The 56,484-nt window shown below is 69.3% G+C and carries 52 protein-coding genes and 10 pseudogenes (1 of these 62 only partly in view); 38 read left to right on the top strand and 24 right to left on the bottom strand.

All coding sequences use genetic code 11. From position 1 onward, the window contains the following. Both AMK22_RS33800 and AMK22_RS33795 read left to right on the top strand, forming a co-directional pair. Nucleotides 1–160: the final stretch of a hypothetical protein gene (locus tag AMK22_RS33800; RefSeq protein WP_073791235.1), read on the top strand. Its footprint begins 434 nt before the window's first position; the window shows 160 of its 594 coding nt (coding positions 435–594); its start codon lies off the left edge, out of view; the stop codon is at nt 158–160. Between the two features lie 44 nt (nt 161–204). Next, nucleotides 205–456: a hypothetical protein gene (locus AMK22_RS33795; RefSeq protein WP_143203635.1), complete on the top strand. Its 252-nt coding sequence runs from the start codon at nt 205–207 to the stop codon at nt 454–456. On the opposite strand, the gene AMK22_RS33790 is transcribed toward AMK22_RS33795, so the two are convergent. Continuing rightward, the gene (locus AMK22_RS33790) at nt 442–978 is read right to left on the bottom strand and encodes a winged helix-turn-helix transcriptional regulator (RefSeq protein WP_073791253.1); all 537 of its coding nucleotides are present in this window, start codon (nt 976–978) and stop codon (nt 442–444) included. The two genes, AMK22_RS33795 and AMK22_RS33790, sit on opposite strands and share 15 nt — an antisense overlap. 280 nt (nt 979–1,258) lie before the next feature. Here AMK22_RS33790 and AMK22_RS41530 point away from each other — a divergent pair. From AMK22_RS41530 to AMK22_RS33765, 5 genes and pseudogenes are all read left to right on the top strand, one after another. After that, nucleotides 1,259–1,500, top strand: a pseudogene (locus AMK22_RS41530) (steroid 3-ketoacyl-CoA thiolase); the annotation flags it as partial. Next, nucleotides 1,497–2,582 (top strand): alpha/beta fold hydrolase, encoded by a 1,086-nt coding sequence (locus tag AMK22_RS33780; protein WP_242434277.1) that lies wholly within the window; start codon nt 1,497–1,499, stop codon nt 2,580–2,582. The pseudogene AMK22_RS41530 and the gene AMK22_RS33780, both read left to right, overlap by 4 nt. Nucleotides 2,583–3,229: 647 nt before the next feature. Next, nucleotides 3,230–3,430: a helix-turn-helix domain-containing protein gene (locus AMK22_RS33775; RefSeq protein ID WP_143203634.1), complete on the top strand. Its 201-nt coding sequence runs from the start codon at nt 3,230–3,232 to the stop codon at nt 3,428–3,430. Next, entirely contained in the window at nt 3,409–3,837 is a 429-nt protein-coding gene (locus AMK22_RS33770) for a hypothetical protein (RefSeq protein WP_073791230.1), read from the top strand. The genes AMK22_RS33775 and AMK22_RS33770 overlap by 22 nt, the downstream gene beginning before the upstream one ends. Next, on the top strand, nt 3,834–4,472 hold the full coding sequence (locus AMK22_RS33765; protein ID WP_073791228.1) for a hypothetical protein: 639 nt from the start codon (nt 3,834–3,836) through the stop codon (nt 4,470–4,472). The genes AMK22_RS33770 and AMK22_RS33765 overlap by 4 nt, the downstream gene beginning before the upstream one ends. A 34-nt stretch (nt 4,473–4,506) precedes the next feature. Here AMK22_RS33765 and AMK22_RS33760 read toward each other — a convergent pair. Next, nucleotides 4,507–5,690: pseudogene (locus AMK22_RS33760) on the bottom strand (thiolase family protein). Nucleotides 5,691–6,192: 502 nt separating this feature from the next. Between AMK22_RS33760 and AMK22_RS41525 the strand changes: the two are divergent. Then, complete coding sequence (locus AMK22_RS41525) at nt 6,193–6,354, top strand: hypothetical protein (RefSeq protein WP_242434276.1); 162 nt, start codon at nt 6,193–6,195, stop codon at nt 6,352–6,354. A 12-nt stretch (nt 6,355–6,366) separates the two neighbouring features. Beyond that, nucleotides 6,367–6,837: pseudogene (locus tag AMK22_RS41520) on the top strand (tyrosine-type recombinase/integrase); the annotation flags it as partial. 36 nt (nt 6,838–6,873) lie between these two features. Here the strand turns inward: AMK22_RS41520 and AMK22_RS33750 are convergent. After that, nucleotides 6,874–7,428, bottom strand: a pseudogene (locus tag AMK22_RS33750) (IS6 family transposase); the annotation flags it as partial. Nucleotides 7,429–7,508: 80 nt separating this feature from the next. Here AMK22_RS33750 and AMK22_RS42510 point away from each other — a divergent pair. Together AMK22_RS42510 and AMK22_RS33740 are read left to right on the top strand one after the other, a co-directional pair. Next, nucleotides 7,509–7,784: pseudogene (locus AMK22_RS42510) on the top strand (dihydrofolate reductase family protein); the annotation flags it as partial. Beyond that, nucleotides 7,714–8,139 (top strand): annotated as a pseudogene (locus AMK22_RS33740) (hypothetical protein); the annotation flags it as partial. The pseudogenes AMK22_RS42510 and AMK22_RS33740, both read left to right, overlap by 71 nt. 140 nt (nt 8,140–8,279) lie before the next feature. Here the strand turns inward: AMK22_RS33740 and AMK22_RS33735 are convergent. Genes AMK22_RS33735 through AMK22_RS33725 form a run of 3 tightly spaced genes read right to left on the bottom strand, consistent with a single transcriptional unit; the run spans nt 8,280 to nt 11,234 of the window. Further along, nucleotides 8,280–9,725 (bottom strand): MFS transporter, encoded by a 1,446-nt coding sequence (locus AMK22_RS33735; RefSeq protein ID WP_073791227.1) that lies wholly within the window; start codon nt 9,723–9,725, stop codon nt 8,280–8,282. Continuing rightward, complete coding sequence (locus AMK22_RS33730; RefSeq protein WP_073791225.1) at nt 9,715–10,398, bottom strand: SDR family NAD(P)-dependent oxidoreductase; 684 nt, start codon at nt 10,396–10,398, stop codon at nt 9,715–9,717. Before AMK22_RS33730 ends, AMK22_RS33735 begins: the two co-directional genes overlap by 11 nt. Then, entirely contained in the window at nt 10,395–11,234 is an 840-nt protein-coding gene (locus tag AMK22_RS33725; RefSeq protein ID WP_079186548.1) for an acyl-CoA thioesterase, read from the bottom strand. Before AMK22_RS33725 ends, AMK22_RS33730 begins: the two co-directional genes overlap by 4 nt. A gap of 346 nt (nt 11,235–11,580) precedes the next feature. On the opposite strand from AMK22_RS33725, the gene AMK22_RS33720 reads away from it, so the two are divergent. The 3 genes from AMK22_RS33720 (at nt 11,581) to AMK22_RS33710 (ending at nt 13,118) form a co-directional block, all read left to right on the top strand. Then, nucleotides 11,581–12,069 carry a winged helix-turn-helix transcriptional regulator gene (locus AMK22_RS33720; RefSeq protein WP_073791224.1) on the top strand — a complete coding sequence of 163 codons (489 nt, stop codon included), beginning with the start codon at nt 11,581–11,583 and terminating at the stop codon, nt 12,067–12,069. A 404-nt stretch (nt 12,070–12,473) separates the two neighbouring features. After that, nucleotides 12,474–12,902: a hypothetical protein gene (locus AMK22_RS33715; protein ID WP_143203633.1), complete on the top strand. Its 429-nt coding sequence runs from the start codon at nt 12,474–12,476 to the stop codon at nt 12,900–12,902. A 21-nt stretch (nt 12,903–12,923) separates the two neighbouring features. Continuing rightward, nucleotides 12,924–13,118, top strand: coding sequence for a hypothetical protein (locus AMK22_RS33710; protein ID WP_073791221.1), 195 nt, complete (start codon nt 12,924–12,926; stop codon nt 13,116–13,118). A gap of 73 nt (nt 13,119–13,191) precedes the next feature. Here the strand turns inward: AMK22_RS33710 and AMK22_RS41515 are convergent, their stop codons facing one another. After that, a complete protein-coding gene (locus tag AMK22_RS41515) occupies nt 13,192–13,647 on the bottom strand; it encodes a hypothetical protein (protein WP_242434275.1) in 456 nt (151 codons plus the stop codon). A 672-nt stretch (nt 13,648–14,319) separates the two neighbouring features. Here AMK22_RS41515 and AMK22_RS42505 point away from each other — a divergent pair. The 4 genes from AMK22_RS42505 to AMK22_RS33690 all read left to right on the top strand — a co-directional run bounded on the left by AMK22_RS42505 (nt 14,320) and on the right by AMK22_RS33690 (nt 16,983). After that, nucleotides 14,320–14,616 (top strand): DUF6207 family protein, encoded by a 297-nt coding sequence (locus tag AMK22_RS42505; RefSeq protein ID WP_443333336.1) that lies wholly within the window; start codon nt 14,320–14,322, stop codon nt 14,614–14,616. Nucleotides 14,617–15,057: 441 nt separating this feature from the next. Continuing rightward, entirely contained in the window at nt 15,058–15,876 is an 819-nt protein-coding gene (locus tag AMK22_RS33700) for a serine hydrolase (RefSeq protein ID WP_242434274.1), read from the top strand. Nucleotides 15,877–16,354: 478 nt separating this feature from the next. Continuing rightward, nucleotides 16,355–16,549 carry a hypothetical protein gene (locus AMK22_RS33695; RefSeq protein ID WP_199883385.1) on the top strand — a complete coding sequence of 65 codons (195 nt, stop codon included), beginning with the start codon at nt 16,355–16,357 and terminating at the stop codon, nt 16,547–16,549. 143 nt (nt 16,550–16,692) lie between these two features. Next, entirely contained in the window at nt 16,693–16,983 is a 291-nt protein-coding gene (locus AMK22_RS33690; RefSeq protein WP_199883384.1) for a lipoyl protein ligase domain-containing protein, read from the top strand. Nucleotides 16,984–17,001: 18 nt separating this feature from the next. Here AMK22_RS33690 and AMK22_RS33685 read toward each other — a convergent pair. Next, nucleotides 17,002–18,194, bottom strand: a protein-coding gene (locus AMK22_RS33685; RefSeq protein ID WP_242434273.1) for an IS3 family transposase whose coding sequence is annotated in 2 segments (ribosomal slippage) — nt 17,002–17,930 and nt 17,930–18,194 — 1,194 coding nt in all. Because the reading frame shifts where the segments join, the coding sequence is not laid out codon by codon here. Between the two features lie 279 nt (nt 18,195–18,473). On the opposite strand from AMK22_RS33685, the gene AMK22_RS41510 reads away from it, so the two are divergent. The 4 genes from AMK22_RS41510 (at nt 18,474) to AMK22_RS33660 (ending at nt 21,570) form a co-directional block, all read left to right on the top strand. Next, nucleotides 18,474–18,626, top strand: a complete 153-nt coding sequence (locus tag AMK22_RS41510; RefSeq protein WP_242434272.1) for a hypothetical protein — start codon at nt 18,474–18,476, stop codon at nt 18,624–18,626. Beyond that, complete coding sequence (locus tag AMK22_RS33675; RefSeq protein WP_242434271.1) at nt 18,627–19,031, top strand: hypothetical protein; 405 nt, start codon at nt 18,627–18,629, stop codon at nt 19,029–19,031. It abuts the gene before it with no gap. 698 nt (nt 19,032–19,729) lie between these two features. Beyond that, nucleotides 19,730–20,962 (top strand): hypothetical protein, encoded by a 1,233-nt coding sequence (locus tag AMK22_RS33665; RefSeq protein ID WP_073791216.1) that lies wholly within the window; start codon nt 19,730–19,732, stop codon nt 20,960–20,962. A 275-nt stretch (nt 20,963–21,237) separates the two neighbouring features. Next, on the top strand, nt 21,238–21,570 hold the full coding sequence (locus tag AMK22_RS33660) for a hypothetical protein (protein ID WP_143203631.1): 333 nt from the start codon (nt 21,238–21,240) through the stop codon (nt 21,568–21,570). 470 nt (nt 21,571–22,040) lie between these two features. Here AMK22_RS33660 and AMK22_RS33655 read toward each other — a convergent pair whose 3' ends face one another. Together AMK22_RS33655 and AMK22_RS33650 are read right to left on the bottom strand one after the other, a co-directional pair. Then, nucleotides 22,041–24,191 carry a DUF6351 family protein gene (locus AMK22_RS33655; protein ID WP_242434270.1) on the bottom strand — a complete coding sequence of 717 codons (2,151 nt, stop codon included), beginning with the start codon at nt 24,189–24,191 and terminating at the stop codon, nt 22,041–22,043. A 104-nt stretch (nt 24,192–24,295) separates the two neighbouring features. After that, a complete protein-coding gene (locus AMK22_RS33650; RefSeq protein ID WP_073791211.1) occupies nt 24,296–25,438 on the bottom strand; it encodes a mandelate racemase/muconate lactonizing enzyme family protein in 1,143 nt (380 codons plus the stop codon). Between the two features lie 236 nt (nt 25,439–25,674). Here AMK22_RS33650 and AMK22_RS33645 point away from each other — a divergent pair, with 236 nt between their 5' ends. The 9 genes from AMK22_RS33645 (at nt 25,675) to AMK22_RS41500 (ending at nt 37,683) form a co-directional block, all read left to right on the top strand. Beyond that, the gene (locus AMK22_RS33645; RefSeq protein ID WP_073791210.1) at nt 25,675–26,676 is read left to right on the top strand and encodes a LacI family DNA-binding transcriptional regulator; all 1,002 of its coding nucleotides are present in this window, start codon (nt 25,675–25,677) and stop codon (nt 26,674–26,676) included. Between the two features lie 123 nt (nt 26,677–26,799). After that, nucleotides 26,800–28,140, top strand: coding sequence for an ABC transporter substrate-binding protein (locus AMK22_RS33640; RefSeq protein ID WP_158072115.1), 1,341 nt, complete (start codon nt 26,800–26,802; stop codon nt 28,138–28,140). Beyond that, entirely contained in the window at nt 28,112–29,095 is a 984-nt protein-coding gene (locus tag AMK22_RS33635; protein WP_199883382.1) for a carbohydrate ABC transporter permease, read from the top strand. Before AMK22_RS33640 ends, AMK22_RS33635 begins: the two co-directional genes overlap by 29 nt. After that, a complete protein-coding gene (locus AMK22_RS33630) occupies nt 29,092–29,970 on the top strand; it encodes a carbohydrate ABC transporter permease (protein WP_073791207.1) in 879 nt (292 codons plus the stop codon). Before AMK22_RS33635 ends, AMK22_RS33630 begins: the two co-directional genes overlap by 4 nt. A gap of 105 nt (nt 29,971–30,075) precedes the next feature. Further along, nucleotides 30,076–32,367 (top strand): hypothetical protein, encoded by a 2,292-nt coding sequence (locus tag AMK22_RS33625; RefSeq protein WP_073791205.1) that lies wholly within the window; start codon nt 30,076–30,078, stop codon nt 32,365–32,367. Nucleotides 32,368–32,379: 12 nt separating this feature from the next. Next, a complete protein-coding gene (locus AMK22_RS33620; RefSeq protein ID WP_073791246.1) occupies nt 32,380–34,602 on the top strand; it encodes an FAD-dependent oxidoreductase in 2,223 nt (740 codons plus the stop codon). A gap of 26 nt (nt 34,603–34,628) precedes the next feature. After that, nucleotides 34,629–35,495, top strand: a complete 867-nt coding sequence (locus tag AMK22_RS33615; RefSeq protein ID WP_242434268.1) for an NAD-dependent epimerase/dehydratase family protein — start codon at nt 34,629–34,631, stop codon at nt 35,493–35,495. Nucleotides 35,496–35,630: 135 nt separating this feature from the next. Beyond that, nucleotides 35,631–36,515: an IS5 family transposase gene (locus AMK22_RS33610; protein ID WP_073791202.1), complete on the top strand. Its 885-nt coding sequence runs from the start codon at nt 35,631–35,633 to the stop codon at nt 36,513–36,515. A gap of 445 nt (nt 36,516–36,960) precedes the next feature. Beyond that, a complete protein-coding gene (locus tag AMK22_RS41500; protein ID WP_242434267.1) occupies nt 36,961–37,683 on the top strand; it encodes a hypothetical protein in 723 nt (240 codons plus the stop codon). 352 nt (nt 37,684–38,035) lie between these two features. Here the strand turns inward: AMK22_RS41500 and tpg are convergent, their stop codons facing one another. The 8 genes and pseudogenes from tpg to AMK22_RS33565 form a co-directional block, all read right to left on the bottom strand. After that, entirely contained in the window at nt 38,036–38,593 is a 558-nt protein-coding gene (tpg, locus tag AMK22_RS33600; RefSeq protein ID WP_073791200.1) for a telomere-protecting terminal protein Tpg, read from the bottom strand. A 163-nt stretch (nt 38,594–38,756) separates the two neighbouring features. Further along, nucleotides 38,757–39,293 carry a hypothetical protein gene (locus AMK22_RS33595; RefSeq protein WP_073791198.1) on the bottom strand — a complete coding sequence of 179 codons (537 nt, stop codon included), beginning with the start codon at nt 39,291–39,293 and terminating at the stop codon, nt 38,757–38,759. Between the two features lie 76 nt (nt 39,294–39,369). After that, nucleotides 39,370–40,035: a hypothetical protein gene (locus tag AMK22_RS33590; protein ID WP_073791197.1), complete on the bottom strand. Its 666-nt coding sequence runs from the start codon at nt 40,033–40,035 to the stop codon at nt 39,370–39,372. A 245-nt stretch (nt 40,036–40,280) separates the two neighbouring features. After that, nucleotides 40,281–41,681 (bottom strand): TniQ family protein, encoded by a 1,401-nt coding sequence (locus tag AMK22_RS33585; RefSeq protein ID WP_158072114.1) that lies wholly within the window; start codon nt 41,679–41,681, stop codon nt 40,281–40,283. A 5-nt stretch (nt 41,682–41,686) separates the two neighbouring features. Then, nucleotides 41,687–42,622 (bottom strand): AAA family ATPase, encoded by a 936-nt coding sequence (locus tag AMK22_RS33580; protein ID WP_242434266.1) that lies wholly within the window; start codon nt 42,620–42,622, stop codon nt 41,687–41,689. Nucleotides 42,623–42,811: 189 nt separating this feature from the next. Further along, nucleotides 42,812–44,941: a Mu transposase C-terminal domain-containing protein gene (locus AMK22_RS33575; RefSeq protein ID WP_073791194.1), complete on the bottom strand. Its 2,130-nt coding sequence runs from the start codon at nt 44,939–44,941 to the stop codon at nt 42,812–42,814. Beyond that, nucleotides 44,938–45,705, bottom strand: coding sequence for a TnsA-like heteromeric transposase endonuclease subunit (locus tag AMK22_RS33570; protein ID WP_073791192.1), 768 nt, complete (start codon nt 45,703–45,705; stop codon nt 44,938–44,940). The genes AMK22_RS33575 and AMK22_RS33570 overlap by 4 nt, the downstream gene beginning before the upstream one ends. 158 nt (nt 45,706–45,863) lie before the next feature. Continuing rightward, nucleotides 45,864–46,721, bottom strand: a pseudogene (locus AMK22_RS33565) (telomere-associated protein Tap); the annotation flags it as partial. A gap of 366 nt (nt 46,722–47,087) precedes the next feature. Here AMK22_RS33565 and AMK22_RS33560 point away from each other — a divergent pair. The 3 genes from AMK22_RS33560 (at nt 47,088) to AMK22_RS39775 (ending at nt 50,095) form a co-directional block, all read left to right on the top strand. Next, complete coding sequence (locus tag AMK22_RS33560) at nt 47,088–48,899, top strand: ABC transporter ATP-binding protein (protein WP_073791190.1); 1,812 nt, start codon at nt 47,088–47,090, stop codon at nt 48,897–48,899. Then, nucleotides 48,896–49,735: a serine/threonine-protein kinase gene (locus AMK22_RS33555; protein ID WP_073791189.1), complete on the top strand. Its 840-nt coding sequence runs from the start codon at nt 48,896–48,898 to the stop codon at nt 49,733–49,735. Before AMK22_RS33560 ends, AMK22_RS33555 begins: the two co-directional genes overlap by 4 nt. Nucleotides 49,736–49,924: 189 nt before the next feature. After that, nucleotides 49,925–50,095 (top strand): hypothetical protein, encoded by a 171-nt coding sequence (locus AMK22_RS39775; protein WP_158072113.1) that lies wholly within the window; start codon nt 49,925–49,927, stop codon nt 50,093–50,095. 410 nt (nt 50,096–50,505) lie between these two features. Here AMK22_RS39775 and AMK22_RS33550 read toward each other — a convergent pair whose 3' ends face one another. The 3 genes and pseudogenes from AMK22_RS33550 to AMK22_RS33540 all read right to left on the bottom strand — a co-directional run. Then, entirely contained in the window at nt 50,506–51,054 is a 549-nt protein-coding gene (locus AMK22_RS33550) for an RNA polymerase sigma factor (RefSeq protein WP_073791244.1), read from the bottom strand. 118 nt (nt 51,055–51,172) lie between these two features. Beyond that, a pseudogene (locus AMK22_RS33545) lies at nt 51,173–51,695 on the bottom strand (arginine repressor). 7 nt (nt 51,696–51,702) lie between these two features. Next, a pseudogene (locus AMK22_RS33540) lies at nt 51,703–52,122 on the bottom strand (aminotransferase class III-fold pyridoxal phosphate-dependent enzyme); the annotation flags it as partial. Between AMK22_RS33540 and AMK22_RS33535 the strand changes: the two are divergent. From AMK22_RS33535 to AMK22_RS33525, 3 genes and pseudogenes are all read left to right on the top strand, one after another. Beyond that, a pseudogene (locus tag AMK22_RS33535) lies at nt 52,122–52,364 on the top strand (aminotransferase class III-fold pyridoxal phosphate-dependent enzyme); the annotation flags it as partial. The pseudogenes AMK22_RS33540 and AMK22_RS33535 overlap by 1 nt on opposite strands. Before the next feature lie 132 nt (nt 52,365–52,496). Then, the gene (locus AMK22_RS41495; protein WP_242434265.1) at nt 52,497–52,916 is read left to right on the top strand and encodes a hypothetical protein; all 420 of its coding nucleotides are present in this window, start codon (nt 52,497–52,499) and stop codon (nt 52,914–52,916) included. Nucleotides 52,917–53,097: 181 nt separating this feature from the next. Then, nucleotides 53,098–53,475: a VOC family protein gene (locus AMK22_RS33525; protein ID WP_073791243.1), complete on the top strand. Its 378-nt coding sequence runs from the start codon at nt 53,098–53,100 to the stop codon at nt 53,473–53,475. 138 nt (nt 53,476–53,613) lie between these two features. Here AMK22_RS33525 and AMK22_RS40305 read toward each other — a convergent pair whose 3' ends face one another. After that, nucleotides 53,614–53,886 carry a hypothetical protein gene (locus AMK22_RS40305; protein ID WP_242434264.1) on the bottom strand — a complete coding sequence of 91 codons (273 nt, stop codon included), beginning with the start codon at nt 53,884–53,886 and terminating at the stop codon, nt 53,614–53,616. A gap of 291 nt (nt 53,887–54,177) precedes the next feature. Then, nucleotides 54,178–54,762 (bottom strand): class I SAM-dependent methyltransferase, encoded by a 585-nt coding sequence (locus AMK22_RS33510; protein WP_073791187.1) that lies wholly within the window; start codon nt 54,760–54,762, stop codon nt 54,178–54,180. 153 nt (nt 54,763–54,915) lie between these two features. Here AMK22_RS33510 and AMK22_RS33505 point away from each other — a divergent pair, with 153 nt between their 5' ends. Continuing rightward, the gene (locus tag AMK22_RS33505) at nt 54,916–55,467 is read left to right on the top strand and encodes a hypothetical protein (RefSeq protein ID WP_073791186.1); all 552 of its coding nucleotides are present in this window, start codon (nt 54,916–54,918) and stop codon (nt 55,465–55,467) included. On the opposite strand, the gene AMK22_RS33500 is transcribed toward AMK22_RS33505, so the two are convergent. Then, complete coding sequence (locus AMK22_RS33500; protein ID WP_073791239.1) at nt 55,424–56,215, bottom strand: IS5 family transposase; 792 nt, start codon at nt 56,213–56,215, stop codon at nt 55,424–55,426. The two genes, AMK22_RS33505 and AMK22_RS33500, sit on opposite strands and share 44 nt — an antisense overlap. Between the last annotated feature and the right edge of the window lie 269 nt (nt 56,216–56,484).

The raw sequence follows: 56,484 nt of genomic DNA, 5'->3' as shown, positions 1-56,484 counted from the left end.
CCATTACAGCGGGGCGGTGGCGGTACGGGATCCGGTGACCGGCCGGCAGGTCGGCCGGCAACCCATGACCGGCCACACCCGCCGGGTGTCGGCGGTGGCGACGACGTTGCTGGACGGCTGCCCCGTGGCCGTCACCGGCGGGGACGACGTCCGGGTGTGAGGCCTGACGACCGGCCAGCAAGTGGGCCGGCCAGCGTGTTCGGGGTGCTGATCGCGGCCGTCCATTTCGCGTCGGCGATGGCGTGTGACGGCCGCGGTGCGGTGTTGATCACCAGTGGCATGCCGCGGCCCGAAGCCCGGTACACCAGCCTCTCGCTGGGCAAGGCCGGTGCGAGGGTGCTCACGGAACTGCTCTTCGAGGAGTATCGCCCGCACGGCATCCACATCGTCACCGTCGCGGTCGACTGCCGCATGGTCTGTGGCGCGCTACTGGACGCCGCATCAGCAGCGGTATGAGCAGTGGCGCCGCGAAGTCGTGCACACCGGTTCGACGCCTGTCCGACCAGGCCCGGCTCTTGGATCAATCCGGCCCGGCACGGTCCAGCCGGGGGTTGTGAAGCGCGGGGTGAGGGAGCGGCTCTCCACCTCCGTGCCGCAGGCGCGGCAGACGACGGCCGGGTCGAGCGTCGCGCCGCAGGAGTGCTCGAAGACGGTCGGCGGCACGTCGTTGAGGCGGCGGTCGCCCCAGCGCAGCAGCATCAGCACCACGGGGCGGAGTTCCTCTCCGGCCGGGGTCGGGCGGTACTCGTACCGGGGCGGGCGGTCGTTGTACTGGACCTTCTCCAGGACTCCGGCGTCCACCAGGCGGCGCAGCCAGGTGGTGAGGATGTCACGTGGCGCCCTGATGTTGCGGGCGATGCCGTCGAAGCGGTGCACACCGAAGAAGACCTCGCGCAGGACCAGAAGCGAGTACTTCTCCCCGACCACCGCGAGCGCGTCGGCGATCGAGCACGGGCGGGGGGTTGCGGCTGTGGTCATGTCGCTCACCGCAAGGATCCCGGGTTGGCTTTTCCAACCCACCCGCCTATAGTGAGTCCGGCTTTCCAACTCGCTAATGGAGGTGGTGGGCATGGACGGGCTGATGCTCAGTGTCCAAGCCGCACAGCGGCCGGGCGAGGCCGAGAGCATCGCCGCCGCGAACGGCTTCACCTTCGGCCTGCACAGCCCTGCTCGTCACCGGCATGGCGTTGCTGCTCAGCGCCGCGGCCGTCGTACTTTCCTGGCCAGAGCCCCTGAGCACACCTGGCCGAACACTCCCCTCGACGAGGCCTTCGCGAGCGTGGTCCTCACCCGGCCGCAGGAGACCGGTTTGCCGATCCGGCGAAGGTCGACGTCAACGGCGGCGCCATCGCCGTCGGCCGCTCCCTCGGCGCCAGTGGCACCGGACTGATGACCACCTTCGTCCATGCCCTGCACCAGCGCGGCGCCCGCTGTGCCCTGCAGGCGATGTGCGAGGCCGACAGCCTCGCCAACGCCACCATCCTGGAGATACTCAAGTGAACCACCCCAGCACCCTGACCACCTTCACACGTGCCAGCGTCCCCCTGACCTCGGGCACAGCCGCCGGCAACGGTGACTCGATCACCTACCACGCAGCCGGCCCGGAGGACGGTCCCATGCTCGTCTTCGTCCACGGCTGGCCGGCCAACGGCCGCACCTGGAAGCACCAACTGACCGCCTTCGCCGCGCTCGGGTTCCGCGTAATCGCACCCGACATGCGCGGCTACGGAAGCTCGACCGTGCACCAGCAGCGAGACGCGTACGCCCAGGAGCACCTCGTGGACGACATGGTCGCCCTGCTCGACCGGCTCGACCGCGAACAGGCCGTCTGGATCGGACACGATTGGGGCAGCGCAACCGTCTGGGGCCTCGCCGGTCACCATCCCGAGCGCTGCGCGGCCGTGGCCAGCATCTGCATCCCCTACCGCACGCTCGAACGAGGGGTGCCGGCTCTTCTCGAACACGTCAACCGCTCGATCTATCCGCCGGACACCCACCCGTACGCCCAGTTCGACTACATGCACTACTACGCGTCCGAGGCGGAGCGAGCCGCGCAGGTCCTCGACGCACGGCCGGCCAACACCGTGAGGGCCTTCTTTCGTGGGGGCGTCCCGGCCGCTCACGGCAAGCCGGGACCGACTTCGGAGATCACCCGCAACGGGGGGTGGTTCGCAGGCGCGGACGCGGTCCCGGACCTCCCGCCCGACACCCGAGTCCTGGACGAGGAACTGCTCGCGGACCTGACGTCCTCGCTGACCCGAACGGGATTCGCGGCCTCGATCGCCTACTACCTCAACGACGAAGCCAACCGCACCTACAGCGACACCTCGCTGAACGGCGGACGGCTGGACATGCCGGTCCTGTACCTCGAAGCGTTCTACGACCAGGTCGCCGACACGTCCCTGTCCCGGCTCGCGGAGCCCATGCGGCGCTACTGCACCGACCTCACCGAGGAATCCATCGAGGCGGGCCACTGGGCCCAGCTCGAACAGCCCACCGCCGTCAACGCCGCACTCGCCCGCTGGCTTGCCACAAAGACCCCAAGCCTGTGGCCCCAGCCGACCCACCCGCCCAGGAGCTGACACCAGGTCGGCGATCACAGCGGCGGGGCCGGGCCACGCCGCCGTCAACCGGCGCCCTGCCACATGACTCCCGGACCCGACCGGAACCACATCCCCAGCTCACCCCCGCCACCCGACGTCGGAACGCTCTCCTGTTCCAGTATCCGGAGCTGTTCGGGGGAGACTTCCTGCAGAGTTCCCCACCGAGATCCCCGAGGGCCACTGGGGTGGGTACGGAGAGATCAGGCCGCTCGCGACGATCCTCACCCGGCTCACCAAGCACGACACCGAGCGGGCCCGTGGGCTCGCCGCCCAGCGCATCGCCGCCAGCCGAGTCGAGCACACCCGCCTGCCGTAGTCAGTGTCCTCGGGGCACTCACGGAGTGGCTCCGCTATCGCCCCTGCCGGCCCACGGGCGGCTTCGTCAGCGATTCAGCGGACGTCGGGGCCAGGGGCTCATTTCGTGGGATCGGCCTGGACTGACCTCAGTCCAGTGGCTCGGCTCGACGGGTCGACCCGGGGAATTGATCGGTTGTTGGTAGTTCCGTCGGGCTGTCTCCTGGATCTGATGGTCGTGGGGCATCGTCCGGGAGTGTTCGTTCGGCCGGTGAGCATGGAGGAAGGCCGGCGAACTGCGGCGGCTCGGCCGGACCTCGAAGGGCCCCGTGATGCTGCGGCGGGCGATCGTGGTGCTGATGTCCGCCCAGGGCCAGCCGTTGAAGAGCATCACCTCACTGCTGCGGGTCGGCCAGGACTACGTGCGCGATGTCATCCACGCCTTCTACGAGCGGGGGTTCGGCGCGCTGGACCCAAAATGGAGCGGGGGCGCCCGAAGACGGTCAGTGAGGTGCGCGAGCGCATCTGTCTGATCGCCCGGACGTCCCCCGCCGACTGGGCTGTCGCCACGTTCTCCGCCCGGAGCCTGACCAAACTCGCCGAGCACCTGGTCAGGCCCGAGGTGCTGCTGGTGCTCTCCGCCGATGCCAATGGCATCGTGATGAGACCGGACGCGCTGCGGCCGGACACCGCGAAAGCGGCGGCGGGCAAGAAGCGCGGACGAGGCGTCTTCCGCACTCGCCTCGCATCCGGGGAGGAGAGCCGCCGCAAGCGAATGGCCGCGCTGGCCTGCGTCTACGAGGCCGCCCCGGCACCCCGGCGCCCGCACGACGTGATCGCCGTGCCCGGTGGCCGGACCGGCGGCCGTGCGCTACGCAAGGGACCGCGTGCCCGGGCCAAATGGCTGACCGCTTCGGTCGACCGTGACGCCGCCGCGTGATCGCCGCCGCGTTCGGCCAGGCCGATGCCCGCGACCCCGCCCACCGGCGGTGCCGGGTGGTGCTGGCGGACGGCGACCGCCACCAGATCGAACCGGTCGAGGCCGAGGCCGCTCGCCGGAAGGTGACGATCCATCTGATCGTGGATCTGATCCACGTGATCGAGTATCTCTGGAAGGCGTCCTGGTGCTTCCACGCCAAGGACAATCCGGCCGCCGAGGACTGGGGCCGCGCCGAGCATGCGCTGGCCCTCCTGCACGGCCGTTGTGCCGAGGCGACCGCCCGCATCGCGCGGCAGGCCGATGACCTGGGGCTGACGACCGAGCGGTGCGGGGGCGTCGAGGAGTGGGTGCGCTACCTCGCGAACAAGGAGCCCTACCTGGGCTACGCGCAGGCCCTGGAGCAGGGCTGGCCAATCGCAACCGGGGTGGTGGAGAGCGCGTGCCGCCACTTGATCGCGGACCACTTCAACATCACCGGATCCAGGTGGAGCGTCGAGGGTGCCGAAGCCCTCCTCCTGCTCCGCGCCGTGATCATCAACGGAGACTTCGAGGAATACTGGCTGCACCACGTCGAACAAGAACATCTCCGCACTCGGCAGGCCCGCCACCAGGACGGATACGCCCTCACCGCTTGACCGAGCAGGTCACTACGAAAGAGCTGCACCCAGCTCAGATCCGCTCCAGTACCGTCGCGTTGGCGAGCCCGCCGGACTCGCACATCGTCTGCAGGGCGTAGCGCGCGCCTCGCCCCCGCATGGCGTGCACGAGCGTGGTCATCAGGCGAGCTCCGCTCGCGCCGAGCGGGTGGCCGAGGGCGATTGCGCCGCCGTGGATGTTGAGGCGGGCCGGGTCCGCGCCGGTTTCCGCGAGCCAAGCGAGCGGGACGCTGGCGAAGGCCTCGTTGACCTCGAAGAGGTCGATGTCGTTCAGGCCAAGCCCCGCCCGTCGCAGTGCCTTCTCTGTGGCCGGGATGACGCCGGTCAGCATCAGCAGGGGGTCGGAGCCGGTGACGGCGAAGCTGTGCAGTCGGGCGAGGGGTCGCAGGCCGAGCCGCGCGGCGGTCTCGCTGCTGGTGATGAGCACGGCCGCGGCTCCGTCGTTGGTCGGGCTGCTGTTGCCGGCCGTGACGGACCAGTCGATCTGCGGGAAGCGGGCGGCGAAGGCCTCGTCCTCGAACGCGGGCCGCAGGCCGGCCAGGACCTCGGGTGTGGTGGTCGGGCGCACGCTCTCATCCCGGGTGACGAGCCGTCCCTCAGGCGTGGTGAGCCGGGCGGTCTCGGCGTCGAAGAGGCCGGCTTCCCAGGCGCGCGCGGCTTTGGCGTGCGAGTCGGCGGAGAAGGCGTCCATGGACTCGCGGTCCAGCTTCCAGCGCGCGGCGATCAGTTCGGCGCTGACGCCCTGCGGCACCAGGCCCTCCGGGTAGCGGGCGGCGATGCCCGGACCGAACGGGTCGGCGCCCGGCGGCACGTTCGACCACATCGGGACCCTGCTCATCGACTCGACGCCGCAGGCGATGACGAGTCGTAGGCGCCGGCGATGACGCCCTGCGCGGCGAAGTGCACGGCCTGCTGAGAGGAACCGCACTGCCGGTCCACGGTCGTGGCGGGGACGGTTTCTGGGAAACCGGCGGAGAGCCAGGCATAGCGGGTGGTGTTCATCGCCTGCTCGCCGACCTGGTCGACGGTGCCGCCGACCACGTCGTCCACCAGCGCCGGGTCGACCCCGCTGCGTTCGACCAGCGTGCGCAGGGTGTGGGCGAGCAACTCGACGGGGTGCACGGACGACAGCGCGCCGCCTGGCTTGCCCTTCCCGATCGGGGTACGCACGGCCTCGACGATCACTGCATCCCTCACATTGGCCTCCCTGGCCTTCTGACCCACCAGTCCAACTACTGGCGAGTAGGAAAACTGGACCCACTATAGGCTCGTCAGTAGGAAAATCCAACCTGCATCTCATGACCCCATCCACTCCGAGCGCCTCCAAGCTGTGCGACATCCCGCAGGTTCCTCTGAGCCCCGCTGAGTTCCTGTCCCCGTGGCCAGGGTGTTCTTCCTCCTTCGGGTGCTGTGCGGCTCTGTGACGTAACTTCGGGATTCTTGAAGCGTTCTCATCTCGTCCGACCGATGTGCGGTCGGGCTGAAGGCGAGGAAGATCGGGTTGGCGCTGGCGGTCGTACGGGATCTGCGCGAGCACTGAGCGCCCGCGTCGGCGGAGGAGCTGGAGCGGTTCGAGACCGACGTACTGTCCGGGTTTGTTCTCGCGCGGGCCTCGGCGGGGCTGGCGGATGGCACGATCCGCGGGGACGTCGGGCACCTGGAGCAGATCAGGACCTGGTTCGGCCGGCCGCTGTGGGACATGGAGCCGGCGGACGCCGACGCGTACTTCGGCAAGGTGTTGCGGAACTCACCCAGTGGTACTCGGCTGGCCCGGTCGCAGGCGCTGACGACGTACTTCCTGTTCCTGGAGCTGCGGCACAAGGTCGAACTCCACCGGATGACCGGCCGGGTCATCGAGTGACCGATCGGCGAGATGAACCGGCCGCGTGGGGCGAAGGACGCCCAGCTTCGGGTCCCGCCGACCGAGCCGGAGGTCGGGACGCTGTTCACGGGCTGGGGCGGCGAGCTGGCCACCTGCCGCAAGTTCGCCCCTACCGCCAGGAACTACACCGCCTCCAAGCTGATGTCCCAGGTCGGCCTGCGGGTCAGTGAGGCGTGCAAGCTCGACCTGGCGGACATCAAGTGGGATCTGGGACGCTTCGGCAAGCTCCACGTCCGTCATGGCAAGGGCGCCCGCGGCTCCGGGCCGCGTGAGCGGATGGTCCCGCTGCTCAATGGCGCAGACCGCACGCTGCGGTGGTTCATCGAGGACGTGTGGGGACAGTTCGACGACGACCACACCCGCCCGGGCGCCCCGCTGTTTCTCTCCGAGCGCAAGAACGCCGACGGCTCCTCGCGCCGGGTGGGCGACGATGCCCTGCGCGGCGGGCTCAAGGATGCGGCGAAGGCGCATCTGCCGTGGTGGGGCGAGAAGCTGACGCCGCATGTCCTGCGTCGCGCGTTCACGCTGCCTCGTCGGCTGATGACTGTTCTCGGCGGCCCGGTTGTTCAGGCCCTTGTGGGAGCGGTGCTCGACGGAGGACATGATTTCGCGGTGAGCGGCACCGTAGGAGCGAAGCTTGTCCGTGACGACCACCCGCGGTACCGCACCGGTCTTCTTCATCAGCCTGCGGAAGAAGCGCCTGGCCGCAGCCTTGTCCCGCTTCCCCTGGACGAGGATGTCGAGCACGTTGCCGTCCTGGTCGACGGCCCTCCACAGGTACTTCCGTTCGCCGTTGATCTTGATGAACACCTCGTCCAGATGCCATTTGTCCCCGGGCCGGGGCCGTCGGCGGCGTAGTCCGTCGGCGTAGGCCTGCCCGAACTTCACACACCACCGGCGGACCGTCTCGTACGAGACGGTGACACCGCGCCGGGGCATCAGCTCCTCCACCTCACGGAAGCTGAGCGGAAAGCGGAAGTACAGCCACACGCAGTCGGAGATGACCTCGACCGGGTACCGGTGCCCCTTATACGACGGCAACGCGCTCACCACGGACGATCCCCTCCAGCGTGATCAACTTCGAGGATCCTCCCACGCCGCCCGCCAACGTGACAGTGCCGGCCCGCGGCCTCCTCGGTGATCTGGCGGACGTGTACGCGATGCCGCCGGTGAAGAGCTGGGAGATGCTGCTCGAGCATCTGTACACGGTGCACGGGGTACGCCGGCTGATGGTCGAGGGTGGCGGGCAGGTCCACACGCAGCTTCTGCAGCAGGGCTTGGCCGACGAGCTGCACCTCGTCGTGGCTCCGCTCCTCGTCGGACAGGCCGACGGGGATCGCCCTGGGCGTCCTGCTGATCGGTTCGGTGTCCGGGCGTCTCCCGGAGCAGTTGCGGGCGCTCGTGCTCGGGCTCGGCTCGGGGTGCGGTTTCGGGGTGGTGGAGGTGACCGTCCGGTTGATCGACGACCTGTCCCCGCCGGTGCTGCTCACCAACCCCGCCGTGTACGCGCTGCTGCTGGGCGGTGGTTCGGCATTCCTGTTGCTCACCTCGGCACTGCAACGCGGTTCGGTGACGACGGCGACGGCCGGCCTGGTGCTCGGCGAGACGATCGGCCCGGCACTCGTCGGCGTCGTCTGGCTCGGCGACCGCACCCGCGAGGGCCTGGGCTGGCTGGCGGTCGTCGGCTTCGTGGTGGCGGTGGCGGGCGCGCTGGCCCTGGTCCGGTTCGGTGAGGCGCCGCAGGACACCCCCGAACCGGTCTGAACCCGCCCCGCCCGCACCCGCCCCGCCCGCGCCCGGCGCGAACCGCGCCGGGCGGGCAAACGGGCGGGCAGGCGGGCAGGCGGTTCAGGTTCGTCGGCCCGGGTGGCGTTCGGCTTCCCGCCCTGCCTCGTTCGCCCCGGTCACCCAGCGGTTGCCCTGCGGCGGGACCAGGCCGACAGTCCGAGTGCCAGTACGGTGCTGGCGCCGAGGACCGCGACCGCGACCCAGGTGGTGTGGGTGACCGCGTCGGTGAAGGCGATGCGCGGGTCGCGGACGTGGGCGACGCGGTCCTCGAAGCGGGTGGTGACCAGTGTGCCGAGGATACTGGTGCCGAGGACGGCGCCGATCTGGCGGGCGGCGTTGACGGTGCCGCCCGCCTCGCCCTCGCGGCCGTGCGGGACGTGGCCGACGGCGAGGCCGGTGGACGGGGCGTTGGCGAGACCGCAGCCGAAGCCGAACAGGACGAAGGCAGCGACGTACCCGGCGAACGCGGTGCCCGGTCCGACCTGCGCGAAGAGGACGGCGCCGACGGCCGCGAACAGCAGGCCCGCCGTGATCAGGACGCGCGGCCCGAGCCGGCGCACCAGTATGCCGGCCAGGACCGAGGCGGCGATGAACGCACCGAACTCCGCAAGGAGTTGGACGCCCACCTGCAGGGCGGTCAGTCCCCGTACGCGCTGCAGCCACAGCACTTGGAGAAGGCTGAGACCGACGAAGCCGAACAGGACGGTCCCGGCCAGCAGGAGGGAGACGCTGTAGGAGGGATCGCGCATCAGCCGCAGGTCGACCATGGGGGCGGTGCGGCGCAGTTCGACCAGGGCGAAGGCGGCCAGCAGAACGACCGCTGCCACAACGGCGGCCAGGGCCCGTGCGGAGCCGTAGCCGTGGTGACCGCCGTCGATCAGCCAGTAGACCAGGAGTGCGAGACCTGCGATCGCGGTGAACTGTCCCGCCCAGTCCAGGCGCTGGGCCGGGTTGCGGGACTCGGCGACCTGGCCGAGCGCGACCGCCGCCGCGAGGCCCGCCATGACGAGGTTGAGCCAGAAGGCCGCGTGCCAGGTCCACCAGCGCAGTGCGAGGCCCGCGACGAGGGGGCCGATGGCCAGGCCGAGTCCGGAGGCGGCCGCCCATGCGGCGATTGCCCCGGCGCGGCGGCGCGGGTCGCGGACGGCGTGGGTGATCAGTGCGAGGGAGCTGGGGGTGATCAGGGCGCCGCCCAGGCCGGCGATCGCCTGGCCGGTGAGGAGGGTGGCCAGGTTGTCGGCGAGGAGCAGCACCAGAGCGCCTGCGGCCATCGCCGCGGTCCCGGTCAGGAAGACGCGCTTGCGCCCCCACCGGTCGGCCAGGGCGCCCGCGCCGAGTACGCAGGACGCCACGACCAGGGTGTACATGCTCGGCACCCACACCATGTCGGCCGGGGCGAGGCGCAGATCGGCCTGGACGGCGCCGAGCGTGCCGATGGTCTGGGTGGTCTGGAGGAACACCGTGAACAGTCCCAGGCACGCGGCGACGAGGACCGGCCCGGGGCGACTGCCGCGGGCGTCGTCGTGCTCCTCGGCCGTTGCGTCGCGCAGATCAGTGGTCATGGTTCGCTCCTCGGGACAGCATGGCCCTGGCCTGGCGGGTGACGTCTTCCGCGGGGGCTTCCTCGCGGACGGCCTCGACGGCGTCGAGGACCTGGTCGACCACATCGGCAGGGCTGATCTTGGTCTGGTCGACGTGGGCGGCTATATCGGTGTCGATGAACGCCGCGTGCACGGCGATCGTGAGGGTGTCCTGCGCGCGCCGGTCCTCGCGTACCGCGTTGGTCATCGACCAGGCGGTCGCCTTGGACGAGCCGATCTGCGGCAGCGTGTGCCAGGAGAGCACGGAGAGTGCGTTGATCAGTGCCCCGCCGTCGTTCTTTCCGAGAACGGGGGCAAAGGCGCGGCACATGGCGAGCTTGCCGAACAGGTTGGTCTCCAGTTCGTCGCGTGCCCCGTCGAGGGAGTCCGCGGTGAGCAGCGAACCGTCGCGCTGGATGCCCGCGTTGTTGACCACCAGGGTGGTGTCCGGGCAGCGCTCGGCGGCTGCGGCCACGGAGGCCGGGTCGGTGATGTCGAGGACGAGGGGTGTCAGCCCGGCGCCGGTCACGGCCTTCGTGTCATGTGCTGCCGCGTACACGGTGCGCGCGCCGTGCGCCAGCAGGCCGCGGGCGAAGGCGCGGCCCAGTCCGCGGTTGGCTCCGGCGACGAGTGCGATGGCTCCGCCGGTGTTCACAAGGTCTCCTGGGGGGCCGCCGTGGCCGAGGGGGAGGATGCGTCCTCCGCAGGGGCGTCCTGGACGACGCGGGCCTGCCGGGCGAGGGCCAGCATCCGGCCGTCGCCCGACCACACCTCGCTGTCGTCGACCGCCCAGCCGCTGCCGGCCTGTTCGGTACGGATCCGTACGAGGGCCCAGTCCGCGAGCGCCCCGGCGTCCAGCGTGTCGGCGAAGTGGATGGTCAGCTCGGCGGTCGGCACCGGGCGCGGGGTGCGCCAGCGCGCGAACAGAGCGGGCGGGAGGATATCGGTGAGGGTGACAACCGCGGCCTCGTCCAGCGGACGCCCGTCGGTGAATCGTACCCAGGCCAACAGCTCGGCCAGCTCGCCTCCGGCGAGGGGCAGCGCCTCGGTGGCGGGCCGGATCTCCACCTGCCGGGCGAAGGCCACGAGCCCGGCGGGCAGGTCGAGGGGCACGCAGTCGGCCGGCCCCGGCACCTGGGGGAAGGTCCGCCCGTCATAGCTGGGCCCCGGGTGGCCGGAGCCGAACAGCGCCGAGCCCGCGAGTACGGCGGCTCCGCCCTGATGGCCCGTGAAGAGGCAGGTCGAGGTCCGACGTCCCGCCCGGGGCCCGGTCAGGGACAGGCTGAGCGGACGGGTGTCGACAGGAGCGAGGAAGTGTGCGGTCAGGGCGCGGAGCGGGCGGCCCTGCCCGACGGCCCGTTCCCGCATGGCGGTGAGCGCCGCCGCCGCGACATGGCCCCCGTGGGCGCCCGCCCAGGACCTCCACAGGGGGTCGATCCGCGCCACCGCCTCATCGGTGACACACGTGCTGCCGGGTGGTGAAGTCCTCATTCCGGTCTCCTCGTTCGATCGAGCCCAAGGGAATGCCCGAGCCAGATAGTTGGAAAACAGGACTCACTATAGGGATGCGAGTTGGGAAAACAAACGCACTCTGGTGGAGACGTCCGCACTCGAACCGGCCTATCAACCCCGCAGGTCCGCCCGATGGGTCCATTTTTCCAACCGACTGGTCTATGATGAGAGGGCAACCGGCCCGGGAGGCAGACGATGGATCACGTACCGCGGGGCGGCGGATGAGCTGGGAACCTCCCGCGGCCGGCAGGATCCGCCCCCGGAGCGACGCCCGCATTCACCGTGCCGCGTCGGCACGCTGCCCACTCCCCGGAGGTCCACACCCATGACCGTCGCCGGCCCGCGCCCCTGTTCCATCGCGAACTCGCTCGCCGTCATCGGTGAGCGCTGGAGTCTGCTCGCGCTGCGGGAGGTGTTCTTCGGGGTGCGCCGCTTCGACCGGATTGCAGCGAACACCGGTGCCAGCCGGGACATCCTCACCGCCCGGCTGAAGAAGCTCGTGGAGAACGGCGTCCTGGCCAAGGAGCTCTACCAGGCCCACCCGCCGCGCTACGAGTACACGCTGACCGAGGCCGGACTCGCGCTGCACCCGGTCCTGCTCGCCCTCAAGGAGTGGGGCGACCGCTATGTGACCGAGGAAGAGCCCCCAACGGTGTTCAGGCACGACTGCGGCGCGGTCCTCCATCCGCGCACCGTCTGCGACGCCTGCAGCCGACCCGTCTCTCCCGACGGCACCCGCGCGGTCCGCATCGGCGGCGTCCCCCAGCACTCCGGGGCGGACGCTCCCGGCGTACCGTCGCCGACGGGCACATGATCATTCGGCACCTCCGTCGTCCGTTTGACTCGATGACCTGGTAGAAGAGATCGGCCTCAAGGTTGCGTTGCTCTTCACAGTCCGCTCCAGGGACGGGCGGCTGTCCGGGACGGAGCAGGTCGAGGGCCTGCTGGTAGGTCTCGTTGGTGTACCGCTGGCGGCGTCTGGCAAGCCGGCTGATGCGTCCACTGCGCATGACGAGGTCCTGGTTCTCCGTACCAGTCGGCCCTCCGGTACAGCGATCGGCCGTCATCCGGGTTGGTGATGTTCATGGTTGCGACGTGAAGCTGAGCTACTTCGCAGCCCGTAACTGAACGCCAGTGGATGGTGAGCAGCGTCAGTTCAGACGGGATCTGTGGTGGACCTCGAAGCGGTCGGTCGCTGATCAGGACAGGCATGAGGAGATGCGGCAGTGGCAGGAAGCTGCGCGGGCGGAGCAGGAGGCCCGCCAGCAGGAGCAGGAGGAGGCCGCGGAACGGCGCCGGAAGGAACTGGAGGAGCAGGAACGGGTGCGGAAGGCCGAAGAGAACGAACGTCGGCGGCTGCAGCGGGAGGAGGAGCATCGCGTCTTCATGGAACAGACGCGGCGACGGTGGGCGGAGGAGGACGCGCGCCGGGAGCGGGAGCGGGTGGAGCGTGAGGCACGTCTCGCCCGTGAGCAGGCCGAGCGTGAGGAGAGGGAGCGCCAGGACCTGGAGACCGCGCGCGCGTGGTGGGGCAGGCTGTCGTCGCAGCAGCAGACCGAGCTGTTCGCCGCCGTCGCCGAGCACGCCTGGCGGACGTCGAACCTGCGGGTGGAGATCCCGGAGAAGCCGATGATGTGGTCGCAGTAAGCCCGCGGCGTCCCGGTCCACGTGACCGACAAGCGGCAGTCGCTGTACGGGATCGTGCGGCCCTGCCCCGGCCTGGCCGCTGCCTGCCCCAAGCTCGCGGAAGAGCTGGTCCTGGCCCGCAGCGCCCAGGAGGCGCGCGAGCTCGCCGGCGTCCTTCCCCAGAGCCGGATCGTCCACCTCGGCCTGCCCGAGCGCGAACAGCTCACCATGTGCTGAGACGCCCGCCGGGGCCGGGGTCAGGGGGTGTCGCCGTCCTATCCCCACTGGAAGCAACCGTCCAGCCAACGGTTCAGCCCCTGCCCGCCGCGCCCCAGCCGCCCAGGAAGGCGGCCAGGGCGCGGCGTTGTTCTTCCACGCGGGTGATCTGCCAGGCGAGTACGGTGCGGTCGATGTACGGGGCGACGGCGGCGAGGAGCAGGCGCTGGAGTTCGGCCGGGTCCAGGGCCTCAAGCTCCCACTGCACGGGATGTGCGGGGTCGAGCCCGTAGCGGTCGGCGAAGGCCAGCCATCTCGGGTCGCCATGCTTGCCCTCGGCCGACGGCAGTCTGTAATCGATGGTCTGCTCGCGGGTCAGGAGCACCCGGCGGACCTCGCCCCAGCAGTCCTCGGTGCGCCGCACCCAGTCCCGTTCGATGTCCGCCCCGCTCGCGTCGAAATCGCCGCACCACAGCAGCGTGGCGCGGCCGTGCCGGGCGGTGCGGCGGCGTACGACGTCGGCGTAGGACTGAGGCGAAGCCGCGGACAACCAGGACCGTGATGCCGTACTCGGCCAGCCAGCCGGTGAGGAGCTGCCGGAGGGTGTCCTTCTCCGTTGCGACGTACACCGGGCGCTGGCCCTCGGTGCGGTCGAGGGCGAACCAGGTGGCGACCTCACGCAGAAACGCGCCCGCATCCGGCCAGGCCGACGGAACATGGACCTCGCGCAAGGGGTCGATCAGATCCGGGAAACGGCCCTCGCGGCGGGCCTGGGCGAGATGGGAAGACAGGCGCCGGTACATCGACGGGGTGTGCGGCAGCACTCCCTCGGAGACCAGCCGGTACATGACCTGGCGCAGCGTGACGCCGCCCTCGTAGCTCTCCACGATCTGCCGGGCCCGGTCCACGACGGCCGGCCACCGGATCCGTTCACGTGCCATACGGGTACATATGTACCCGCCCCCACCTCGAGGCGTGCAGGCCCGCACAGGGGTGCGGCCTTGCGGGGTGGTCGCTGGCCGCTCGCTGGGCCATTGGTACGGTTCCCCGGCGATGGTGCAGTCGGCCCGGTCCTGTCGGCGGGCACGGCTGCCCTTCATGTCTACGGGCCGGGAGCGGGTCGCGCGAGCGGTACTGGCCGGGTCGGTGACCGGGCTCCCTCGTACGGCTGATCACCATCCGGCTGGCGAACCGCAGGCGGGTCGGGGCCGTCCGTGAGGGCATGCAGAGCGATGTGCAGCACCTCGCCGGGCCGGGGCTCGTGGTCCTGGACATTGCCGCCGCGGACGGTGAGGCGGCCGCGTTCGCGTCCGAGCTGTCCGATGTCCTTCTCAACAGCTGCCAACTTCGGCTCTGTCTGGTGGCGTCGGGCGGCGATGGCTGCCACCGCACTCTCGGGTCTCATCGGCTCTCCTCGCCGGCCGCAGCCAGTCCTTGGGCCCGGAAGGCGGCGGAAGGATTCCGGTCTCCGCAGCGTCCCCGTAGCGCTACCCGGGCGCCTGTCCCTTGCAGGGCGTGAGCCGACCTGCCACCTCGCTGGTCGTGAGGGCGCCACCTCCGGGGCACTTTGGCGAATATCACACGAAACCAAAGCCCACCTGCCGCCTATTTCACCCTATATATCCAGAATGCCCGACCACGAGCCACGTATCGTCGCCGTTGGTATGTGAATTCTTAGGATTCGATCCGGTACGACTGAGCCCCGACTCCCACTCATCGATTCTCCGCAGCCCGGACAGATACCAGGGCGGCAATCTGCTGAAGCCCGGTTGGGCTGAGCGATTGTCAGCAATCACAGCGGGAGCCGACCCTCAGCTGGCCCCACAACGCGCGGCAAGGTGACCTTCGACACGCAGCGGGACAGGACACAGCCTTCATGTATGGATCACGAATATTGGCCTGCTCGCGGCGCTCTCTGGCCATTGCCCTGACCGCAAGCTCCTTGCTCACCGTATTGACCATGGCAACCCCGGCCTCGGCCGACACCGCCAGTGCCAGTGCCACGGTGGGGGGTGCGGAGGTCTTCTGCACCTCGAAGAGGCCGGGCCTGGCCTCCGAGCTTTCCCGTGACATCACCAGTGCTCTCGGCGGGCGAGAGGGCACATCGTCCCTGGCTCTGTACGACCGGATCACCGGAACCACCTGCGAGCTCAAGGCCGACACGCATTTCGACTCCGCCAGTGTGGTGAAGGTTTCAGTGCTCGGATCACTGCTGCGGCAGGCCGAGGAGGCACACCGGAAACTGACTCCGCGGGAGGTGGAACTGACCACCGCCATGATCACCAAGTCGGACAACGACTCCACCTCGGCCCTCTGGCACCAGATCGGCGCCGCCGGCTTCAGAAGGTTCCTCGCTCTGGCACAGATGCGGCATACCGTTCCCGGCTCCGGGAAGAGCTGGGGCCTCACCCAGATCACCGCCGGTGACCAGCTCCGGCTGATGCAGCTACTGACGACGGAGAACGCGGTGCTCGGCCCCGCGTCGCGCGGCTACGCCCTCGACCTGATGAATCACGTCACGCCCGGCCAGAAGTGGGGGGTGCCCGCCGGATCACCCGCCACGGCAACGGTGCACATCAAGAATGGCTGGCTGCCACGCACCGCCGGCGGATGGCGGGTTCACAGCGTGGGAGCCTTCACCGGCGGCGGTCACGACTACGGCATGGCTGTCCTCTCCACCGGCAGCCGCACCATGGACTACGGCATAGGAACCATCGAAGGAGCGGCCCGTGTCATCCACCACGACCTGAGCGGCGCGGGTTCTGCGGCGAGCCGCTGACCGGAGGGCTACCGGGTCCGGCTGATGCTCCAGGCATCGGCTACGACACCGAGCACCGGACTCCGCACCGGCCAGCAAGGTGGACGTCCGAAGGGCCAGCGGCTCAGGTCACGCCTGCCTGTTCCCTGGTCGGAGCCAATGGCCGCTTGGGGGTCGGAGTGGTGGGGTCGCCGCGGAGGAAGAGTGCCTGGGCGGAGGGGTCCTGCTCTTCCCCCGCGGCGAGTCGGGGCACGGAAAGGGGTTGTCCGGAACTCCGGCGGCCTACCGGGCGCAGTTCCCGGCCGGTGCTCCGCCCGCGCGAGGGCCTCCAGAACCTTGCCGCGGAGCGGAGCCTGCTGCTGCTCGTGATCGCTCATCCCTCCAGGAACCACGGATCGGCTGTGGACAAGGGGAGAACGTCCGCGCAGGTGGTCGTCGGTGCCGCGGGTGCGTGTCCGTACGGTGGGAGGTATGACGACGTCCTCTGCCCCCCGAGCTGGTGCCGGTCCCCATCCGGGTGCTGCTGCCCGGGGACCAGGAGGTCGTCGCGCACCTGTGGGCAAAGCGCCAGGTGCGCGACGGCTGGCTGTACGAGGTCGGCCTACCGGCGTACCGCAACGGCCCCGGGGACGCGATGGAGCCTGCCGAGTACCGAGTCTGGGTGCGCGCCCCTGACCACGTGCAGCCGGGGTAGCCGGAGACCATTGCTGATCTCCGGCTACCCGACCACACCCTGATCGGGCAGACCGTGGACCTGGTGCCAGCGCTCCAGCGTGGTCTGGGCGCGGGGCCCGTCGTAGATCGGCGCATCGAGGACGTCGCTGGCTGGAGGAGGGCTTGGTCAGTGCCCTCGACTCGCTGGGCTTGCAGGCCGTCCGACGGGACACCCCGCCCAGGGCCCAGAGCCTGGTCGGGGTCTGGACGCCGGAGCACAAGAAGATCGCGTCGATCGGTATGAGGATCCGCGGCGGCGTGACAAGCCACGGGTTCGCTCTGAATATCGCACCGGACCTGGCCGCGTTCTCGACGTTCACGGCCTGCGGACTGCCCGAGGTCGCCATGACCTCCCTTGCGGAAATGGCCGCCGCCCTGGGCAAGGCCGCGCCTGAGCTGCCCCGAGTTTCGTAGAGTCCGATCTTGATTGGTTCAGGCGGACTGCGGGGTTTGTTCCTGGCTGCGCCAGAAGGCTTCCTCGTACTCGGCCGGCGGCACGTAGTCGAGCGCGGAGTGAAGGCGTTCTTCGTTGTACCAGGTGATCCACTGGAAGATCGCCCGCTCGACCTGGTCGACGCCCTTCCAGGGACCCTGCATCTCGATCAGCTCGGCCTTGAAGGTCTCGTTCAGCGCCTCGGCCATCGCGTTGTCATACGAGTCCGCGACGGAGCCGACGGAGGCGGAGGCGCCGATGTCGGCGAGCCGGTCGGTATACCGAATTGATACGTATTGCGACCCGCGATCGCTGTGGTGTATCAGTCCGGAGTCCTTCTTGATCCGGCGCCGCCAGAGCGCCATCTCCAGGGCGTCCAGAGGGAGTTCGGTCCGCATGTGGTTCGCGACCTGCCAGCCGACGATCATCCGCGAGTACACGTCCGGGACGAACGCCACATACGCCCATCCCGACCAGGTGCGGACATCCGTCATGTCCGCGACCCACAGCTGATCGGGCCGGGAGGCGGTGAAGTCGCGGTCGACCAGGTCCGGCGGACGCGGCGCCGACGGTTCCGGAATCGTGGTCCGACGCCGCCGGCCACGGATGACGCCCTCCAGGCCCAGCTCGGCCATCAGCCTCTCGACGGTGCAGCGGGCCACCCCGTGGCCCTTGCGCCGAAGCGCGCGGGTGATCCGGCGGGCGCCATAGGTGCCGCCCGACTCCGCGTGGACCTCCTCGATCAGCGGCATGAGCTGCTCGTCCCGGAGCCGGCGGGCCGACTTCGGCCGCTTCTTGTGGGCGAAGTACGTCGACGGTGACAGCTCCAGCACCCGGCAGACGGGATCGACCCCAAGGCCCCTCTCGCGCAGGTGGTCGATCACCTGCTCGGCCTCGTCCGGGGACGGTCGATCTCCTGGGCAAAAAACACCGAGGCGGCTTTCAGGATCTCGTTCGCCCGCCGCAACTCCGCTACTTCTTTGCGGAGTTGCTTGAGCTCGTCCAGCTCGGCGGTGGTGAGCCGGTCGTCCCGCTCGCCGCGGTCGGCCTCGGCCTGGCGGACCCAGCCTCGCAGGGCCTCCTTGTGGATGCCCAGGTCCTTCGCGACGTGCGCGATCGGGCGGCCGGTGGTGCGGACCTCGCGAATCGCGCGCTCGCGCAGTTCGTCCGGATATTTACGGGGTGCTGCCATGTTGCTGGTGGATCTCCTTCGCCAGGACCGTAACCCTGGCATCAGGGACTCCACAAATCTCAGTACAGCTCACTCACACTCCTCGAACCCCAACTTCGACGCAGCCGCGCCTACTACACCGTCCAGCTCGCCGAACTCCAACTCGCCCAGGGCAACACCACCACAGCCGCCACAACCGCAGCCACGATCGACACCAACCACATCAGCAGCCAGAACATCACCGACCGGCTCGCCGCACTCCGCCACACCCTCACCGCCGCATAGGAGAACCACCCAGCCGTGACCGACATACAACTCCGCCACCACACCACCCACCACACCCCCGGCCTGCGCACCCTCCTCCTGGACATCTACACCGACGTCTACGCCGAGCCGGCACGAACCGACCCGTTCTGCGCCGTCGACCGCTTCGCCGAAGGCCTCGACAACTGAATGACCCGACCCGGCTGGACCTGCACCATCGGATACGACAACGACCAGCCCGTCGGCTACGCCTACGGAGCACCACTTCCCCCCGGCACCGCTTGGTGGCGCGGCCTCCTCACCGACGTCCCCACCGACATGGTCACCGAGACCGGCACCCGCACCTACGCACTCAGCGAACTCATGGTCCGCACCCCCTGGCGCAGGACCGGCACCGCCCGCCGACTCCACGACGCCCACCTCGCACCACGACCCGAGCGACGCGCCACCCTCCTGGTCGACCAGACCCACCCCAAAGTCCACGCACTCTACGCAACATGGGGCTGGCAAACCCTCGGCGACCTACGCCCCAGACTCCCCGACGCACTGCTCTTCCACGCCATGCTCCTGAACCTCCCACCACGCCGACCCTGACCCGACCGGCCTTGGCACGTGTACGGCGGGGCCTCACCCGATGCGATACCGCGAGGACGGCACACCGCCCTGCCCAAGACCGACGGCCGCGGCGCCCTCGCCGAAGTCATCCCTCCGCGAAGCCGCCCGGTGCCTGTCCACACCGCTCGAAGGCACCGCCCGCTGGGCCCAGAACCGCGCCCGCCTCGTCCAGGCCCTCTACACAAGGCTGGACCGCCTCACAGAGAGTGCCCGGGCCGCGCCCGTAGCAACGGCCATCATGCCGTCCTGTGACCGCAGGAACGAATACGGCGCCCGCCCTGGGCGTATCCCCGGAGCGGGCGCTTTGCGTACTGGTGGCTTCTGTTGAACCTGTTTGTCGAGCCGCTGGGCGCGCCGATGAGCCCGGACGGCATCACGAGCTGCGGCGGCTGTCGAAGCGGGCCGGGCTCTCGCGGGTCGTGACCCGCACATGCTCACGCCCGCTATGGCCAGCAACGTCGCGGACAGGTGATCAGGAAGGACGGCGCACCATTCGGGGCCCACCGTTTCCGTAACTGCGGAGCGCTCGGTGTGGCGCGCAGCGCCCATGGTGAGTTGTCTGGTTCCAGCCATGGCCAGTTTCGGACAGTCAATGCCCGTTCACTAATTGGCAGTTTTGATCACACACTGGCGACGCCCGCGGTTCCCCCTACTGGGCACCTTCGTGAGGAGTCCCTGTGAAGAAGACCCTGTCCATGGCGGCGAGCCTGGCCATCGCCGCGACCTGTGCCTTCGGCGTGTCGCTTCCTGCGCACGCCGCCGACACGACCGGGACAGCGACCCCCACCGGCCGGTCGCTGCCGTCGTCCGTCGACACCTCCGGAATGGACCCGCAGACCAAGGCCATCGTCGACAAGATCCAGGCCGAACTGCCCGCTGACTGGGAGTCCCGCCTCGATGCGACCCGTGCGAGGTACGGCCTGAACGAGTCGCCGTGGAGCGAGATCCGCGACAGCGTGATCAACCCCGGCGACTCCCCGTGCCAACGGACCGAACTCACCACGTACGCCAGCTCTCTCCTCGATGGCGCGCACCCAGGTATTGTCGGAAACCTCCGGTTCTACGGTGGCTTCGACTGGGCGTCCTTCGACGCGCTGATCTCCGGTACGGAGTCGAAGTCGAACACCTTCGGCGTCAACGGCGAGTACACCCAGAAGCTCACCGCCGAGGCGAAGAACCTCAAGCGTTTCTGGGACATCGACTCCGCGGGTATCCAGGTGATACCCATGCACGGAAAGGATGTCCTCTCCAGCCCCGAGCGGCTCGCCCACACGCTCTCCGTGATGTACGGCAACCCGATCGACGAGGCCCCGCGCGAATGGGCGCTCGGCCTGGCCGAACTGTTCATCGAGCTGATCGACTCGGACCCGGTGCTCCAAGGAGGCGCGAACCCTATCTTCACCTTCAACGCCTTCGCCTACAGCGAGAAGGGCGACCCGGAGCCCATGGGCATCTCCGACCGGATCGTCATGGGTGACGGCATCCTGCAGGGCATGGCCGCAGTGGGCCTGGGCGATGTCGCGCCGAAGGGCATCATGAGCCACGAGTTCGCTCACCATGTGCAGTTCCAGAAGGACCTTTTCGAGAGCGACCTGACCGGTCCGGAGGCCACCCGCCGCACCGAGCTCATGGCCGACGCGTTCGGCACGTACTACCTGACCCACGCCCGCGGCGAGTCGCTGAACGCCACCCGGCTCCTCAAGTCCGCGAAGTCGTTCTACCAGGTCGGCGACTGCAGCTTCACCAGCTCGGGCCACCACGGCACGCCGAACCAGCGTCTCGCTTCGTCCAGTTGGGCGGCGAGCGTGGCCAACGACGCCGCGAACCAGGGGCACATCCTGCCGTCGCTCAAGCTCGACGAGCTGTTCGAGGCCAAGCTCCCCGACCTGGTCAAGCCGGACGCCGGCTGACGGCTGCGCTCCCGCCGCAGGGCGACGATCGCCTGAGCGGCCGAAGACCCGCGGGGGCGGGCCGGACCACGCACCGGCCCGCCTCCCACGCCCATCAATCGATCAACACCGCACCAACGTGGCAACGCCTGCCGAAGCGTTCGGCATGCGCAGGCGATCCTGGGTTCGTGGTGAGAGGGGCCCTGGCCGGGAGAATCCGTGTGGAGCGAGCGGCTGCAGCTGATGGCACCCGACGACGACATCGTCTGGCGTGCCGCGGCGCGGGATGCGGTGGCATGTCCCGAAGCCGTCACGGTGGCCTCGGTCCTGACCGGCCCGGCGTTCAGCAGCAGGTGCTCGATGACACGGACCGGCATCCGCCGCAGTCGCTCGCCGATGTCCCCGGCCTCGTCAACGAACTGGCCCGGCGCCTCGAGCGGCCGTGGATCGTCGGTCGCCTCAGCGCCGCCACAACAGGACCGCTGAACGCATGGGTGCGCGCCTGGGTACGCACCCGCGCCGGGCACAAGCCGAAGACACCGAGCATGTGGCGGGTCTCCCCGGCTCACCGGCCCGCGCCGATCTCCCGGCTCCTGGCGGAAAGCCGGCCCGGGAACGAGCACCCGTGAAACCGAAGCCGCCGGCGGCCCCGGACGCCACCCAGCAGGCCACGAAGGGCTTCGCTCGCGGCCTGCGTCATGCCCGTGTCTACGCCGCCGGGCACGGCAGCCTGTGCGCGCCCAACACGGGCTTCGCCGTTGGCCTGTGGCTCGCCAACCAGCGCGCCAGCCAGTTCCCGGACCGAATGGAGGAAGTGCTTTCCGGCCATCAGACCCGCGCTCCCCTCGTCCGCCGCGTCCGGTCCCCGGCCAGGCGCTGGAGACGGCCCGCCGGGGCCGGGAAAGCCGCCAGGCCGCCCCCACACCCCGGTGCTCTCCTCCCTCACTGACGACAAGGAGAGGGGAGGAGAGGAAGGGTGACGCTGCTTCAGCGGACCGGAAACAGGTGCTGACCTGGACGAACGCGGGAGATCACCACCACTGGCACCAAAGCGGGAGGGCGCACCTGCCCCCGTTTTGGCTCACCTGCCGCGATCCTGTCACTTCCGGTCGAAGGAGAGCCATGTACCGGCGAGGTCCTGCTGGCCCACCCCGGGCTTGGACCAGTCGCAGACACCGTCCCGGAAGATCGCCGTAAGATCCTTCAACTCGCCTTCGGTGACCGGCACTCGGTAGTCCGAGCGGTCCACGGGACGCTTGCGGCACTTGACGATGTCGTTGGCCACATCGGCCCCGGCCACCATCCGCGGCGAGGTCCACACCGGGTAGAAGGTGTTGCACTCGGTGTTGTCGATGCCCTCGACCTGGGGCTCCTCGATCTTCTTCGCACCGATGCCACGGGTCCAGCAGGCGTCGGTAAGACCTTGCGGCTTGTTGCGGACGATCTTCTCGATGGGCGTCTCGTCGCCGGAGTCCGCCTTGATGCCGGTGAGCCACTGGTCCATGTCAGACAGCATCCCGGCAAGCGTGAATCCGTGCCCGCTGGAGCGGGTGAGCATGATCTGGTTGGCGTGGGTGCCGTTGGCCTTGTCCAGGCGCGCCCGGGTGGAGAAGGAGTGGAAACGCATGTGCATGTCGCCGGTGGCCGCGTCGTCGGTGTAGTCGCGGTAGTCGATGATCGGGACGTCGGCAAGGCCACCACCGCCGTTCAGCATGCGGCCCGTGCGGTAGGCGAGCCGTACCGCCTTGAGATCGGCGACGGTGCGCGCCGCGGCGGGCTTGGCGTCGTCGTCGAGGCCGCCGATGCGCCGGTTCAGGTCGATGAACTGGGCCATGTCGATGGTCCCCTTGTTCAGGGCCTCAAGTCCGTACTGGATACCGGTGTTGTCGAGCGGCCTGCGCGCCTTCCCGGTCTCCGGTACCTCGCCGTAGACGTTCACGGTGTGGCTGTAGACATCACAGCGGGCACCGTCCGGGTTGGTGCCGGGGTTGTAGCGCTGTGCCGCGGGCAGCTGGGACGGGCAGTACACCGTGGGGTCGATGCGGCCGGCGGCGCGGGCCAGGCTGCCGATGCTCTCCCACTTGCCGAACCCGGAGACCGCTCGCTGCTGCTCCTCGGTGAACGCGTCCGGCGCGACATCCTTGAAGTAGTGGTTCAGGAGCTGGGCGTCGCTGAGCGTCTGTATCGTTCCGAAGCCGACATCGGGAAAGCTGCAGCCGGAGAGGATGCCGTCCAGCAGACCCGGGTAGTTGTCGGCGATCTGATGAGTCTGGTACGAGCCGCCGGAGCAGCCGTTTCCGATGGTGAAGGCCGGTTCGCCGTACGTCTCCATGAAGCGTTCCTTGACCATGCTCATGGTCTCGGCCGCCAGCACATCGTTGCAGTTGTTGCCGAACACGTTGAGCGTGGACGAGGCGACGCCGTAGCCCTTGCTCAGATACGCGTCGTTCATGATACCGACGGTGTTTCGGCCCTGGACGTACCAGCCACCGTTGCAGCCCCCGCCGAAGCCGTACACGAGGCGCCCGTTCCAGCCCGGCTCACGTTGCAGCGGGTCGGGGGCGGCGGACTGCGGATCGTGCAGCACGGCCGTCTCGTAGATGCCGCGGTTGATGGTGCCGGTCTCGACGCGGACGATGTACGGCACCTTCTTGCCCGTGCTCGTCGTGGCCGTGGCCAGGTCTGCGGGGCGGGCGCTCTCGTCGGGCAGCGGAACGAACTTGCCGGCCGTGGTGCGGTACATGTAGTCGACGCGGGTGCTGACCGAGCAGTCCTTGTCGAGCGGCTGCCCGAGGGTGTCGCCGGTCACCGTCTTGAACTCGGCGGTGTCGCAGACGAACGGCTGCTCGTGCGGCCCGGAGAACATCGGCCCCGTGATGGGGTGGTTCTTCAGGGTCAGCTGTCCGGCGTCGGCGCCCGGAGCCCGGGCCGTCAGTGTGTTGTCGCCCTTGGACAGCTCCTTCACCACACCCATCAACGCATGGTCGCCGGAGGGCCGGAAGCTCGACGTCACGTCCCGGCCCGCCACCTCGACCCGGACTCCGTCGGCCGCTACGGAGGCGGGCACCTCGACACGTATCAGGGCGTCGTCTCCCGACACCATGCCGGGCCGCGATGACACGGCCGTCACCTGTAGCTTCTCGCGTTCCTGACTGCCGGCCGGCGTCGCCGAAGCGCCGATCAGCACACCCATGAACGCTGTGCCGACAAGGACCAGTTCGACCGGTCTCGCGGCTCGTGTGAATGACACCACGGAATTACCCTCGCTTCTGAAGTCTGAGGTCGTGCTCGGAGATGGTGCTCGCAGTACGGACACGGGCTTCGGGCCCGCGCGGCCGACCGGCTCCGGCCCGGCTACCAGTTGGTGAACGCCCCGTCCGTCGTGCGCAAGTGCGGGCGCTCGGCCGCCGTGGCCTGGTAGCGGCGTGCCGCCTCCCGGTCGATGTCGACGCCGATGCCCGGCAGTTCGCTCAGCTCCACCCGTCCCGGCACGATCGTCGGCCTCGCGGTGAAGAGGGCGGCGATGGCCGGGTCGGGGTCGGTCTGGTGCTCCTGGATCGCCATATTGGGGCAGGCCAGGTTGAGTTGGAGCGAGGAGGCGGCGGTGACCGGGCCGAGCGGGTTGTGGGTGGCGAGCTTGATGTGGTGGGCCTCCGCCATCGCCGCGATCTTCTTCGCCTCGGTCAGACCCGCGGCCACCCCGACGTCCACTCGCGCGTAATCGATGAGGTCGTCCTCGATGAGTGTCCTGAACTCCCATTTGGATCCGTACTGCTCACCTGCGGCCAGCGGCACACCCGTGCGGGCCCGCAGCATGCGATAGCTGTCCGGGTTCTCACAGCGCAGTGGGTCCTCGACGAAGTACGGGCGGGCCGCCTCGATCTCTCGGCACAGGGTCAGCGCCTCCGGCGGATCCAGGCGGGTATGGACGTCGAGGATCAGCTCCACCTCGTCGCCGACCGCGTCCCGGACCTCGTGGAAGAGGCCGACCGAGTCACGCAGGCAGCGGCGGGCGTCGAGCGTGCCGTCGGCGTCGTGCGGCGAGGCGAACCGCAGATGGCGCCAGCCCTCGGCGACCAGGCCGCGGCAGCGGTCCAGGAACCGAGCGCGGTCGTCGTAGCCGTCACCGACATGCACATAGGCGGGCACGTGATCACGCACCCGGCCGCCGAGGAGTTCGTGCACCGGTACGCCGAGCGCCTTGCCGCGGATGTCCCAGAGGGCCACGTCCACCGCCGCGATGGCGGCTCCGAGTATGCGGTCGGCGGGGAAGAACCCGCGCCGGAACATCACCTGCCAGAGGTGCTCGATGCGCCGTGGGTCCTCGCCGACGATCAGCTCCGCGAGGTGGTCGAGACCACCCGCGACCGCTCGCTGACGCGACCTGATGCCGACCTCGCCCAGACCGTGGATGCCCTCGTCGGTGTCGACCACGACCAGCATCATGCTGTCTCCGTGGTCGGGGAGAGTCAGCACTTCCAGGCCGGTGATCTTCATGCCACTCCTCTATGAAAACGTTCCCGCAATTTCAGTGCCGTTCTTGAGAACACATCATTGGCAGCAGTTCGGCCGCAAGGCAAGACCCATGCATGCAGAAGGTTTTCCTCGGCGAAATACTCCTGACACATGTCTTGACACGCACCGGGAACGTTCGCAAACATCAACCGCATTCGCAGGATCCAGATGCGAGAGGACCGGGATCCCCCGGCTCAGGACGACGAGGAGGCCCACCCGTGGCAGTAACGATCCGGGAGGTGGCGAGCGCCGCGGGCGTCTCGGTGTCGACGGTGTCCCGTGCGTTCACCGCACCCGACCAGGTGCAGCCGACGACCCGGCAGCGCATCCTCGACGCCGCGGCCGAGCTCGGCTACTCCCCCAACCCGGCGGCCCGTTCACTGCGCGGCAGCGGCACCGGTACGCTCGGCCTGATCGTCCCGGACATCGCCAACCCGTTCTTCCCGCCGATCATCAAGGCGATGCAGGCCCGCGCCCGGCACCTGGGCTACACGGTTCTGGTCGCCGACAGCGACGAGCGCGAAGCCGACGAAATGGCGGCCATCGCGGCCGTGTCGAAGCGGGTCGACGGCCTCATCCTGTGGGCTTCCACCCTCACCGAGGACCGGCTCCACGAACTCGCGGGCCGGATGCCGCTGGTGGTGGTGAACCGTCACGTACCGGGCATCCCCGAGGTCCGGATCTCACTGGCCGCCGGCATCGCGCAGGCCGCCGAACAGCTGAAGGCGTACGGCCACCGGCGCTGCGTCTTCATCAACGCGTCCCGCGCCGAGCTGAGCCGCGGCAAGTCCATCCAGGAGTCCTTCGAAGCGCTCGACCTCTCCCTGTCCGAGCTCGGGCCGTACGAACCACGGTTCGAGACGGGCGTGCACGCCGCCACCCTCGTCGCCGCCCACGAGGCGACGGCCGTGATCGCCCACAACGACGTTGTCGCCCTGGGCGTGCTGCACCAGATGGCCAACCTCGGTGTGAGCGTCCCGCGCGACGTCAGCGTCATCGGCATCGACGACACACTGCTCGCCTCCGTCTCCACCCCCAGCCTCACCACGATCCGGATCGACCCCGAAGAGATCGCCACACGTGCGGGGGATCTCCTGATCGAGACGATCGCGAACACAACAGGCCGCACCGGACGGGGTCCCGATGCCGCCTCCCCCATCGTGGAGATCGGCTCCCGCCTGATCCCCCGCGCCTCGACGGGCCCCGCACCCGCCCACTGACCCACCCGCGGCGCACACCACCGCAACGACCAAAGCACTGCACAACGCCGCACCGAACCCACTCCTGCCCTTCTTGGAGCCGTTATGCCCAGAAACTCCCGCTGTGCGGCCATACTTGGCTGCATGGCGCTGACCGCGACCCTCGCGGGCTGTTCCTCCCTCACTCCGAGCAGCGCCGGCGGGGACGGCGATCTCGTACTGCGGGTGCAGGGCATGCCGCCGGCCACCGACAAGCCGGGGGTCGCCCTGTTCAAGAAGCAGGTGGCCGACTTCGAGAAGGCCAACCCGGGCATCAAGGTCAAGGGTTCGACCACGGTCTTCGACCCGCTGACGTTCTCCGCGAAGCTGTCCGGCGGCAATGTCGAGGACATCATCAAGGTGCCGCTGACCGAGCCGCAGCGGCTCATCCAGCAGAAGCAGGTGCAGCCGATCACCGGGCAGCTCAAGGAGTGGGAGCACTTCAAGGAGTTCAACCCCCAGGTGCTCCAGCCGCTGACCGACAGCGCCGGCGACGTGTACGGCGTACCGCAGAACCCGTACGCCCAGGGGCTGGTCTACAACCGCGAGCTCTTCGAGAAGGCCGGCCTGGACCCCGACCGCCCGCCGACCACCTGGGCGGGGGTCCGTACCGCCGCCAAGAAGATCAGCGACAAGACCGGCAAGGCGGGGTTCGTCCATGAATCCAAGGACAACCAGGGCGGCTGGCAGCTGACGATGCTGTCGTACGCCTTCGGTGGTGAGCTGCAGAAGGAGCAGGGTGGCAAGTACACCGCCACGCTCACCGGGGAGCCGACGAAGCAGGCGTTGCGGCTGCTCAAGGACATGCGCTGGAAGGACGACTCGCTCGGCAAGACCCTGCTCAACAATCAGAACGACGTGATCAAGCAGTTCTCGGCCGGGCAGGTCGGCATGTTCATGGGCAGCCCGGGGACGTACCGGCTGGCGAAGATGCAGTTCGGCATGGAGAACACCGACGCCTTCGGAGTGGCCCCGATGCCGCAGTCCGGCGGCGACGCGACACTCACCGGCGGCGACATCTACATGGTTCCGAAGTCCGCCGACAAGAAGCACGCGGCAGCGGCCGTGGAGTGGCTGACGTTCGCCTATGCCAAGCCGCAGTACAGCACCGACATCGCCGCCGAGCAGGCCAAGACGCTGTCCGCCGACCCGAAGTCCGCGGTGGGCGTGCCGACGCTGCCGGTCTTCGACAGGAAGCGGCAGACCGAGATCGATGCCGCGATCAAGCCGTACGTCAATGTGAAGCTTCAGCACTTCAAGCCGTACATCGACGGCCTCTCCACACTGAAGCTGAAGCCGGAGCCGCCGTACCAGGCACAGAAGCTGTACACCGTGCTCGACCCGGTGGTCCAGGCAGTGCTCACCAAGCGCGACGCCGACATCGACGCCCTGTTGGCCGCGGCCGAGAAGGACGTCAATGCCAAGCTCGCCGCGGACCAGAAGTAGCCGGCCCGTGGCTCTGCTCACTCCGTCGCGGCGCCCGGCCGCCGTGTCCAAGGAGCCCGTGCCGCGCGCCCTGCCTCGGCAGCGTGGCACCGGCGCCCGCAAACAGTTCACCGCCTGGCTGTTCCTCGTCCCCGCACTGCTGATCTTCGGGCTCTTCGCCTGGTGGCCGATCGCGCGCAGCCTGCTGCTCAGCTTCCAGAAGACCAACCTCGTCGAGCCCGCGGTCTGGATCGGCCTGGACAACTTCCGTGCCCTGTTCGACGATCCACTGCTGGGGACCGCCGTCGGGAACACCCTGTTCTTCGTGGCCCTCGGCCTGCTGATCGGGTTCCCGGCGCCGCTGGTCCTGGCCGCGATCATGTCGACGGTGCGGCGGGGCGCGGGCGTCTACCGCTTCCTGGTGTATCTGCCGGTGGTCATCCCGCCGGTCGTGGCGATCCTGCTCTGGAAGTGGTTCTACGATCCCGGGAGCGGGCTCTTCAACAACGCCCTCGGCAAGATCGGGCTCGGCCCGTACTCGTGGCTGGAGTCCTCCGACAGCGCCATGCTCTCGCTGGTCCTGGAGGCCACCTGGGCGGGCATGGGCGGTGCCGTTCTGATCTACCTCGCGGCGATGGTCGGCATCCCCGGCGAACTCTATGAGGCCGCCGAGATGGACGGTGCCGGGATCTGGCGGCGCATCTGGCATGTGATGCTGCCTCAGCTCCGTTCCGTCATCGGGCTGTTGCTGCTGGTCCAGCTGATCAACACGGTGCAGGTCTTCACCGAACCGTATGTCTTCACCGGCGGCGGGCCCGAGAACTCCACCCTCACGGTCCTGCTGCTGATCTTCCGGTACGCCTTCCAGGACGGCGAGTACGGCCAGGCCGCCGCGCTCTCCTTCCTGATGGTGCTCGCCCTCGCCCTGCTCTCCGCGGTCTATCTGCGGGCCACCCGCAGCTGGAGCACGTCATGACCACGCTCACCACCTTCGTCTCCACCAACGACCGCCAACGCCCCGGCGTGCGCGCGGCAGTGCGCTCCGTCCAGGTGTTCACCCTGATCCTGCTGCTGCTCATCGGCATCGGACCGCTGTACTGGATGGTCAAGGGCGCGGTCTCCCCGCCCACCGAGCTCACGACCCAGCCCCTGGCCCTCTGGCCGGACCGGCCGGCTCTGGGCAACTTCTCGACGGCGTACACCGATCTGAGTGTCGGCCGCTATCTGATGAACACCCTCCTGGTGGTCGGCGGATCGTGGTTCGTGCAGCTCTTCGTCTCGGCCACGGCGGGCTTCGCGCTCTCGGTGCTCAGGCCGAAGTTCGGCAAGGTCGTCTACGGGGCGATCCTCGCCACGATGTTCGTGCCGTACACGGTGAACATGGTCAGCCTCTTCATGACCATGATCGATGTACCGTTCCTCCACCTCAACCTGGGCGACACCTACTGGGCGATCTGGCTGCCGGCCGGCACGAACGCCTTCACGGTGCTGCTCGCCAAGCAGTTCTTCGACGCCCTCCCGAAGGAGCTGTTCGACGCGGCGCGGGTCGACGGGGCAAGTACCCGGCAACTGCTCACCAAGATCGTGCTGCCCATGAGCAAGCCGGTGCTCGCCGTGATCAGCCTGCTCGCGGTGATGCACTCCTGGAAGGACTTCATCTGGCCGCTGGTGGCCATCACCGACCCCGAGCGGCAGCCGATCAGCGTCGCGCTGTCCCAGCTCGCCACGCAGGCCCCGCAGGACCAGCTGATCGCCACGATGGTGCTCGCCGTCGCCCCGCCGGTGCTCGTCTTCGTCGTCTGCCAGAAGTACATCGTCGCCGGGCTCGGCTTCACCGGGGTCAAGGGCTGACTTCCGCCGGAGCCGGCGGCCGAGCCCCGGCTCCCCCCCACCGCACCTTCCGCTCCGAAATCTCCGGAGCATCCGGAACACCCAGACCAAGAGAAGGGCACCTCCATGTCAGTCGCCCGGCGCAGATTCATCCAGGGCACGGCCGTCGCCACCGGCGCCGCACTGTTGCCCGCCGTTCCCGCGTACGCCGCGGACCCGGTCACCATCGAGGCCGACGGCATCACCCTGGTCGGCCGTGGCGACGGCAGCGTCCTCGTGCGGGACGGTGCGGGCACCGACCGCATCCTGCTCAGCCACTTCATGATCAAGGACACCTCGCTCGGCCAGCAGCGCACCTTCGGCGGCACCCCCGCCCGGATCACGCTCCCGGACGGGCGGCCCGCGATTCAGGTCACGTACACGATGGGGAGCAGCGCGTCCGGAGTCACGGTGCGCGGCACCTTCGACGTCACCTCCCGCAAGGCACACATGAAGTGGGAGGTCGGCGGCTCCGGCACGCTCACACCGGCCGGCTTCATGTTCTCCCGCACGGTGTACGGAGCGAGCGCGGCGGAGTCGTACGAAGCCCTGACCGTCTGGGAGAAGGACCCCCGGGGCGGCATTCCGTACGAGGTGAACGCGGGCGGCGCGTACGTGGAGACGTGGGCCGGGTCGAAGGGCTTCTTCTGCCTCCCGTCCACCAACCCCGCGAACACGAACGCCACATGGGTCCATTCCCCCGGCACCTCGACCGGCGCGGGCACCGCGGTCACCGAGGCCGATCTGGTTCTGGGCGATCTACGGCCGCGCGGGGCGGGAACGCTCGCCGCCGAGCGCCCGCTCGGCGTGGAGGTGTGGACCGACCAGCCGTTCAACCTCTACAAGGCGGCCGGGCAGACGATGACGCTGAAGGCGCAGGTCGTCAACGGCTCCGCCGCGGCCAGGAAGGTGACACTCACCTGGTGGGCGCGGGACTTCGGCGGCAGAAGGATCGCCGGGGGGACGCTCCGCAGGAGTCTCGCGGCGGGCGCGGCCTGGAACGCCTCCTTCGCTCTGACCGCGCCCTCGCAGAACATCGTGTTCACCGGGGTGGAGGTGGTCAGCGGCAACGACCGGGCGCTGGCCCGCACGAATCTGAGCGTGCTCCCGGAGTTCGCGTACAAGGCGGGCAAGGAGTCGATGTTCGGCCTCGCCAACTACCCCTGGCTGCTCGAACCCGACAAGGACGCCGTACTGGGGCTGGTCAGGACGCTCGGCATCAAGTGGATCCGCATCGCCTACGCGGGCGCCCCGGGCATCGACACCGCGACCCTGGACGCGAACGGCATCGGGCACAACGTGGAGCTGAGCGGCATCCCCGTGGGCGGCAGCCCGGAGCAGATCGCGGCCTGGGCCGACACGAATGTCGCCAAGGCCCTGGCCGCCGAGGCCGCGTACTTCGAGGTGAGCAACGAGGTCAACCAGCCCTGGATGTCGGGCCGCGGCGCCGACGCCTACGTCCGGGACGGTCTGCGCCAGGTCACCACGCGCCTCGACGCGGCGGGCTCGCGGATGAAGGTCATGAACGCCGGCCTCGGCGGCATGGACTACGTATGGACCGAGAACTTCCGTGCCGCGGGCGGCTGGGACCTCATCGACGCCTTCGCCTTCCACCCCGGTCGCGGCAACTTCACGCCCGATTTCGCGCCGCCGCCCGAGGAGTGGACGCAGGGACCGTCCGGCTCGTACTGGAACTTCCTCGGCGCGCTGCGCAAGGCGAACCAGGTCCTTCAGGAGTACGGCGGCGACAAGGAGCTGTGGCTGACCGAGGCGTACGCACCGACCCGGCCCAACGCGTGGTGGAGCGACACTTACCGGCACGCCGCCGAGAACACACTGCTCACGCTCGCGCTCGCCAAGTCCGAGAACGTACGCGCCGTCAACTGGTACCAGCTGCACGACTCGGTGCTCTACCACCCGCAGGAGGCCGACCCCGCCAACCCCGAGTACCACTACGGCCTGATGAACCGCGACACCAGCGCCAAGCCCTCGCTCCTCGCCTACGCGACCGCCGCCCGGGTCTTGGACGAGGCCGAGTTCGTCCGGCATCTCGCCTTCGCCGACCAGGACATCAAGGGACTCCTCTTCACCACTCCCGGCGGACCGGTCTCGGTCATCTGGAGCCGCAAGGACGGATACGTCCTCAACTCCGAGCACGGCGAGGACCCCTGGTTCGCGTCGCCCGAGCCCTGGGTCGACACCTGGGCGACCAGGACCCCGGTCGTGGCCCACGCGGGGACGGTCGACGGCACGGTGCGGGAGCTGAACTGCATCGGCCAGGAACGCTCCCTGAAAGCCTCCGACGGCAAGGTCACCCTCACCCTCGACGGTGCCCCGCGCATCTACTACGGCCTCGCCACCAATCCCGACTGGAAGTAAGTGACGTTCGACATGAGGAACGAAACCGCACGGCACGACATCACCGTCGTCGGCGGCGGCCTGGCCGGGGTCTGCGCGGCGATCGCCGCCGCCCGGCTGGGCCGTACCGTGGCACTCGTCAACAACCGGCCGGTGCTCGGCGGCAACGCGAGCAGCGAGGTCCGGGTCTGGGTGTGCGGCGCGACCGGCCACGGCAAGAATCACCATGCCCGTGAGGGCGGTATCATGGGCGAGCTGCTCGTGGAGAACCAGTTCCGCAACCCGGACGGGAACCCCTACTACTGGGACGCCGTGGTCCTGGACGCCGTGCGCGCCGAGCCCGGCATCACGCTCTATCTCAACACCGACGTGCGCGAGGTCGACGCCGAAGGTCCGGACGAGGCCCGGCGAATCACCTCGGTCACCGGTTGGATGATGGGCTCGGAGCGGCGGATACGCTTCGAGAGCCCCCTCTTCCTCGACTGCACGGGGGACGGCCTGATCGGCCACCTGGCGGGCGCCCACCACCGCATCGGCCGGGAATCCCACGCCGAGTACGGCGAGTCATGGGCTCCGGAGGCGGCCGACGACATCACCCTGGGATCGACTCTCCTCTTCTACACGAAGGACGCCGGCCATCCGGTCAAGTTCGTGCCGCCGGACTTCGCCAAGGACATCACCCGGACCTCCATCCCGCAGCGCCGCGTCATCAAGTCCGGTGACAACGGCTGCGCGTACTGGTGGATCGAGTTCGGCGGCGAGCTCGACACCGTCCACGACAACGAACGCATCCGTGACGAGCTGTGGGCGGTGATCCACGGCGTCTGGGACCACATCAAGAACTCCGGCGAGTTCGACGCGGCGAACATGACGCTGGAGTGGGTGGGTTCGGTGCCCGGCAAGCGCGAGTACCGGCGCTTCCTCGGCGACTACGTCCTGCACCAGGGCGACATCCTCGGCCAGACCGAGTTCGACGACCGGGTCGCGTTCGGCGGCTGGTCCATCGACCTGCATCCGCCTAAGGGCATGTACGCCGACGAGGGCGGCGCCAAGCAGCGCTACGCGGACGGGATCTACCACATCCCCTACCGCAGCCTGTACTCGGTGAACACGACGAACCTGCTCTTCGCCGGACGCAACATCTCCGCCAGCCACGTCGCCTTCGGCTCGACCCGCGTCATGGCGACCTGCGCCACGATCGGACAGGCGGCCGGCACGGCGGCGGCACTCTGCGCCACCGGAGATGTCACCCCGCGCGAACTCCCCGTACCCGAGCTGCACCGGGCGCTGCTGCGTCAGGACGCCTCGCTCATCGGCCTCGCCTCGACGGACCCGGAGGACCTGGCCCTGCGGGCGAGGGCCACCGCCTCATCCACCTTGAGCGGCTTGGCAGTCGAGGACTCCGACGAGCTATGGCCGCTCGCGGCGGACGCCGGACTCGTCCTCCCCGCGGACCCGGACCTCTCCGGCGTGGAACTGCTCGTCGACGCCGACCGCGACACCGAGATCGTGATCGATCTGTACGACCCCGAACTCGGCCAGAACTACGTCCCGCGCCGCCTCGTCACCTCCACCACCCTGCCCGTCGCCGCCGGTGCCCGGCAGTGGCTCAAGACGGGCCTGGACTGGTCTCCCGAAACCCCGCGCAACGCCTTCCTGGTAGTCCGCGCCAACGACGCCCTCGCTCTGCACCGCTCCGACCGCCCGACCCCCGGCGTCCTGTGCTTCACGCGCGTACCGCTGCGCCCGTCGGACGAATCGCCGCAGCCGCTGCGCGAGTGGACGGACACAGGTCTGCTGCGCCGCACCTTCTGCCTCCGTACGGGAGAGACCGCGGCCTACTCCCCCGCCAAGGCCACCGACGGCTATGCCCGCCCGTACGCGGGACCGCACATGTGGGTCTCCGCACCACTGGCGGACGTCCCTTCCCCCTGGCTCGAGCTGGCCTGGCCCGAACCGGTCGCTCTGGGCCGGATCGAGGTCATCGCCGACGACGACGTCAACGAGGACCTGATCAACTTGCACCACCACCGCACGCCCTTCGACACCCTCCCCACCCTCCTTCGCGACTACCGCGTCGAGGCACTGGATACTGACGGCTCCTGGCGCGTCATCGCCCGTGCGGCGCAGAATCGGCGGCGACGCGAGACGCACACGCTGGCGGAGCCGGTCACCACATCGGCGATCCGGGTCGTCGTCGAAGCCACCAACGGGGCGGCGTCGGCGCACGTCGTCGCCGTGCGCGCCTACGAGTAGAAGCACCGACGCAGGAGAGTGACCGGATGGTCAAAAGAGCGATGGTCACCGGGGCCGCCGGGCGGATCGGGCGAGCGGTCCTCGCGCTGCTCGCCGAGCGCGGGATCGAGGCGAACGCCTTGGTCCTCGATGATCCCGGGGATCTCGCGGCGCGCCTGGTCGCGACCGGTGACGCGGCCGACGCGAAGGCCGTGCGGGCTGCTCTGGAGGGCGCCGATGCGGTCATCCACCTGGCGGCGATCCCGACTCCCGAGCGCAACACCGCATGTGAGGTCTTCGCGGGCAACAGCCTCTCCACCTTCACCGTCCTGGAGGAGGCCGGCCGGGCCGGGATCCGGCATGCGGCGGTGGCAAGCTCCTGGGGTGTCACGGGCCTGCCCTGGACGGATGTCGCGGATCCGCATCCGCCGTACGCGCCGGTCGATGAGGCGATGGCCTCCCAGGTTGCCGACCCTTACGGCCTGTCCAAACAGGTCGACGAGCTGACAGCGCAGATGATGGCGCGGCGGTACGGAATGAGCGTGGTGTGCCTGCGCTATCCGTACGTGGGCGGATTCGAGGAACGGCTGCACGCCCATGCCGCCCGGCTCACGGCCGACCCGGCCGCGGGGGCAAGAGACCTGTGGACGTACCTCGAGGTCCATGACGCAGCGAGGGCCGCGCTGCTGGCCTTGGACGTACCCGGCCGTGCGGCGCACGCGGTACACCTCTGCGCCCCCGAGATCATCGTGCCGTACCCGACGGAGGAACTGCTGCGCCGCTATCACCCCACCACCGTGCTGCGGCGCCCGCTGCCGGGTCGCGCGGCGCCGGTCGACACCTCGGCCGCGCGCAGGCTGCTGGGGTTCACGGCACAGAATCTCCTCGGTCACGGGGCGGTTCCGCCGAGTTGAGATCACGACGGCCGCCGGACCACCGCGGATAGGAGAGAACAGGACGTTTCCTGAGTCCGAGTGACGTACCGAGTGATATCCGCGATGGCTCCACCAAATCATCGTCAGCCGGAGCTGTCCGCAAAGATCACCGCCATGTGTGTCTGCGTGTGCAAGCCCTCCTATGACTCGTCGTTGACGGATGCTCAGTGGGCGGTGATCGAGCCGCTGCTGCCGGTGCGGGACCCGCGCCGGGGCGGCCGTCAGCTGAAGTTCCCGCGTCGGCTGATCGTGGATACCGTGCTGTACGTGCTGGTCAGCGGCTGCGCGTGGCGGCTGGTGCCGCACGACCTCGCGCCGTGGGACGCGGCCTACCGGTGGTTTCGCGCCTGGACGGCGGACGGCACCTGGGACCGGGTCCACGACGCACTGCGCGAGCGGGTCCGAGTGGCGGACGGCCGGGACCCGCAGCCTTCGGCGGCCGTACTGGACTCGCAGTCCGCCCGTAGTCATCAGGGCGGTCAGGCCATCGGCTACGACGCGGGCAAGCGCGTACGGGGGCGCAAGCGGCATCTGCTCGTAGACACCTGCGGGCTCGTGCTGCGGGCGGTCGTGCACTCGGCCTCGGTGCAGGACCGGGCGGGCGCGAAGCTGGTTCTCGCCGGGATCCGGAGCCTGTTTCCGCAGGTCGGGCTGATCTGGGTGGACGGCGGCTACGTGAACGTGGCCGACGCGGGACTGGTCGGCTGGGCGGCCGAGCGCGAGAACCTGGAGATCGTCGCGGTGCCGCGCAACGCGGATGTGAAAGGGTTCCAGGTGCTGCCCCGCAGATGGGTGGTCGAGCGGACATTCTCCTGGCTGGGACGGTGCAGACGGTTGGCACGGGACTACGAGCGCAAGACCGCGCACGCCGAAGCAATGATCAAAGTCGCGGTGATCCGGCTCATGGCCGCGCGCCTCGCCGGCGAGGAGATCGAACCACGCGGCCCCATCGAGACCGAAGCGGCCCGCCGCCTCGCCGACGACCTCAAGAGCCAGTAATCACCCGATTACCCAACACTTTCTCAGAGCTCCGCCCCGTCTGCAGCCCTGGCCGATCAGCAGCAGCCCTCAGCACGCGGTGCGGTGGTCTCGTCGACCCCTGTGGTGGACCTGAACGCCAAGGAGGTCGCTGACCGCCTGGCGAAGACGGGTATCGATACGGCACAGATCCGCTACGGCGTACGGGCCCATCGGATCGTGTATCGCACCGTCGACATCACAGGCAGACCCACTACGGCCATCGAACTGGTCGCGATGCCGAAGAACGACGAACGCGACCTTCAGGTCGTGTCCTGGCTGCACGGCACCGAGGTGTACCGAGGCGAAGTGGCCTCGGTGAACGACGAGTCCACCGACCGTGCCACGGCGTTGCTGTTCGCCTCGACCGGCCGCGCGGTGTCCGCCCGGACTACCTCGGCCTGGGCAAGGGCCCCGGATTCCACCTGTGCGGGAACCCGGAGGAACCGTCAGCGCCTCGGTGGATGCATTACGGGCAGCTCGTGCGTTCGCCCGCCGGGACGGCCACGACCTGGACCAGCGCGTCCTCATCAGCGGGTTCTCTCAGGGCGGACCCGCCACGATGATGGTCGGGCGAGCCCTGCAACAGAACATCGATCCGTACTTCCGCCCGGGCGCTCTCGCCCCGATTGCCGGCCCGTTCAATCTGAGTCGTTTCGAGGCTGCCGCGGCGGACGACGAAGTCGCCCGGTCATCGCTCTACCTCGCCTATTTCGCGACCGCGTGGCACCGGATGTACGGCCTGTACGCCACGCCGGGCCAGGCGTTCCGCGCCCCGTACGACAAGACGGTGGAGTCACTGTTCGACGGCAACCACGAGGCGTCGGAGATCGCGGCCGCGCTGCCGACGACCTCGAAGGAACTGTTCACCGAAGAGTTCCTCCAGAAGGTGCGCAACCCCACGGGAGAGCTGCGACAGAAACTGAAGCCCCTGGACACCACCTGCGACTGGCGGCCCGAAGTCGCGGTACACCTCTTTCACGCCAGGGGCGACAAGGACGTCGCCTTTGCGAACTCCCTGCATTGCCAACGCCAGCTGACCGCCAACAGCTCCGACCAACAGCTCACTGACATCGGCGATTTCGACCACTCCACGACGGTCCTCAAGGCCTTGCCCCAGGTGGTGCGCCAGTTCGACGCGGCCCGCTGAGTGCCCATAAACGGCCACGCCGCTGCTGGGCCGGCCTCGGCTCCACCGGAGAGCGCAGCTCGGTACTCAGGAACCGGGTCTCGCGGACTGTCCGGGGCGTGTGCCCCTTTGGGGGCGGAATCCGGCGAGGGCGGCCGCCTGGTCGACCTGGTCGCTGGTTGCGTACAGCTTCACGGCGTAGGGGACTTCCTCGTCCAGGTGCAGGCCGTGCTGGTGGTGCAGTGCGATGACGTGGTCGGTGAGTGTGGCCAGTTGTGTGGCGTCCAGGCTTCGGCGGTGAGCTCGCGCAGCCGGTCTTCTCCTGCACCCCGGACCGCACCGGTCCGGGGCTCGCGGTCTGTTCGGGGCTCTGCTACAGGTCGAACTCCAGGTGTTCGACGTCCGTGAACCGCACCTCTTCCAGGCTGCCGGCGCGGCGGCCGCCGTCCTGGAAGTACACCTCCTTGAGCGCTTCGGCCGCGATCTCCTTGAGCTCGCGGTCGCTGGCGCCGGCCTCCTGGGCGTCGAAGAGGCGGGCGGCGTAGCGGGGCGGCAGGGCGACGGTCAGGTGCCGGATGCGGTCCTGGTCCGTCGACCCGATCGGCGCGGTGTAGCCGAGGCGGGCGCGGGTGTCGATGACGATGCCGCCGGTGCTCGCCGCTTTCTCGCGGGCCTTGGCCCGGATCTGCGGCTGCCACCGGGCCTTCACCTCGCGCTCCATGCGCGCGGCGAGGTCCTTGCGGGGCTTCTTGATCTGGTCCTTCACGTACCGCTCGACGGTGCGCTGGGAGATTCGCAGCATCTGGGCGACGGCCTTGGTGCCCTTGAGCTGCTTGACCAGGTACCGCATCTGCGCGCCGGCCGATTTCGGGACCGGGCGGGTGAACGCCTTCTGCACCGCGGCGTCCAGGCCGTCCCCGAACATGCTCAGCGTCGCCTTCTCCTACTCTCCGTTGTCGACGTCGGTGACGGTGCCGTCCTTGATGTATGTAGGTTCGCGCCACCATTGTCGTTCCGGACCGCGGTGACCTGCTGCTTGCACTGTTGTCTCATTGGTTGTCCCACGGTTTCGGTCTCAGCTCGGTGGCATTTCCTCACGCGGCATCGCTTTGCGGGTCATCGGCGGGCTTCCAGGTCTGGTCGAACCAGGCGATGAAGTCCTTCACGGTTCCGATGCGGGCGATTCTCTCGTGGATGGCGCGCTGATCGTGACCGGGGAGGAAGTCGCCTCGGCTGATGGGCTTGCCGCATCCGCAGTTGCATTCGCGGTTGCCCAGCGGGGAGTCGAAGTAGGTGATGGGGTTCTGCTGGGCGCCGTTCGGGGCCGGCTTGCCGACGTAGTGATCGTGGACGGGATGCCCGGGGCCAAGGAGGCGGCCTTCGAAAGCCCGTCGCCCGCCAGGGATGTCGACGATCCGCTCGATCTCCATGGCCAGGCGGATGATCCCCCCGCCGTTGGCGACCGCGAACCGTTCACGTTCGACGCGTGATCCGGGCATCACCCAGACACCTCGGGCGATGTCGTAGAGCTGCCGCGCGGACAACCCGTCGCTCCAGCCGATCTGCGAGCGCTGGAAGGGGTCCTTGTTCGGGTCGACGTCCTTCTTCTTGCCGAGAGTGATCTGAATCATCGCGCCTCCCTGCGAGGCCGCCTCGGGTGGTCGGATAGGCCGAGGTGACCAGTTCAGGATAGACCATGCGCCCCCGTTATACCGGGGCATCGTTGATTTGGGTCGAGCGGTGGCCGGACAGGTCATGGCGCCGCCCCAGGTAGCTGATCATTCCGACCGAAAGGCCGGTCTCCTCTGCGAGTTCGCGGCAGGTGCGGCTGGCGGCGCGTTGGTCGCGGAGCCAGTCGAGATCGATCTGGCGCCAGCGGGTGGCTTTGCCGTCGCGCTTCATGCCGTATTCACGGACCAGGACCTTGATCGCCTCGGCGTTCACGTCGACGTGCTCCGCGATCCACTTGAGCGAGCGGTATTCGTCGAGGTAGAAGCGTGCGAACTTCTCCCTGGGGAGCGCGGCGCGAGCCCGGCGGATAGTCGCTCCTCTCTCCCACTTCGCGCTCTTCGCCTCGCTGGGAGGGGCTGGCTGCTCCTGCAGGACGAACCGGACGGTGTCATGGCTGACGCCGAGGCGGCGGGCGGCCTGCGCTGTCGTCAGGGATTCGCCTCTGATGAGGTGGTGCAACGTGCCGAGGTCGACGTCCTGCAGGTCGCAGCCGGGCAACTCGAGATCGCGGATGATGTCCGTCGGCGGCTGCCAGGTGAGAGGTTCCCTGTGGACGCCCTGGCGGGTGAGGAACTCAGCCGCGTGCTCTTCGAGTTGGCCTATCAGCGCCGGAGTGAGGTCGGTTTCGAAGGTCCGCAGCATGGTCCGCTGCTCCTGGGTGCTGGGCGTGTAGGCAGCCGGGGCGAGGGTTGCGGCGAGTCCGCTGAGCCGCTCGAACAGCAGCGCTCGGGTGAACTGGTGGCGCCGTACTCCGCCGGCCTCGAATCCGATGTTCCGGCAGAGCTGCGTCCAGGCGTCCAGCGGCAGCAGGTCGCCGTAGTCGACCGCGCGCCGGCGCGCATAGTCGATCGGTGATCCTTCCTGGTCAAGGTAGTCCGCCAGCGCGGTCAGGCCGCGACTGAGGCGTTGAAGTGGCCGCGTTGCATCAGCCGGAACGTGAGGTGGGAGCCCACCTTTTCTGTGACCGGTGCGCGAAGGAGGCGGGACGCCGAGGAGAAGCTCCTGGTGCCTCCGATCAGCAGGAGATAGCAGGACAAGGCCGGGCGGATCGTGCGCGAGAGGGCCCCGTCCGCGGGACTGAGGCGCGCGGACCAGGCCGGCCAGAGCTGTGTCGGGGTCTTGCCGGCCCGCTCCGCGACCCGGATTTTCGCCGAGCGTCCGGGCCTGCTCGGCAGTCGGTCCAGAGTGCGGTAACGCAACTGGTCAACGCCCTTGAGGCGGGGTGCGAGGGTTGCGATGCAGACCGCTTCGAACAGCGGACTGGTGTGACGCCAGTGAAGATCGGGTTTGAGGGGAATGCTGCCGTCGGCGTCGCTGATGAGGTGGCGAAGAGCGGCTCCGGCCTGGTGGACGTCGCCGTGTCCGAGGACGTGCAGGGTCGCGCTGACGGCCAGGGCGGCGGTCGCGGCCCGCTGCGGGGCAAGACGTCCCGGACGGGTCTCCTCGACGGGGTCGAAGGATCGTCGCACCGCGGGCGGTGGCTGTTGGTGCAGTGCCAGGATCTCCGGCGGGACGAAGCCGGCAAGCCGGTCGGGGACGCGGCGAAGGAGAATGCAGGCCAGCGCCCGAAGGTCCCCGAACAGCGCGAGACTGGGCTGGGGATAGTCCTGGTAGATGCCGAAAGCAGCCTGGCCGCAGGAGATCACCTCCTCGATGAGGGTCTGCGCCGCGAGCACGGGTCCCTGCGCGGCGAGTGTGAGCGCGGGGACTTCCGCGAGCGGCTGGCCGCAGCGTGCCGGCGGGGCGTCGTTCTCCGAAGGGCTGTGGCAGTGTCCCGGAGCGAGGGGAAGGCGGGTAGTTACCGCGATGTGCCGCGGCGTGCGGCGGCAGCGCGGGCAGGCGTCGACCAGCAGCAGGTGGTGATCGAGGCAGGCGAAGGACCAGCCGAGTCTCCAGCTCAGCCGCCATCTGCCGCCGCTCTCGGCGAGACAGGCCGGGCAGTAGCGTGAACCTCGGGCCCGGCCCCAGACATGCCTCGCCTCGACCCGGCGCCGATGCGTGTCGATCACGTGGGCCTGCCCGTCGTAGCGGGCCAGGGTCATGGCATGTGCCTGTACCGGGGTGAGGCCGGCCGACCAGGCGATGGTTGCCGCCTGGTCGGCGTCGAGGAGGGTGACCAGCCGGCTCAACACACCCGACTGCGTCGGCTGGCAGGCATCGCGCGGTAGCAGGCCTATGGAGGTCAGGACATCGATGGTGTTGGTTCCCAGCCGGTGGGCGGTCGCCTCCCACCAGGAGTCAAGTGCCTCGCCGGGCTGCGGGGCGAGGCGGATCGGCAGGGTCCTCACGTGCGTCACCGGCGAGCCGCCGTCCGGCGGGTCCGCCGTGACCGCTGTCCCTTCAGGAGATTGCGTACGTCGTCCTGGGCCAGGTGGGCCGCCTGGTCGATCTTGACGCGGTTCAGAAGTTCCTCGTCGAGACGCTCGGTGCCGGTGCGGACGGCCCGCTGGCAGCCGCGGTTGATGAGGGTCATCAGCGAGCCGATGTGGCCGCTGGAGCGGATGAACAGGTAGTCGGACAGGTCGTCGGCGAGCATGCCCCGGTAGGTGCCGTGCAGGACCAGGCGCTTCTCCAGGCCCAGCAGCAGCCGGCGCCACTGGTCGCGGCCCTGGTCGGTGGCCAGTTCGAAGGACCCCATGTCCAGGCGGGTCGTGCGCCGGCCCGTCTGGGCCAGGACGGCGTTGTCGTAGGACTCGCCCTCGGAGAACAGGCCGCGCTTGGCCAGGCCGACGCCGACGAACAGCAAGGTGACGGGGAACTCGTTCGCGACGTACTTGAAGTGGTTGCTCACCTCGACGCCGCCGGCGGCCCTCCAGCGAAGGAAGTGCAGATCGTCGACGATCAGCAGCTTCACATCGCAGGAGAGCACGCAGTCCAAGGCTCGCTGGGCGAACTGCGCGGTGGTGCCGGTGGTGCGGCCTGGGTGGCCGAAGAACTCCAGCATCGCCCGGTTGAAGTCCTTCATCCCGGTGTTCCCGGTCAGGCCAACCCGGCAGACTGGGAGCCGTTCGTGGCCGCCGGCGGTGAACGCGCCGCCCTCGTCGATCTCCCGGCGGTGGAAGTCCCGGGCGAAGGCCAGCACCGCGGCCGTCTTGCCCAGCCCCGGAAAAGCGTCCACCGCGACGGCGCCCTTGGCCTGGTCGCCGTCCTGCTGGTTGCTGTCGAGGATGTCCCACAAGTCCTCGTGCAGCTCCGCCAGCTGCGGCGTGCAACGGGCCGAGGTTCGCATGCCAGACCCGCCGGGCTCGGTCGTATTCCGCCTTCGCGCGCTCTCCCAGCGCCGCGTACTCGCCGCGGGGCAGCAGTTCGGGCTGGATGCGCGGTTCGGCTTCCGCGAACGCCGCCCAGCCCTCCTTGCGCGAGAGCGTCAGCGCGTCCAGCCGGTTCGAATCTCCCGGCGTCCAGCTGCCCTCGCTGTTCACGCGTCCTCCAGGGCATCGACGTAGAAGTCGCCCTCGTCCTCGAGTTCCACGAATCCGGCCTCGTCAGCCGCGTCGTCGTCGCCAGTCTCCGCCGCGGCCGGGGACGCGAGCTGCGGCGGCGGCGCGTCCGGCAAGTCCATAAGGCGTCTGACGCTCGGCAGTGTCGCGACGCTCTCCTCGGGCTCGGGTAGATCCAGGGCCTTCTGTTCCCGGGCAAGCCGCAGTGCCATGCGGCGCTCGACCAGCGTGGTGCCCAGCCCGAGGTTCCAGCGTTCGAACAGGTCACGGACCGCGGCCTTGTCGTCCGGGAACCGGTCCCGGGCCGCGGCCAGGCGGCGGGCGAACTGCAACGCCTCCTCGCTCACCGGCATGTCCCGACTCGGTGCGTGTTCCCAGGCCAGCGCATGCCACCCCCGGCTCGCGGGATCGCGGAAGTAGACCGCGTTGATGTCGTCCGGGTTCACCGCGATGGGCCACTTGCCGTCCCGCTCGCCGCTGAGCAGACCGCGATAGGGGTCCAGGGCGGCGCCGTTGTAGCGGCGGGCATCCAAGTCGATGCCGTAGTGCTGGATCGTGCGCCGTTCCACCCGCAGGAACTCAAACGCCAGGTCCGGATCGCGCGGGACCTCGATGTAGCCGGCCCGATTCAGCCCGTGCTCGAACATCGCCGCTGGCGACATCCGCAGTCCCGGCACCCCGGGATCGACCAGACTGGTGTGCGGCCGGTGGTGATAGACGCAGGCCACCCACTCACGGATGATCGCCTCAAGCTCGTGGAGGAAGAAGAACGCCTCCCCCTCCGGCCGCTCCCCGCGCGAGTGCAGGTCGGGCCCCTTGTAGGCGGGCAGGGCCTGCAGCAGGTCCTCGCGCAGAGTCAGGAAAAACCTCTCCAACGGGCCCTTGTCCCGGCCTGTCCGCAACCGGGCCGGCTGCACCGAGATCCCCAGCCGGCGGCAGACGCTGGTCAGATGCTCGGAGACGAACACCTTGCCGTGATCGACCAGAACCGTCTCCGGAACCAGCGCGGGCGACGCCGCTCCGCGTATCGGCCCCTCAAGCGCGGCGACGTCGATCAGCACCGACCGCGGGATGCCGTGCTCGGGCCAGACCGCGTGCGCCGGCCAGTCCTCCCCCGAGGGCCGGGGGCGGAACGCCTGGTAAAGGGCGACGCTGGCGTCGACGGCCTTCGTCGACACCGGCGTGACCCTGATCCCCAAGACGCACCGGGTGTACCAGTCCATCGCGACGGTCAGCTTCGCCTGCAGCCACTGCAGCGTGACCGGGTCGAGCGCGAAGACGTCCAGGCGGTTGGTGTCCATCAGCAGGTACTCGCCCGGCCGGGTCGGCCGCAGCTTCCCGTAGACGCCTCCCGGCCGGGCGGCGATGTCCCGGTTCCGCTTCGTGCTCAGCCGGAACGTCGGATGACGCCGCTCCAGGTCCTCCAGGAGGCGGTAGGTCGTCGCCCGGCTGGGCAGGTCCTCCTCCGTAAACCCCCTGGCCAGCAGCCGGGCCCGGGTCCGCTCGATGACCATCTTGCGTGACGGCTTGGACTGGTCCGTGTGCTCGACCATCACCTCCAGCGCCGCCTCCGACCACTGCTCAGCGTTCCGGTGCCCCGAGCGCGGCCCGCTGCGAGCCGGCACCAGTCCCGCCTCACCGTCGCGGCGGAAGGCCGCGACCCACCGCTTGACCGTGCGCGTGGCCACCTCGAGCTCGGCCGCCTTCGCCGCGTACCGGCTCTCCATCGGCTCGCCCGCCGTGTAAGCAGGACGGGGTTCTCCCACCGCCGGTAGTTCCTCGCTGCCGCTGCGGAACCCGGTGAGCACCTCCCTGACATGCGCGGCCCGCTCCAGCACCTGTTTCCGCTCGCCGGCGCCCAGCCGGTCCAGCACCACCGCCGCCGTCTCCTGCGGGTCGTCGGAGGCCGGCCCGGGCCCGTCCGGGATCACGCGAACGCGGTCGGAGAGCAGCAGTTCCTTGACGGCCAGCCGCAGAAGCCGTCCCCGGCCGTCCTTGAGGATCACCTCGCCACCCGCCTGCGTGCCGGCGAATTCCACCACCTCGACGATCTCGCCGTCGTAGGAGAAGCGACTCCCCACTCCCACGCGCACCGCGGCCCGACTCACGACGCCGTCCTCAGCACGCTGCGGGCACTGAGCGGAACGCTGAGATCAGTCAGCCACTGCTGCTTCCAGAGCAGATGCAGGACCGCGGCCCGCACCAGCGGAGCCGGACGACCCGGCAGGCAGGCGAACGCTTCCTCCAGCGTGTCCCCGTCCACGACCCGGTCGCGTACTTCGTTGACGATGACCGGGTCGAACAGCCGCTCCGGCGGTGGCTCCTCGTCCACCGCCTCATCGCCCATCTCCTCGGTCAGCTCCGGCTCGAACAGCCAATCGCGGCGGTAGCCCGCGAGGAACCGGACGTTGGCCACCTCGGCTTCCGGCGGTTCGCTCCACACCTCGTAGCGCCAGCCGCGGGACTCGACCGCCTCGCGGGTCCAGGCGAAGGTGAACGCGTGCTCCGGCTTCTCCACCCGGTGCCGTGGTTTGACGTCGACGACCAACGGGCCTGCCGAGGTGGCCATCAGGTAGTCCGGGATGTGTCGGCGCAGTGCGCCGTCCACTTCGGCCCGCAGCAAGAAGGGCTGGGCCACGATCGCCGTCACGTCCCGGTCGAAGTCGGCGTACCACAGCCGCGCGAGCTCCAGCCGCGACTCGTAGATCACGTGATCCGCCTGCGTACTCGACCAGTACGAACCCGAGTAGTGCCTCTGCCCCATGTACCAGCGGAAGATCCGCCAGGGCTCGGCCGCGTACAGCATCTCCAACGGTACCGACTCCCAGGCGAGTCCCTCGGACGCCTCATCCTCGGCAAGCCGAACACACACCTCTACAGCCACCATCCACCCCCAGCGCCCGCGTAACCGACCTTGATCGCAAGACAGTTACACGGGCACTGGAGCACGAACGATCACACGCATCTTCGATCACTCGAACAGGTGGCCATTCTGAGCTTTGGATCTCAACACCGCGTCATAAGTGCTATTCACAGGTCATCGCTCGCGAGAACATGACGCGGATTCTGAGTACCTACAATGTACCGGGCGAGGTTCAGCTCCGGCGCGTCGAACCGCTCCCGGACCTCCTCGCCCCACAGGACGTCCTGGGTGCCCTCGTGCTTGACCAGGCCGGGGTTGACCCCGAGCTTGAAGCCGCCGGGCAGCGGCTTGCCCTCCCGGTAGGGCAGGAAGTCCAACGGCGAGGGTCCGTTGGCGGCGTAGACGACGCAGTCGGACAGGACCGCGACCGGGTACTGCCCGGTGAACGCCGCGTGCTTGACAATCTTGCGGTGCAGGTTGATCCGGGTGCGGGAGATGACCGCCGCCCGGATGTCCGGCCGCCACGTCGGACGGGACAGCGCGCGCCACGGCTCGCCCGGCCGCCACCCCTCGCCCCGGGGCCGCTCGCGCAGCTTGCCGATGCCGCCCTTCACCGTGGCCTTGATGGCGGTCACCACGATGGCCAGCTCCGGGTCGCGGCCCTTGTAGCCGTCCATCGCCGCGAGGAAGTCGGCCGGCTCCGTGTCGGCGTGGACGCCGAGGTCGGCCATCGTGGCGAGGTAGGCGTCGCGCAGCCGGTTGTACCAGGCGTCCAGGTAGCGGCCGTTCTCGCGCCGCACCCACGCCTCGATCGGCGTGACGTCGTAGCCGAGCTCCACCGCGTACGCCACGGTGGGCGTCGCGTACCAGGCCGGCCCCTCGGGGCGGTCGCCCTTCGGCGTGAACGGGCTGGGCAGCAGGTTGCCGTCCAGCTCCACCCACTCCTTGCCGACCTTCACCCTCGACAGGTCGACGTGGGACAGGTCGACCAGCCAGCTGCCGGGCAGCTTCGGGTCGAACACCGGCGCGCCGCTGGCCAGCGGGCGACGAGGTGCGCTGCACCGGGGGGCTGGCGGCACGATGGGGCTGAGAACGGCATTTTTTTCGAAGCAAGCCATCCGAATCCGCCCCTGAGACGTATCTAGTGAGGAAAGAGTTCCCCAACGAGGTTCAGGAGGAACGATGGCCATCTTCAGCAAACTCATGCCCGCAAGGTCTGACGGCCTCCGATCGTCAAGGCACCGCAGCCGTTCGGATCACCGCAGCCGTTCGGATCACCGCAGCGGTTCGGATCACCGCAGCGGACACAGCTGCCACTGACCGAACGAGTGCTGAGCGGGCCGGCGACTGGATGCCCCGGTCCGCTCCTCGGACCCTGAGGTGCGCATCCCATGATGCATGTCCTGCGGCGTCTGCTGTCGGTGGAGGCGTCCGACGCAGTCGTGGCGGCCGCGCCCGCGATGGCGCCGCGTGAGGTGTTCCGGCGGTTCTGGCCCTACACGCGCGGCGGTCGGCGATGGCTGGTCCCCGTTCTCCTCTTCAGCCTGGTCGGCCCGTCCGTGCAGGCCTCGGAGATCTGGCTCTTCAAAACCGTCGTGGACACTGTGCTCGTCCCCCGTGCTCTGGGGCCGTTGCTCTGGATCGCACCGGTCTACCTCGGGCTCATCGTCTTGTCCGGGGTGCTGCGGTTCGCCGACGACGTGACGTCCACCTGGGTCGGCGAACGCTTCCTGCTCTCTCTTCGCGCCGATGTGTTCCGGCACGTCCAGGGGCTGTCGCTCGGCTTCTTCGAACGCCGGCGGCTCGGGGACCTGCTGTCCCGCATCACGGGCGACGTCGACGCGGTCGAGACGTTCCTGCTCTCCGGGGTGGCGAACGCCCTCTACTACGTGGTCTGTCTGGGGGTCTACCTCGGCATGCTGGTCTACCTGCGGTGGGACCTGACTCTGCTCGCCCTCGCCATCGTGCCGCTTTTCTGGGCCGCCGCCCGGCACTTCTCGCGGCTGATCAAGGCCGCGTCACGGGAGCGCAGGCGCCGCAGTGGCTCGATCAGCGCGGTGGCCGAGGAAGCCCTTGGCAACGTCGCGCTGGTGCAGGCGTACAACCGGCAGGGGTGGGAGGAGCACCGGTTCGAGCGGGAGAACGTCGGCAAGTTCCGGGCAGCGATGGCCTCGACGCGGATCCGGGCCGTCTACTCGCCCGTCGTCGAGGTCATCGAGGTGACCGGCGGCCTCGCGGTGATGGGCCTCGGCACCTGGAAGCTGGCCCAGGGACAGCTCACCCTCGGTGGACTGCTGGTCTTCCTCGCGCTGATCGGCAAGCTCTACAGCCCGGTCCGCGGCCTGGCCCGGCTCGGCAACACCTTCTACGCGGCCTCCGCCTCGGCGGAGCGGATCATCGAGTTGCTGGACCAGCAGCCACAGGTCGTCGAGGTTCCGGGCGCCCGGCGGATCGGCCGCGCGCGGGGCGACGTGGAGTTCGACGGCATCTGGTTCCGCTATCCCGATGCCTCCTCGTGGGCGCTGTCGGACGTGTCCTTCCACGTGGCCTCGGGCGAGACGCTGGCGTTGGTCGGGGCGAGCGGGGCCGGCAAGTCGACGGTCGCCAAGCTCCAGTTGCGCTTCTACGACCCCGACCGGGGCGCGGTTCTGCTCGACGGCGCCGACCTGCGGGACCTGAGTCTGTCCGAAGTACGGGAGAACGTCGCGGTGGTGCTCCAGGAGACCCTTGTCTTCCACGGCACCGTGCGGGAGAACATCGCCTATGGCCGGCCGGACGCGACGGACGCCGATGTCGTCGCGGCGGCACGCGCGGCGGACGCGCACGAGTTCATCGAGCGGCTCCCGGAGGGCTATGACACGCTGGTCGGTCAGCGCGGCCGGACGCTGTCCGGCGGACAGTGCCAGCGCCTGGCGATCGCCCGGGCGATGATCCGGGACGCGCCCGTGCTGCTGCTGGACGAACCGACCACCGGGCTCGACGTCGGGTCGGGCCGACGGATCATGGACCCGCTGCGCCGGCTCATGGCCGGGCGGACCACCGTCGTCATCTCGCACAACCTCCTGACCGTCCGGGACGCCACCCGCATCGTGGTGCTCGACCACGGACGGGTCGTCGAGCACGGCGCCCACGACGACCTGCTGGGCCGCGACGGCGCGTACGCCCGGCTGCACCGGCTCGGCGCGGGCGCGGTGCTGTCATGAGCGCCCCCGCCCTCTGGGCTCCGGGCACGGAACCGATGCAGGGCTACGTGATCCTCGAGCACCTGACGCGCACCGGTTGGCTCGACGTCTACGACGCCTGGAGCGAAGAACGCGACTGCCGGTGCGTGATCAAGGTGGTGCGGGCGGACCACCGCGGAGAGAAGCGGCTGGACGAGCGGCTGCTGCGCGAGGGGCGGTGGCTGCGGGACTTCGCCCATCCACACCTGGTCCGTGGCTACGAGGCGTTCAAGTCGCCCGAGCCGCTCGTCGTCCTGGAGACGCTGACCGGTGAGACCCTGTCCCACCTCGTGCACCGGTTGCGGCGGCGGCCGGCCGCCGCCGATGTGGCGCTGCTCGGGGTGCAGATGTGTTCGGCGGTCCACTACCTCCACGGTCGGGGCCTGCTCCATCTGGATCTCAAGCCCGCCAACGTGGTGGTGGACCGCGGCCACGTCAAGGTACTGGACCTGAGTGTGGCCCGGCCGCCGGGGCCCGCGCCCGCAGGGCTGGGCACGTGCTGCTATCTCGCCCCGGAGCAGGCCCGGGGCGGGCCGCTCACGGCCACCGCCGACGTGTGGGGCATCGGCATCACGCTGTTCGAAGCGGCCTGCGGGGAGAAGCCGGTCGCCTGCCGGGCAAGGACGGCCGCGGCAGACGGCCACGACACCGATGACCGGTATTGGCAGCTCGAGGAGGCCGCCCCGCCGATCGCGTCCCGGCGGCGCCTGCCGCTCGCTCTCGCCGCCGCCGTCGACAGCTGTCTGCGGGCCGATCCGTCGTCCCGGCCCACGGTCTCCGGACTGGCCGCCGCCCTCAAGGGGGCGCTGCCCGAGTGACGCTGCCCGGTCGGGGCGGGGGGCCCATGCCTCCCCGGGCCGGCACCTGGCGGGCTGCGGTGAGCCGTGGCAAGGACGGTGCCGTCGGCAGACGCCGACGAGCGCCGGAGAGCGTGTTCGAGTCGACCGGGGTCACGGCATGCCGTTTCGGACGGAGAGATCGCAGACGCGGACGGTCGTCCCCTCCGAGTGCTTGAGAAGGCAGGTGGCCCTGCCGGTTCCACCGGCGAGATCTACGCCCGTCCCGGCAGCCCCGGCAGGATCTTCGTGGTCGTCGATCCCACCGGTCACGGCACCTCGGGCGACCGAGGTGATGTCCCCGGCCTTCACGGGCTCGGACTCGACGGCGCGCAGGGGTGAGGCGGTGAGCTCCTGGACGGCGAGTGCCGATCGCCCAGCCGGCGAACCCCGCGAGGACCGCCGCGGCCACCGCGAGCCACCCCCGGGCCCTGCGCGCGGGGCCGCGTGGGCCGGGGAGGGCGAGGCCCGGGCCGCGCGCGGCTCTCGCCCTTTCCTCCGGTGCCGCCGCCTGCTGGGCCAGACTGCGCACCACCCGGCTCGTGAACCCGAGTGGCGGCTCGGTGTCCGGCAGCAGGCCGATCAGCCGGTCGCCCACGAGGCAGAGCTGCTCGACGAACTCCCTGCATTCGGCGCACCGGTCCAGATGGGCGACCGCCTCGGCCCGCTCCCGGCCGGGCAGCACTCCCAGTGCCAGCTCGGCGCCGACTTCCCGCAGCTTCGCGCAGGCCGGACCCCTGGACATAGTCCCCTCATTCCGGAGCCGCCAGGGTGGTGCGCAGTTTCGCCATCGCCGCCCTGATCCTTGTCTTCGCGGTGCCCAGCGGAATCCGCTCCGAGTCGGCGACCTGCTGGGCCGTCATCCCGTAGACGCCTGTCATCATCAGGGCCCGGGCCTGCTCCCGGGGCAGCCGGGCCACGGCGGCCCGGAGCTGGGCGGAGGCCTCGTCGGCCAGCGCCCAGCTCTCGGGGGTCTCGGTGACGACGCCGATGAAGGTGTCCAGGTCCTCGGGTGCCATCGGCACCGTTCGGCGTGCCCGGACGGTGTCGATGGCGAGGTTGTGCGCGATGGTCGTCAGCCAGGTGCTGACCGAGCCGCGACGCGAGTCGTAGATCTGCGCGTGCCGCCACGCGCGCTCGAACGTCTGCTGGGCGACGTCCTCGGCGAGTTGCTGGTCCCGGGTGACGGCCATGGCGACACCGAAGACCCGGTGCTGGAACCTCCGTACGAAGACGACGGCCAGCTCCGAGTCGCCGACGGCCAGTCCGGACAGCAGAGCCTCGTCCGAGAGGCGCCCCACCGGGAACCGGTAACCCGGCGGACGTCTGTGTACCGCCGACGGCTGCCAGGTGTTTGCCCGCCCGTCCCGGAAGATCACATACCCATTCTCCGCCGCCGGGCCAGGCCCCGCATCCCGGTCAGTGCCCGTTCTGCGCCAGCCGCAGCAGGTGGTCCGCCAGCGCCTGGCCGCCGCTCGGATCACGGCTGATCAGCAGGAGCGTGTCATCGCCCGCGATGGTGCCGAGGATGTCGTGCAGAGGTCGATGGCCGAGGCCAGGAACTGCGCCGCACCCGGCGGGGTGCGCAGGACCTGGCGGAGGCCTCCGCGGAGATCAGCAGCTCCTGGGAGAGGCGCCGCATCCGCTCCTCCTTGGCCGACTCGCCCAGCGGTGCGCGCGGGGTGCGGAAGCCGCCCTCGCTCGGAACCGCGTAGATGAGGTCGCCGTCGGTGTTGCGGATCTGCACCGCGTTCAGCTCGTCCAGGTCCCGGGAGAGCGTCGCCTGAGTGACGCTCAGTCCGTCGTCGGCGAGAAGCTCGGCCAACTGGCTCTGGGAGCGCACCGGATGCCGATTGAGGATGTCCACGATCCGGCGGTGGCGCGCGGTGCGGGTCTGCGGCACGGCGGGCCCCATGTGCTCGTGTTCCTGCGCCTGACTCATCGTCGTCTCATTCTCCGGATCGTCCGTCCCCGTTCGCTGTGTCGAGGATGCCCGGCAATGCCCGCACGAACGCGTCCACGTCGTCGGCACCGAGGTTCAGCGGCGGCATCAGCCGTACGACGTTCGGGGCGGGCACGTTCACCAGGAAGCGGGCGTCCTCAGCCGCTTGCTGCGCCTGCTGCGCGAGCGGCTCGGTGAGCACGATACCCAGCAGGAGGCCCGAGCCCCGGACGTGGCCGATCAACGGGTGGCCCAGCGACTCGATTCCGTCCCGCACCTTCCCGCTCTGCCGCTTGACATTCTCCAGTAGGCTCTCGGCCTCGTTGGTGTGGAGGACGGCGCCCCCGGCGGCACAGGCGATCGGGTTTCCGCCGAAGGTCGTGCCGTGCTGGCCGGGCCCGAGCAGTTCGGCGGCCCTGCCGAAGCCGGCTGACGGGGCGGACCCACATGGTCGCCACCCAGGGCGGCTTCCACGGCCGCACCATGGGCGCCCTCGCGCTCACTGGTCAGCCCGGCAAACAGGAGCCGTTCCTGCCGCTGCCCGGCGAGGTCACGCACGTCCCCTACGGCGACGCCCAGGCCCTGGCCGCCGCGGTCACCGAGGAGACCGCGCTCGTCGTCATCGAGCCGATCCAGGGTGAGAACGGCGTCGTCGTCCCGCCCGCCGGCCGGTACACGGGCGGATGAATTCGAACGGACGTAGCATTACTCCGTGTCTACGTACGACTTCCCCGAAGATCTCCGCGCGGCGCAACTCGCCCTCCACCAGACCCCAGCGCGTACGAGGAGTACGCCAAGGCCTTGCCGTGGTCGGCCGAGCCTCTGCCCGGCTGGGAAGGCGACAAGCACCTGCACAGCACCTACCGGTCCGGGAAGCCGGACAGCCCCGGGTACACGCCCGAGCAGGACGCCGAGGTCGCCCGCTTCCAGGAAGAGCTGCTCCGGCTGAGCACCGAGGTCTCCACCCACCCGTACTGGCAGTCGCTCGGCGGCCCGGACCTGGTTGCCGCCCGCATGGCGCTCAAGCACGCCACGAGCCCGACAGCGAGGCGTAGCAGCGGTCCGGGCCCGGCAGGTTCCGCCGGGCGGCGAGGATGCGCCGGTCCCCCGGCGGCACGACGATCGAAGGAGGGGGAGAGTACGGGAGGCGCGCACGTGCCGTCGACGATCTGGTCGGGTGCGATCTCGTTCGGTCTGGTCACTTCTCTGAACTACCGGTGATTCCTGCCGAATGCGTTGTCAGAGAGGTGCTGGTACGGTTTCTTGCCCAGGCCACGCATGAACTGGTCGAAGAAGGACTGATCGTCGCGAAAGCACCCAGACGCGATGCGGCTCACGGAGCGTGAGCTGGTGCTGTCAAAATCGGATCGTCAAGGCGGTCCCGGTCTCCTACCGTTCCGTCATGCAGATCGTCGTGACACTGGACTGTGTTGACACCGAAGCGCAGGCGGGATTCTGGCTCGCTGCGCTCGCCCCGCTGGAATACCGGCGTGGCTTCGACGGACCGCCCTATCTGAGCTTGGTCGGTCCCGCTCCCGCACCCACCCTTCTCCTACAGCAGGTTCCGGAGCCAAAGCAGGTCAAGAATCGCATGCACCTTGACCTCGACTTCGGCACCGAGGACTTGGACGCCGAGGTCGAGCGCCTCCAACAACTCGGCGCCCAGAGGATCACTCGGGAACAGAGCGAACACGGCTTTCACTGGGTCGTCGTTGCCGACCCAGAAGGCAACGAGTTCTGCGTATTCGTCCCTCCAACCATTGCTGTCCCAGAGGCGTAGTCGCAGCATCGGGCTACCTCATGGGCCGAGTCCGTCCCCACTGCGACGCGGGGAGCCGACGAAAGGCGGGTCCCCGCGCCAAGGCACGTCCACGTCGTTATCAACCCTTGCGTCCTGAGCACCGTTCCCGACACTCAGTTACGACTTTCGCGTGGTGGGGAGTCCCAGGTGCACGGGCCCAGGTACGGGCGAGGAGTCGTCGATCTGCCGGATCTTGGCCTCCGCCCCGGTGAGGCTCACCTGAAGCCCCTCGATCTCGCCGAGCCAACCTTGTTGTTCTGCCTCCGTGATGCGGGCGACGAGGTTGTCGCGGATCTCGACGAGGCGCTCGCGCTGGGCGGGGTCCGGACGCAGAAGGGAGCAGCGGACGCTTGTGTCAGATGCTCGCTCCTCCGACCTGACCCGGCCCAACGGGCACGGCTTGCCGACATCCGCGACAACTTGATCGCCCGAATCGCCGAAGCAGAACAGGAGGGGGGCTTGGTGAGATCGAAGGACTCCAAATCAGCCTCGCCAGCACAGAGGAGAAGCTCACCCAGCTCGATGCAGAGCAAGTCCGTCAACGCCAAGTGATTGATCTCGGCATGCCCCGCTTCAGCCAGATCGCGACACGAATCAGTACGGCAAGAGGACCTTCAAGTTAGGCGAGCCTCATCCATGCGGATGATCTACACGACCCCGACGCAGGCCGCGCCCCGCTCCCTACGGGCGGCGGGCCAGCAAGTGGGTGTCGAGGAAGCCCCGCTCGGTCGCTGGGTCGTGGAGCAGCCGGGCGAACGTGACGAGGCCGGCCCCGGCCAGCAGCTCGGCGAACCGGTCCGCCGGCCAGCTATAGGCGGGCGTCACCTTGTGGTCGAAGCGGACCGGCTCCGGTCCCTCGGTCCCGAAGAGGGACACCAGGAGCAGGCCCCCTGGTGCCAGGACACGCACCTGCTCAGCGAGCAGCGCGGGCAATTCCCCGGGTGGGGTATGGATCATCGAGTAGTGGGCCAGCACTCCGCCGAGCGCGGCGTCCTCGACCGGCAGGGCTTCCATCCGCGCTTCGTCGAACCGCAGCACCGGATGGGCCCGCCGAGCGTGGTCGACCATGGCCGGGGAGAGGTCGAGCCCGAAGGCGTCCAGCCCCAAATCGTGCAGCATGGCCGTCAGATGACCAGGTCCGCACCCAACATCAGCCACCCGCAGGTTACCCGTGCCACGCACGAGCTCGGCGAAGGTGCCGATCATGTTCCGCGCGAACGGACGCGTCTCCAACTGACTACTGAACATCGAGGCATACAGGTCCACGACCCCGTCGTAGGCCGCCCTGGTCGCGTCCTGGTGTCTTAGAAGCTGTTGTCTTTCCGGGCTTGAGGACGGCGTTTTCCCTGGTCGGGCATAGGGTCGACGATCCTGTGGGAGTGGTGGTCTGTCATGTCGCCGCTGCTGTGGAGGTCATGGATGCCGTCGGTCGTGGGGTTGCTGGAACAGCGCGAGCTTGTCGCTCGCCGCCGCGTGGACGAGCTGCGGGAGGAGGCCGACCGCATCCAGGCTGAACTGGCCGTGGCCGAGCGGGACTGGAAGGAATGGACCATCGCTCGCTCGCGGGTGGGCGAGGTGCTCGCCCCGGCAGACGAGACCGATCATGGCCGCGACCAGGGCGACCGGACAGCACCGGCCGCCGACGGGCAGGCCGAGGAGGCATCGTCAACGCTGGAAGCGGCGAAGGCGAAGTCGCAAGTGCCGGTGTGGCGTGAAGGGCTGGCCTGGTCGGCGCTGTCGGTCGATTACCAGCGCATCCTCAGGACACTCGCTGACCGGTCCCGGCTCGGGCAGGGTCCGATGACCTGCCAGGAGATGGCCGCCGTGTTCGGCATGGACGTGGTGCCGGCGCGGGTGGAGGCGCTGCGGTCGAAGGCGAAGCGCCTGGTCGCGCGTGGCTGGCTGGCGGAGCCGGCTCCGGGTCGGTTCATGCTCGTGCAGGGCGTGAGCGGGCCAGGCGGCGGGTCATGAGCAGGGTCATCGACCAGTAGACCATCGCCTCGGCGCTGGTGGTGCGGCGCTCGAAGTCGCGCACCAGGCGGCGGGTGCGCATCAGGTGGGCGAAGAGGCGCTCGACAATCCACCGTTTGGGCAGCACCACGAAGCCGCGTATGTCGTCGCTGCGCTTGACGATCGCCAGGACCAGGGCGAGCGTGGCCAGGCAGTATTCGACGAGGCTGCCGGTGTAGCCGCCGTCGGCCCAGACGAGGGCGACGCGGTGGTGGGCGGTGGCTACTCGCTCGAGCAACACCCGGGCGGCGGTGCGGTCGCCGACATCCGCGGCGGTGACCATCACGCCCAGCAGCAGGCCGAGCGTGTCGACCACGACGTGCCGCTTGCGGCCGTTGATCAGCTTGCCGCCGTCGAAACCACGGCTGTCGGCGCCGACGACGGCGTCCGCCTTGACGGACTGCGAGTCGATCACCCCGGCCGTCGGCTCAGCGTCCCGCCCCAGCTTCTCGCGCACCCGGCCGCGCAGCCGGTCGTGGAACTCTTTGACCAGGGCGTGGTCGCGCCAGCGGCGGAAGAATGCGTAGACCCGGTCCCACGGCGGGAAGTCGGCCGGCATCGCCCGCCACTTGACGCCGTTGTCCACGAGATAGTGGATCGCATCCAGTATTGCCCGGTGGCAGTACCCCTCCGGGCGCCCGCCCCGCCCACGCATCCAGCCCGGCACCGGCAGCAGCGGCCGGACCTCAATCCACTCCGCGTCCGTCATGTCCGTCGGGTACCGGCGCTTCCGTTCGGGCCGATCGGCCGCGTTGCCGTACACGTGCGCGAGGCAATCACACGTTGGAGCGGCCGAGTTGGACTGCCCGGCCATCGGCACGGAAGACTGCGGCACCGGGGCCTCCTGTTGCTCTATGGATTCGACACCCACGAGCTGTTCAGGAGGCCCCTTCCTCATGCCCTCGCTACGGCAGGATCACCCGACCGAGAACCCTCGTTCGACCGCCCCCGCTCAAGATCGAAAAGACAACAGCTTCT

This window comes from Streptomyces sp. CB01580, assembly GCF_001905795.1.
Classification (GTDB): Bacteria; Actinomycetota; Actinomycetes; order Streptomycetales; family Streptomycetaceae; genus Streptomyces.
Note: the sequence above shows the minus strand (reverse complement) of the source record. Positions and strands in the feature narration are given on the sequence as shown.

Coding starts and splice junctions, on each gene's coding strand:
- AMK22_RS33790 (WP_073791253.1), bottom strand. CDS start 978: ATGACCACAGCCGCAACCCCCCGCCCGTGCTCGATCGCCGACGCGCTC.
- AMK22_RS33775 (WP_143203634.1), top strand. CDS start 3,230: ATGCTGCGGCGGGCGATCGTGGTGCTGATGTCCGCCCAGGGCCAGCCG.
- AMK22_RS41525 (WP_242434276.1), top strand. CDS start 6,193: ATGGAGCCGGCGGACGCCGACGCGTACTTCGGCAAGGTGTTGCGGAAC.
- AMK22_RS33735 (WP_073791227.1), bottom strand. CDS start 9,725: ATGACCACTGATCTGCGCGACGCAACGGCCGAGGAGCACGACGACGCC.
- AMK22_RS33725 (WP_079186548.1), bottom strand. CDS start 11,234: ATGAGGACTTCACCACCCGGCAGCACGTGTGTCACCGATGAGGCGGTG.
- AMK22_RS33720 (WP_073791224.1), top strand. CDS start 11,581: ATGACCGTCGCCGGCCCGCGCCCCTGTTCCATCGCGAACTCGCTCGCC.
- AMK22_RS33715 (WP_143203633.1), top strand. CDS start 12,474: ATGCGGCAGTGGCAGGAAGCTGCGCGGGCGGAGCAGGAGGCCCGCCAG.
- AMK22_RS42505 (WP_443333336.1), top strand. CDS start 14,320: ATGCAGAGCGATGTGCAGCACCTCGCCGGGCCGGGGCTCGTGGTCCTG.
- AMK22_RS33700 (WP_242434274.1), top strand. CDS start 15,058: ATGGCAACCCCGGCCTCGGCCGACACCGCCAGTGCCAGTGCCACGGTG.
- AMK22_RS33675 (WP_242434271.1), top strand. CDS start 18,627: ATGACCCGACCCGGCTGGACCTGCACCATCGGATACGACAACGACCAG.
- AMK22_RS33660 (WP_143203631.1), top strand. CDS start 21,238: ATGTCCCGAAGCCGTCACGGTGGCCTCGGTCCTGACCGGCCCGGCGTT.
- AMK22_RS33650 (WP_073791211.1), bottom strand. CDS start 25,438: ATGAAGATCACCGGCCTGGAAGTGCTGACTCTCCCCGACCACGGAGAC.
- AMK22_RS33640 (WP_158072115.1), top strand. CDS start 26,800: ATGGCGCTGACCGCGACCCTCGCGGGCTGTTCCTCCCTCACTCCGAGC.
- AMK22_RS33635 (WP_199883382.1), top strand. CDS start 28,112: ATGCCAAGCTCGCCGCGGACCAGAAGTAGCCGGCCCGTGGCTCTGCTC.
- AMK22_RS33630 (WP_073791207.1), top strand. CDS start 29,092: ATGACCACGCTCACCACCTTCGTCTCCACCAACGACCGCCAACGCCCC.
- AMK22_RS33625 (WP_073791205.1), top strand. CDS start 30,076: ATGTCAGTCGCCCGGCGCAGATTCATCCAGGGCACGGCCGTCGCCACC.
- AMK22_RS33620 (WP_073791246.1), top strand. CDS start 32,380: ATGAGGAACGAAACCGCACGGCACGACATCACCGTCGTCGGCGGCGGC.
- AMK22_RS33615 (WP_242434268.1), top strand. CDS start 34,629: ATGGTCAAAAGAGCGATGGTCACCGGGGCCGCCGGGCGGATCGGGCGA.
- AMK22_RS33610 (WP_073791202.1), top strand. CDS start 35,631: ATGTGTGTCTGCGTGTGCAAGCCCTCCTATGACTCGTCGTTGACGGAT.
- AMK22_RS33595 (WP_073791198.1), bottom strand. CDS start 39,293: ATGATTCAGATCACTCTCGGCAAGAAGAAGGACGTCGACCCGAACAAG.
- AMK22_RS33590 (WP_073791197.1), bottom strand. CDS start 40,035: ATGCTGCGGACCTTCGAAACCGACCTCACTCCGGCGCTGATAGGCCAA.
- AMK22_RS33580 (WP_242434266.1), bottom strand. CDS start 42,622: ATGCGAACCTCGGCCCGTTGCACGCCGCAGCTGGCGGAGCTGCACGAG.
- AMK22_RS33560 (WP_073791190.1), top strand. CDS start 47,088: ATGATGCATGTCCTGCGGCGTCTGCTGTCGGTGGAGGCGTCCGACGCA.
- AMK22_RS33555 (WP_073791189.1), top strand. CDS start 48,896: ATGAGCGCCCCCGCCCTCTGGGCTCCGGGCACGGAACCGATGCAGGGC.
- AMK22_RS33525 (WP_073791243.1), top strand. CDS start 53,098: ATGCAGATCGTCGTGACACTGGACTGTGTTGACACCGAAGCGCAGGCG.
- AMK22_RS33505 (WP_073791186.1), top strand. CDS start 54,916: ATGCCGTCGGTCGTGGGGTTGCTGGAACAGCGCGAGCTTGTCGCTCGC.
- AMK22_RS33500 (WP_073791239.1), bottom strand. CDS start 56,215: ATGACGGACGCGGAGTGGATTGAGGTCCGGCCGCTGCTGCCGGTGCCG.